General features: G+C 73.9%; 52 protein-coding genes and 1 pseudogene (1 of these 53 running past the window's edge). 32 read left to right on the top strand and 21 right to left on the bottom strand.

Going from position 1 to position 55,772, the window contains the following annotated elements:
• From ACH4TG_RS30515 to ACH4TG_RS30500, 4 genes and pseudogenes are all read left to right on the top strand, one after another.
• A protein-coding gene (locus ACH4TG_RS30515) for a hypothetical protein (protein ID WP_398245813.1) crosses the window boundary here: on the top strand, nt 1-93 show its 3' portion. 294 nt of this gene lie to the left of the window's left edge; only the last 93 of its 387 coding nucleotides appear in the window; the start codon falls outside the window, past its left edge; the stop codon is at nt 91-93.
• A 306-nt stretch (nt 94-399) separates the two neighbouring features.
• A pseudogene (locus ACH4TG_RS30510) lies at nt 400-810 on the top strand (hypothetical protein); the annotation flags it as partial.
• A 145-nt stretch (nt 811-955) separates the two neighbouring features.
• Entirely contained in the window at nt 956-1,570 is a 615-nt protein-coding gene (locus tag ACH4TG_RS30505; protein WP_398245812.1) for a response regulator, read from the top strand.
• 1,017 nt (nt 1,571-2,587) lie between these two features.
• On the top strand, nt 2,588-7,849 hold the full coding sequence (locus tag ACH4TG_RS30500) for a hypothetical protein (RefSeq protein WP_398245811.1): 5,262 nt from the start codon (nt 2,588-2,590) through the stop codon (nt 7,847-7,849).
• Nucleotides 7,850-7,952: 103 nt separating this feature from the next.
• On the opposite strand, the gene ACH4TG_RS30495 is transcribed toward ACH4TG_RS30500, so the two are convergent.
• Nucleotides 7,953-8,378 carry a hypothetical protein gene (locus tag ACH4TG_RS30495; protein WP_398245810.1) on the bottom strand — a complete coding sequence of 142 codons (426 nt, stop codon included), beginning with the start codon at nt 8,376-8,378 and terminating at the stop codon, nt 7,953-7,955.
• Nucleotides 8,379-8,560: 182 nt separating this feature from the next.
• On the opposite strand from ACH4TG_RS30495, the gene ACH4TG_RS30490 reads away from it, so the two are divergent.
• Together ACH4TG_RS30490 and ACH4TG_RS30485 are read left to right on the top strand one after the other, a co-directional pair.
• The gene (locus ACH4TG_RS30490; protein ID WP_398245809.1) at nt 8,561-10,051 is read left to right on the top strand and encodes a hypothetical protein; all 1,491 of its coding nucleotides are present in this window, start codon (nt 8,561-8,563) and stop codon (nt 10,049-10,051) included.
• Nucleotides 10,048-11,610 carry an SAV_2336 N-terminal domain-related protein gene (locus ACH4TG_RS30485; RefSeq protein ID WP_398245808.1) on the top strand — a complete coding sequence of 521 codons (1,563 nt, stop codon included), beginning with the start codon at nt 10,048-10,050 and terminating at the stop codon, nt 11,608-11,610. The genes ACH4TG_RS30490 and ACH4TG_RS30485 overlap by 4 nt, the downstream gene beginning before the upstream one ends.
• Nucleotides 11,611-11,641: 31 nt before the next feature.
• Here ACH4TG_RS30485 and ACH4TG_RS30480 read toward each other — a convergent pair whose 3' ends face one another.
• Together ACH4TG_RS30480 and ACH4TG_RS30475 are read right to left on the bottom strand one after the other, a co-directional pair.
• Nucleotides 11,642-12,469: a transglutaminase family protein gene (locus ACH4TG_RS30480; protein WP_398245807.1), complete on the bottom strand. Its 828-nt coding sequence runs from the start codon at nt 12,467-12,469 to the stop codon at nt 11,642-11,644.
• Complete coding sequence (locus ACH4TG_RS30475) at nt 12,466-13,443, bottom strand: GNAT family N-acetyltransferase (protein WP_398245806.1); 978 nt, start codon at nt 13,441-13,443, stop codon at nt 12,466-12,468. The genes ACH4TG_RS30480 and ACH4TG_RS30475 overlap by 4 nt, the downstream gene beginning before the upstream one ends.
• Nucleotides 13,444-13,552: 109 nt before the next feature.
• Between ACH4TG_RS30475 and fdxA the strand changes: the two genes are divergently transcribed.
• Nucleotides 13,553-13,873 (top strand): ferredoxin, encoded by a 321-nt coding sequence (gene fdxA, locus ACH4TG_RS30470; protein WP_033319951.1) that lies wholly within the window; start codon nt 13,553-13,555, stop codon nt 13,871-13,873.
• 87 nt (nt 13,874-13,960) lie between these two features.
• Nucleotides 13,961-15,058: a succinyldiaminopimelate transaminase gene (gene dapC, locus ACH4TG_RS30465; protein ID WP_398245805.1), complete on the top strand. Its 1,098-nt coding sequence runs from the start codon at nt 13,961-13,963 to the stop codon at nt 15,056-15,058.
• A 41-nt stretch (nt 15,059-15,099) separates the two neighbouring features.
• Here the strand turns inward: dapC and ACH4TG_RS30460 are convergent, their stop codons facing one another.
• Both ACH4TG_RS30460 and ACH4TG_RS30455 read right to left on the bottom strand, forming a co-directional pair.
• Complete coding sequence (locus ACH4TG_RS30460) at nt 15,100-15,570, bottom strand: ATP-binding protein (protein WP_398245804.1); 471 nt, start codon at nt 15,568-15,570, stop codon at nt 15,100-15,102.
• A 687-nt stretch (nt 15,571-16,257) separates the two neighbouring features.
• Complete coding sequence (locus ACH4TG_RS30455) at nt 16,258-17,211, bottom strand: heavy metal transporter (RefSeq protein WP_398245803.1); 954 nt, start codon at nt 17,209-17,211, stop codon at nt 16,258-16,260.
• 72 nt (nt 17,212-17,283) lie between these two features.
• Between ACH4TG_RS30455 and dapE the strand changes: the two genes are divergently transcribed.
• From dapE to ACH4TG_RS30440, 3 genes are all read left to right on the top strand, one after another.
• Nucleotides 17,284-18,351: a succinyl-diaminopimelate desuccinylase gene (dapE, locus tag ACH4TG_RS30450; RefSeq protein ID WP_398245802.1), complete on the top strand. Its 1,068-nt coding sequence runs from the start codon at nt 17,284-17,286 to the stop codon at nt 18,349-18,351.
• 105 nt (nt 18,352-18,456) lie between these two features.
• Nucleotides 18,457-19,533, top strand: coding sequence for an alpha/beta hydrolase (locus tag ACH4TG_RS30445; protein WP_398245801.1), 1,077 nt, complete (start codon nt 18,457-18,459; stop codon nt 19,531-19,533).
• 16 nt (nt 19,534-19,549) lie between these two features.
• Nucleotides 19,550-20,431 (top strand): TIGR00730 family Rossman fold protein, encoded by an 882-nt coding sequence (locus ACH4TG_RS30440; protein ID WP_398245800.1) that lies wholly within the window; start codon nt 19,550-19,552, stop codon nt 20,429-20,431.
• 31 nt (nt 20,432-20,462) lie between these two features.
• On the opposite strand, the gene folP is transcribed toward ACH4TG_RS30440, so the two are convergent.
• Nucleotides 20,463-21,275: a dihydropteroate synthase gene (gene folP, locus ACH4TG_RS30435; RefSeq protein ID WP_398245933.1), complete on the bottom strand. Its 813-nt coding sequence runs from the start codon at nt 21,273-21,275 to the stop codon at nt 20,463-20,465.
• Nucleotides 21,276-21,376: 101 nt separating this feature from the next.
• Between folP and ACH4TG_RS30430 the strand changes: the two genes are divergently transcribed.
• On the top strand, nt 21,377-21,796 hold the full coding sequence (locus ACH4TG_RS30430) for a cell division protein DivIVA (protein ID WP_398245799.1): 420 nt from the start codon (nt 21,377-21,379) through the stop codon (nt 21,794-21,796).
• Nucleotides 21,789-22,397, top strand: coding sequence for a DNA-3-methyladenine glycosylase I (locus ACH4TG_RS30425; protein WP_398245798.1), 609 nt, complete (start codon nt 21,789-21,791; stop codon nt 22,395-22,397). The genes ACH4TG_RS30430 and ACH4TG_RS30425 overlap by 8 nt, the downstream gene beginning before the upstream one ends.
• 66 nt (nt 22,398-22,463) lie before the next feature.
• On the opposite strand, the gene ACH4TG_RS30420 is transcribed toward ACH4TG_RS30425, so the two are convergent.
• Nucleotides 22,464-23,246, bottom strand: coding sequence for an enoyl-CoA hydratase-related protein (locus tag ACH4TG_RS30420; protein ID WP_398245797.1), 783 nt, complete (start codon nt 23,244-23,246; stop codon nt 22,464-22,466).
• Between the two features lie 299 nt (nt 23,247-23,545).
• Between ACH4TG_RS30420 and ACH4TG_RS30415 the strand changes: the two genes are divergently transcribed.
• On the top strand, nt 23,546-23,713 hold the full coding sequence (locus tag ACH4TG_RS30415) for a DUF3117 domain-containing protein (protein ID WP_069464762.1): 168 nt from the start codon (nt 23,546-23,548) through the stop codon (nt 23,711-23,713).
• A 107-nt stretch (nt 23,714-23,820) separates the two neighbouring features.
• Here the strand turns inward: ACH4TG_RS30415 and ACH4TG_RS30410 are convergent, their stop codons facing one another.
• Entirely contained in the window at nt 23,821-24,471 is a 651-nt protein-coding gene (locus ACH4TG_RS30410) for an O-methyltransferase (protein WP_398245796.1), read from the bottom strand.
• 193 nt (nt 24,472-24,664) lie between these two features.
• Here ACH4TG_RS30410 and sigE point away from each other — a divergent pair, with 193 nt between their 5' ends.
• The 4 genes from sigE (at nt 24,665) to ACH4TG_RS30390 (ending at nt 27,748) form a co-directional block, all read left to right on the top strand.
• Nucleotides 24,665-25,450 (top strand): RNA polymerase sigma factor SigE, encoded by a 786-nt coding sequence (sigE, locus tag ACH4TG_RS30405; protein WP_398245795.1) that lies wholly within the window; start codon nt 24,665-24,667, stop codon nt 25,448-25,450.
• Nucleotides 25,447-26,313, top strand: coding sequence for an anti-sigma factor family protein (locus tag ACH4TG_RS30400; protein ID WP_398245794.1), 867 nt, complete (start codon nt 25,447-25,449; stop codon nt 26,311-26,313). The genes sigE and ACH4TG_RS30400 overlap by 4 nt, the downstream gene beginning before the upstream one ends.
• A 145-nt stretch (nt 26,314-26,458) precedes the next feature.
• Entirely contained in the window at nt 26,459-26,938 is a 480-nt protein-coding gene (locus ACH4TG_RS30395) for a sec-independent translocase (RefSeq protein ID WP_398245793.1), read from the top strand.
• A gap of 195 nt (nt 26,939-27,133) precedes the next feature.
• A complete protein-coding gene (locus tag ACH4TG_RS30390; protein ID WP_398245792.1) occupies nt 27,134-27,748 on the top strand; it encodes a hypothetical protein in 615 nt (204 codons plus the stop codon).
• 120 nt (nt 27,749-27,868) lie between these two features.
• Here the strand turns inward: ACH4TG_RS30390 and ACH4TG_RS30385 are convergent, their stop codons facing one another.
• From ACH4TG_RS30385 to ACH4TG_RS30375, 3 genes are read right to left on the bottom strand one after another with little or no spacing between them, the layout of a single operon-like run.
• Nucleotides 27,869-29,053 carry an Mrp/NBP35 family ATP-binding protein gene (locus ACH4TG_RS30385; protein WP_398245791.1) on the bottom strand — a complete coding sequence of 395 codons (1,185 nt, stop codon included), beginning with the start codon at nt 29,051-29,053 and terminating at the stop codon, nt 27,869-27,871.
• Between the two features lie 32 nt (nt 29,054-29,085).
• The gene (locus ACH4TG_RS30380) at nt 29,086-29,700 is read right to left on the bottom strand and encodes a DUF1003 domain-containing protein (RefSeq protein WP_398245790.1); all 615 of its coding nucleotides are present in this window, start codon (nt 29,698-29,700) and stop codon (nt 29,086-29,088) included.
• Entirely contained in the window at nt 29,690-31,123 is a 1,434-nt protein-coding gene (locus ACH4TG_RS30375) for a magnesium transporter MgtE N-terminal domain-containing protein (protein ID WP_398245789.1), read from the bottom strand. The genes ACH4TG_RS30380 and ACH4TG_RS30375 overlap by 11 nt, the downstream gene beginning before the upstream one ends.
• A 183-nt stretch (nt 31,124-31,306) precedes the next feature.
• Between ACH4TG_RS30375 and ACH4TG_RS30370 the strand changes: the two genes are divergently transcribed.
• Complete coding sequence (locus tag ACH4TG_RS30370; protein WP_398245788.1) at nt 31,307-32,056, top strand: hypothetical protein; 750 nt, start codon at nt 31,307-31,309, stop codon at nt 32,054-32,056.
• A 161-nt stretch (nt 32,057-32,217) separates the two neighbouring features.
• Here ACH4TG_RS30370 and ACH4TG_RS30365 read toward each other — a convergent pair whose 3' ends face one another.
• The gene (locus ACH4TG_RS30365; protein ID WP_398245787.1) at nt 32,218-32,715 is read right to left on the bottom strand and encodes a hypothetical protein; all 498 of its coding nucleotides are present in this window, start codon (nt 32,713-32,715) and stop codon (nt 32,218-32,220) included.
• Nucleotides 32,716-32,962: 247 nt separating this feature from the next.
• Here ACH4TG_RS30365 and ACH4TG_RS30360 point away from each other — a divergent pair, with 247 nt between their 5' ends.
• Nucleotides 32,963-33,979, top strand: a complete 1,017-nt coding sequence (locus ACH4TG_RS30360) for a DMT family transporter (RefSeq protein WP_398245786.1) — start codon at nt 32,963-32,965, stop codon at nt 33,977-33,979.
• Nucleotides 33,980-34,019: 40 nt separating this feature from the next.
• On the opposite strand, the gene ACH4TG_RS30355 is transcribed toward ACH4TG_RS30360, so the two are convergent.
• A complete protein-coding gene (locus ACH4TG_RS30355) occupies nt 34,020-35,153 on the bottom strand; it encodes a magnesium and cobalt transport protein CorA (protein ID WP_398245785.1) in 1,134 nt (377 codons plus the stop codon).
• A 358-nt stretch (nt 35,154-35,511) separates the two neighbouring features.
• Between ACH4TG_RS30355 and ACH4TG_RS30350 the strand changes: the two genes are divergently transcribed.
• Nucleotides 35,512-36,150, top strand: a complete 639-nt coding sequence (locus tag ACH4TG_RS30350; RefSeq protein WP_398245784.1) for a suppressor of fused domain protein — start codon at nt 35,512-35,514, stop codon at nt 36,148-36,150.
• A gap of 80 nt (nt 36,151-36,230) precedes the next feature.
• On the opposite strand, the gene ACH4TG_RS30345 is transcribed toward ACH4TG_RS30350, so the two are convergent.
• A complete protein-coding gene (locus tag ACH4TG_RS30345; RefSeq protein WP_398245783.1) occupies nt 36,231-37,484 on the bottom strand; it encodes an MFS transporter in 1,254 nt (417 codons plus the stop codon).
• A 219-nt stretch (nt 37,485-37,703) separates the two neighbouring features.
• Between ACH4TG_RS30345 and ACH4TG_RS30340 the strand changes: the two genes are divergently transcribed.
• From ACH4TG_RS30340 to ACH4TG_RS30330, 3 genes are all read left to right on the top strand, one after another.
• A complete protein-coding gene (locus tag ACH4TG_RS30340) occupies nt 37,704-38,342 on the top strand; it encodes a DUF6758 family protein (RefSeq protein ID WP_398245782.1) in 639 nt (212 codons plus the stop codon).
• 161 nt (nt 38,343-38,503) lie between these two features.
• Nucleotides 38,504-39,412, top strand: a complete 909-nt coding sequence (locus tag ACH4TG_RS30335; RefSeq protein ID WP_398245781.1) for a PHP domain-containing protein — start codon at nt 38,504-38,506, stop codon at nt 39,410-39,412.
• 161 nt (nt 39,413-39,573) lie between these two features.
• A complete protein-coding gene (locus ACH4TG_RS30330) occupies nt 39,574-40,182 on the top strand; it encodes a MarC family protein (RefSeq protein ID WP_398245780.1) in 609 nt (202 codons plus the stop codon).
• Nucleotides 40,183-40,296: 114 nt separating this feature from the next.
• On the opposite strand, the gene ACH4TG_RS30325 is transcribed toward ACH4TG_RS30330, so the two are convergent.
• The 3 genes from ACH4TG_RS30325 to ACH4TG_RS30315 all read right to left on the bottom strand — a co-directional run bounded on the left by ACH4TG_RS30325 (nt 40,297) and on the right by ACH4TG_RS30315 (nt 43,761).
• Complete coding sequence (locus ACH4TG_RS30325) at nt 40,297-40,437, bottom strand: hypothetical protein (protein ID WP_398245779.1); 141 nt, start codon at nt 40,435-40,437, stop codon at nt 40,297-40,299.
• Nucleotides 40,438-40,530: 93 nt separating this feature from the next.
• The gene (locus ACH4TG_RS30320; protein ID WP_398245778.1) at nt 40,531-41,430 is read right to left on the bottom strand and encodes an alpha/beta hydrolase; all 900 of its coding nucleotides are present in this window, start codon (nt 41,428-41,430) and stop codon (nt 40,531-40,533) included.
• A 147-nt stretch (nt 41,431-41,577) separates the two neighbouring features.
• A complete protein-coding gene (locus ACH4TG_RS30315; protein ID WP_398245777.1) occupies nt 41,578-43,761 on the bottom strand; it encodes a DEAD/DEAH box helicase in 2,184 nt (727 codons plus the stop codon).
• Between the two features lie 456 nt (nt 43,762-44,217).
• On the opposite strand from ACH4TG_RS30315, the gene ACH4TG_RS30310 reads away from it, so the two are divergent.
• Nucleotides 44,218-44,958, top strand: a complete 741-nt coding sequence (locus ACH4TG_RS30310; protein WP_398245776.1) for a ferritin-like fold-containing protein — start codon at nt 44,218-44,220, stop codon at nt 44,956-44,958.
• Nucleotides 44,959-45,024: 66 nt separating this feature from the next.
• On the opposite strand, the gene ACH4TG_RS30305 is transcribed toward ACH4TG_RS30310, so the two are convergent.
• The 4 genes from ACH4TG_RS30305 to ACH4TG_RS30290 form a co-directional block, all read right to left on the bottom strand.
• Nucleotides 45,025-45,294: a hypothetical protein gene (locus ACH4TG_RS30305; protein WP_398245775.1), complete on the bottom strand. Its 270-nt coding sequence runs from the start codon at nt 45,292-45,294 to the stop codon at nt 45,025-45,027.
• A 133-nt stretch (nt 45,295-45,427) separates the two neighbouring features.
• Nucleotides 45,428-45,658 (bottom strand): DUF3107 domain-containing protein, encoded by a 231-nt coding sequence (locus tag ACH4TG_RS30300; protein ID WP_398245774.1) that lies wholly within the window; start codon nt 45,656-45,658, stop codon nt 45,428-45,430.
• A 167-nt stretch (nt 45,659-45,825) separates the two neighbouring features.
• Nucleotides 45,826-46,467, bottom strand: a complete 642-nt coding sequence (locus ACH4TG_RS30295) for a TetR/AcrR family transcriptional regulator (protein ID WP_398245773.1) — start codon at nt 46,465-46,467, stop codon at nt 45,826-45,828.
• A 129-nt stretch (nt 46,468-46,596) separates the two neighbouring features.
• The gene (locus tag ACH4TG_RS30290; protein WP_398245772.1) at nt 46,597-46,893 is read right to left on the bottom strand and encodes a hypothetical protein; all 297 of its coding nucleotides are present in this window, start codon (nt 46,891-46,893) and stop codon (nt 46,597-46,599) included.
• A 146-nt stretch (nt 46,894-47,039) separates the two neighbouring features.
• Here ACH4TG_RS30290 and ACH4TG_RS30285 point away from each other — a divergent pair, with 146 nt between their 5' ends.
• The 7 genes from ACH4TG_RS30285 (at nt 47,040) to ACH4TG_RS30255 (ending at nt 55,598) form a co-directional block, all read left to right on the top strand.
• Entirely contained in the window at nt 47,040-48,116 is a 1,077-nt protein-coding gene (locus tag ACH4TG_RS30285; RefSeq protein WP_398245771.1) for an alpha/beta fold hydrolase, read from the top strand.
• Nucleotides 48,117-48,124: 8 nt separating this feature from the next.
• Complete coding sequence (locus tag ACH4TG_RS30280) at nt 48,125-49,495, top strand: DUF3152 domain-containing protein (RefSeq protein WP_398245770.1); 1,371 nt, start codon at nt 48,125-48,127, stop codon at nt 49,493-49,495.
• A gap of 118 nt (nt 49,496-49,613) precedes the next feature.
• Entirely contained in the window at nt 49,614-49,712 is a 99-nt protein-coding gene (locus ACH4TG_RS30275; RefSeq protein WP_398245769.1) for an Ms4533A family Cys-rich leader peptide, read from the top strand.
• A gap of 220 nt (nt 49,713-49,932) precedes the next feature.
• Nucleotides 49,933-51,651 carry an ABC transporter substrate-binding protein gene (locus ACH4TG_RS30270; RefSeq protein WP_398245768.1) on the top strand — a complete coding sequence of 573 codons (1,719 nt, stop codon included), beginning with the start codon at nt 49,933-49,935 and terminating at the stop codon, nt 51,649-51,651.
• A 4-nt stretch (nt 51,652-51,655) separates the two neighbouring features.
• On the top strand, nt 51,656-52,684 hold the full coding sequence (locus ACH4TG_RS30265; RefSeq protein WP_398245767.1) for an ABC transporter permease: 1,029 nt from the start codon (nt 51,656-51,658) through the stop codon (nt 52,682-52,684).
• 5 nt (nt 52,685-52,689) lie between these two features.
• Nucleotides 52,690-53,679 carry an ABC transporter permease gene (locus ACH4TG_RS30260; protein ID WP_398245932.1) on the top strand — a complete coding sequence of 330 codons (990 nt, stop codon included), beginning with the start codon at nt 52,690-52,692 and terminating at the stop codon, nt 53,677-53,679.
• Complete coding sequence (locus tag ACH4TG_RS30255; protein WP_398245766.1) at nt 53,676-55,598, top strand: dipeptide ABC transporter ATP-binding protein; 1,923 nt, start codon at nt 53,676-53,678, stop codon at nt 55,596-55,598. Before ACH4TG_RS30260 ends, ACH4TG_RS30255 begins: the two co-directional genes overlap by 4 nt.
• Nucleotides 55,599-55,772 lie beyond the last annotated feature (174 nt).

Here is a 55,772-nt window from a genome sequence, read left to right as displayed (position 1 = left end):
CGTGGCGGGCTCATCGGTGGGGACGCGGTGACCGAGGTCGACGGGTGGGGGCTCTTTCCGTCCGTGGCGCCGCGGGGGCCTGTCGTCGGCTGAGGGGTCCCCTCCGGGGCGGTCGGGGGTCCGGCTTCCCTTGTCCGGCTGCTCGGCTTCCGGGGTGCCTTTCGCTGCGCGTGGCCGTCTGCTGCTCTCGTCGTGGCTGGTCGCGCTGGGGGCACCTCCCAGGCGAAGCCCTGGGGGACCCCGCGCCCCTGCGGTGCACGTGTGGTGTGGGGACACTCCCGCACCGTCCCCTCGGGCCGGTCCCCGGGTGCGGGAGGGGTGGGGTTGGGGCGCGCGGGGTCGATGGGGGCGGGGGACACTGGAGGGCAGGGGGCTGGCTGCCGGTGGAGGTGACGGTGGATGCTTCACGGGTACCTGACGTGGACGACCATGCAGAACCTCCCCGCCCACCTGCCCACCCACATCGCCGTGTCACCGGCGCTGATGGCCCGGCTGCCGCGGCGCAGGGGGCAGGGGCCCGCGACGGCGCACGGAGGGGGGCAGTACAGCGTGCGGCGCGACACGATGCCGGTCGCCGTGGCCGCCGCGCTGGAGGCGATGGACGCCTGGCACCCCGAGGATTTCGCCGCGGCGGTCACCGACGACGCGATCCTGGAGGACGCGGAGGGCACCGAGCTGCACGGACGGCCCGAGCTGAGGGACTGGTGCGCCCACGAGTGCGCCGACCCGCGGCTGAAGATGCGCCTCACCGGCGACCGCACCAGCGGCGACGTCACGGAGGTCGGCGCCCAGGTGCTGCCGCCGACCCGGGACACGGCGCCGCACGACGCGACCCTCACCTTCTTCGTCGAGGACGGGCTGATCGCCGTGATGGAGATCGAGGGGTGGAGCGGGTTATCCACAGGGGGCGCGGTAGGCCGGGACGGGGTCCGGCCCGCACCGGTAACCTGCCGGAATGACGGGGATCATCCGGGTACTGCTCGCCGACGACCAGTCCATGGTCAGGGAGGCGCTGGCCACCCTGCTCGGGCTGGAGGACGACATCGAGGTCGTCGCGCAGGTGGCGCGCGGCGACGAGGTGGTGGCGGCCGCCCGTGAGCACGCCCCGGACGTGGCGCTGCTGGACATCGAGATGCCGGGCATGACCGGCATCGAGGCCGCGGCGGAGCTGCGCCGGGAGACCCCGCTGGTCAAGGTCGTCATCGTCACGACCTTCGGCCGGCCCGGCTACCTGCGCCGGGCCATGGAGTCCGGCGCCCAGGCCTTCCTGGTCAAGGACGCGCCGGCGGCCGAACTCGCCGAGGCGGTACGGCGGGTGCTCAAGGGCCACCGGGTGATCGACCCGACCCTGGCGGCCGCCGCGCTCGCCGAGGGCGCCGATCCGCTGACCGCCCGCGAGCGGGATGTGCTCAACGCGGCTGCCGACGGTGCGGTGAACGCGGAGATCGCCCGCCGTCTTCTGCTTTCCGAGGGCACGGTCCGCAACTACCTCTCCACCGCCATCCAGAAGACGGGCGCGCGCAATCGCGCGGAAGCGGTGCGCATCGCCCGCGAAAAAGGCTGGCTCTGACCCCTCTCCCCGCCTCCGCGCCGTCCCCGGTGACCGTTCGCGCAGTTCCCCGCGCCCCTTCGGCAACGGGGTTGCCCCGCCCGGTGGTTTGCCGCCTGCGGCGTGCGTTGTGGCTGGGCGCGGAGTTCCCCGCGCTCCTGGAGCATCGCCCCTCCGGGGCGGGGGCCAGGGCTGCCCCGGGAGGTGCGTTGCCGGGTACGCCGTCCCCGGTGACCGTTCGCGCAGTTCCCCGCGCCCCTTCGGCAACGAGGTTGCCCCTGGCCTTCGTTGCCGTCTGCGACGTGCTTTGTGGCTGGGCGCGGAGTTCCCCGCGCTCCTGGAGCATCGCCCCTCCGGGGCGGGAATCTGGGGTGCCCCCGGGCCCGCGTTCCCGGGTGCGGACCGGCTGTGGTTGAGCGCGCAGTTCCCCGCGCCCCCATGGGTGGACGCTGTCGTCATTCCTCCCGCAGACGGGGGGCGGGCTGGGAGGGGACGGTGCGGGAGTGTCCCCGCAGGAACTGTGCATCCGCCCGGGCACCTTCGCGGAGGGAGCCGCACGCACGGTTCCGAGGAGATACTCCCGTGGCGGCCCCGACCCCACCCACCGAAGGTGCACCGCCAGGGGCGCGAGGAACTGCGCGATCAGCCACAACGACGCGGCAGACGGCAAAGCACACCCGGGGGCACCCCGGACGCCGGCAGGGCGCGGGGTCCCCCAGGGCTTCGCCTGGGAGGTGCCCCCAGCGCGATCAGCCACGACGAGACCAGCAGACGGCCACGCGCAGCGCGAGGCACCCCGGATGCCGCCAGGGCGCAGGGAACCCGGATGGGGGTCACGGCGTCGCGGTAGAGGGGGAGCAGCGCGGAGCGCTGAGTGGGAACCCGGGAGAAATCCCTGGAGCAAGGAGACGTTGGCGCGGCACCGCAGCCCGCGAGGGCCCCGCCGATAAACTCGACCGCCGTGTGAGACACCCGGCGCGCAGGGGTAAGTGAGGGTCAGGGCGAAGGGGCCCGGCCTGCCGGCGGGGGGAGCTGCGGGTGACATGGGACATCGAGTTCGACGCCGGGTGCGGCATCGACGACGCGAACAGCCGCGACGAGATCCGGTCCGCCCTGGTCACCGTCGCCGCCACCACCGCTGAGAGCGAAGCCCCCGCGCCCGGCCGCTGGCCGTCCACCGTCCGCACGGTCCGGGTCTGCCGGCGCCTCGCCGGCGGCCGCAGCGGCTCCGAGGTCCTGGAGATCGCCGTCGTCCACGCCGGAGGCGACGAGGCGTTACAGGTCGCCAAGCTCTCCGACCGCGCCTCGGCCGCGAAGGAGTGGGCGGCCTTCCGCCGCATCGACCGCAGCAACCGGTTCGCGATGTACGTGCCCATACTGGCCGTCAGCCGCGCCGTGCTGGAGCCCGAGCGCCACGACAGCCTCGGCCGCCAGGTCGTGGTCTACCAGCACGCCGGCGACCGCGACCAGAGCGGCGGCGAGGTCCGCTCGCTTGAGGACGTGGTGGTCGCCGGGATCCGCGGCCACACCGACTCCCGGGCCGCGTCGGACGCCGTCTCGGCCGTCACCCGCGCGCTCGCCCGCGCCCTGCACCGCAGCCCGGACACCACCTCCGGCAGCCTGCGTGCCCGCAACCGCGACCTGGGCAGCGACCTGGCCCTGGACTTCGACATCGTCAGGGACGGCGACGACGAGGGCCCGCAGTTGATGATGGGCAACCCCAGTGAGGACGAGGTCCTCGCCGCCTTCCTGCCCGGGGACGCCCTGCTCCGCAACTCCACCGCCCCGCCCGGCGACCAGCGCACCCTCGCCGTCCGCGACCTGGTGGCGGTCCGCCTGGAGGACGTCGAGCTGACCGAGCACGGGCTGACCGGCCGGGTCGAGGACACCCGGGTGAAGGTCAGGGCCCGCGGCCAGGCGAAGGAGACCGACCTGGAGTCCGCCCTCGCCGGCCAGAGCAGCGTCGAGGTGTACGGCAGCGTGGCCGCGAGCCGCGCCGACACCTGGTCCCGGCGGCTGCGCACCTTCCTCGACGAGGACGCGGCAGGCGCGGCCGGCGCTGTGGGCACGAGCGCGGCCGGCGCCACGGGACTTCCCGGCTACCGCGAGACCGCCACCCACCTGGAGTGCGCGGGTGTCGCCGTCGCCCACCCGCTGCGCAGCCTCCACCAGGTGCTCACCGGGCCGCCCGAGCCCCGCGTGCACTCGATGGTGCACGGTGATCTGAACCCGCGGAACATCCTGCTGTGCGGCCTCAACCCGTACCTGATCGACTACGCCCAGGCCGACACCTCCGGCGCCACCCTCGCCGACTACGCGTGGCTGGAGGTCTGCGCGCTGCGCGAACTGACCGCCGAGGATCTTCCGTGGTCCGAACTGGTCCAGCTCCAGCGGGACTTGGCGGTGCTGACCGCGCTCGCCCCGGTCATCGCGAACAAGTGCCAGAAGGATCTGCTGACCGCCCTCGTCGCGTCGGCACAGGACCGCTCCCCGGTGCTGGCCCGCTGCCTCGCGTACCTGTGGGCGCTGCGCGCCGCCGCGCTGGAGGTGGCCGAGGCGGTGGGGCCCGAGGCGGCGCCGCGCCACCTGTTCCAGCACCTGACGCTGGCCGCGTGCCGCAGCCTGAAGTTCCCCGACGAGGACCAGAGCACCCACAAGGTCGCGGTGTCCGCGGCCACCGCGGGCGTCGCCTCCGAGGCGCTGCAGGGCCTGGACGAGGCGTTCTTCGCGCAGTGGCCGCCGCAGCAGGTCGCGGCGCTGACCGGCGTCCTGCTGCGGGCGCCGCGGCTGGAGTGGGCCGCCGCCGAGGTACTGCTCGCGGCCTGGCAGGCGTGCCGCGCCCAGCAGGCCCCGGACGGCCCGACGGCCGCCGAGGTGCTCGGGAGCCTGTTCGGCGGGCCGCTGGCCGCCACCCTGGACCGCCGCAGGGCCGAGTGCGCCCGCCCTGACCCGTACATCCCGCTCACCGGGCGGGTGCTGACCGCCGGCGAGCCGCTGGTCCAGCGCGGCGACGGCGCGCTGGTGATCTCGCCGGACCACGCCGTGGACATCCTGATGCGGTACCACCGCGTGGTGCTCGTCGGCGATCCCGGCGCCGGGAAGACCGTCGTGGCACGGGAGTTGCAGGCCCGCCTGCTCCAGGAGGGCGCCGCCGCCCGGCCGTACGCCCCGCACGAAGCGACCGGCGCGGCGAGCCCCGACGGCCCCGACGGCTCCGGTGCGGGCGCGAGTACGGGCACGGGCAGCGGCTCCGGCGGTTCCCTCGGCGGCAGCTCCCTTGTCGGGCTCGGCGGCCTCGCCGGCGCGAGCGGGCCGGGCGGCCCCGGCGACGCGCACGGCGGCGGCCCCTGCTGGCCGGTCACCGCCAGCGCCCTGCGCATCATCGAGCAGCTGCGGGACAGCGGCGCCCGCACGGCCGCCGCCCCGGGGGTGCGCCACTCGGCCGTCGAGGTGCTGCGCGCCTGCTGCGCCGTGCCGGACAGCGTGCCCACCGCGGCCCTGCACCGGCTGCTGCGGATGGGCGGGCTGCACGTGGTCGTCGACGAGCTGAACCGGCTGGACGCCACCGAGAAGCCGGTCGTCGTGCGCTGGATCCGGGCCCTCGGCGAGGACTACCCGGAGCTGCCGATCGTGGTGTGCCAGCGGTCCTGGGAGTTCCGGCCGGAGAACCTGCCGTGGCCGGCCGTGGTGCTGCACGAGGTGCGCAAGCAGCAGGCCCGCGACTACATCGAGGACACCCTGCGCACCCGCGAGCCGCAGTCCTGGCGCGGCCGCGTCGCCGCCCTGGAGAAGCAGCTGTTCGACGACCCGGACGCGGCCGCGCTGCGCGACATGGCCGGCAAGCCGCTGTTCCTGCGGATGCTCGTCCAGCAGTACGGCGAGCGGTACCACGGCGACGACCCGCAGATCTCCGCGAACCCCGGCGCGCTGGTCCACCTCTACCTCACCCGGCTCCAGCTGGGCGTGGACGAGAACGAGGCGGAGCGCCGGATGCAGCTGCTGCAGCTGCTCGCCCACAAGATGGGCGACCACGGCTCCGCGATCCGCTACCAGGACGCGCTGCAGACCCTGCAGAAGATGCAGCCCAAGGACACCGACTCCACCCTGCAGGCGCTGCTCAACATGGGCCCCCTGCAGACCGATCCGTCGCAGTCCTGGGTGACCTTCCGCGACCCGCTGGTGCACGCCTACTTCGCGGCGGCGGCCCTGCAGGCCGAGGCCGAGCGGGACCTGGTGTCGGTGACCGAGCGCGTCATGCGCTTCGACTGGCGGGACGCCGCGCAGATGCTGGTCGCCGACCCCGACGCCGACAAGCGGCTGGTCAGCGCCGTGCTGGACGCCGCGGTGCGGGCCAACGCGGTCTACGGCGCGTGGCTGCTGCAGGCCACCCCGCCGGACTCCTACCCGGGCCTGCGCGACCGGCTGCTGACCGGCGTCCAGGAGACCCTCACGTCGGCGGACAGCGGCGGCCCCGCCTGGCGGCAGGCCGCGTACGCGCTGGCCAAGTACGGCACCCCGCAGGCCATGGAGATCCTGCACGACGTCGCCGTCCGGGGCGACGCCGCGCCGGCCGCCGCCGACGCCCTCGACGGCCTGGTGATGATGCACCAGTGGTTCGCGCCGGGCGCGGGCGAGACCCTGCGCGAGGCGCTGCGCACCCTGCTGGAGACTCCGGCCGACGTGCTCAGCGACGAGCTGACGGTGCGGGCGCTGCGCAGCGTCGCCGCCACCGAGCAGCAGGCGCTGTCGGGGTACGTCTGGTCCCGGCTGCAGCCGGGCGCGTCCTGGCCGGTGGTCCGGCAGGCCTGGCAGACCCTGGAGGAGCTGGGCGTGCTGCCCAGCGGCGCGATGCGGACGGTGTACGCCGGGGCGTGCGCCCGGCAGCTGGCCCAGGTCGACGCGGACCTGCTGGAGTGCGCGGACACCGCCACCGCCGGGCGGCTCAACCGCGAACGCATGGACCTGCTCGGCGTGCTGGCCGGCGAGGGCCGGCTGGCGGAGCTGCTCGACCACCGGTTCCGGATGGGCCTGGCCGACCAGCCCGGCTGGGAGGACTACCTGCGGGGGGCCGCCGAACTGGTGCTGCACGACTCCCCGCAGGACGAACTCGCCCACTGCGTCCTGGAGGTGGACGAGAAGGCGCAGGCCGGCTGGCTGGAGCTGCTGTGCGGCGCCGACGAGGCGCGGGCCACCGCCGCCGCGCACCGGCTGCTGATGCAGGGCACGGTGGTGGCCGGGACGGTGCTGGAGGAGCTGGGCACCGCGCTGGGCGACGCCGGCTCGCCGGCCCGGCTGATGGCGGTCGCGGCGTTCGTCCACGGCCTGGGCGCCGAGGACGTGCCGGCCGTCGAGCGGATCGTCGAGGGCATCGTCGCCCGCCTCGGGGAGCGGCCCGACCCCGAGGTCCTGGAACCGCTCGCGGCACTGGTCGCGGCGGTCGGCCGGCACGACCTCGCCCCGCGCCCCCGGCTGGCGCTCGCCGTGGACCGCGCTGTACGCGAACACGGCCTGCCGCAGGCCCGGTTCTGGCCCTGGGCGGCGACCTGGCGGGAGGCCATGCCGGACCGCACCGACACCGGGCTGCTGCTCGCCGACCCCGACCTCGACGACAACGACGTGCTCACGCTGATCAGCACCACCGACGTGCTGCTCGACGCGCCGCCCTTCCAGCCGCTGGCGCTGGACTTCGAGCAGCGCGAGCGGCTGCTGGCGCTGCGGCCCGGCGACCCCACCGGGCTCGCCGCCCACCGCTACGTGCTGCTGGCCGCGAGCGCCGGACTCTACGAGAGCCTCGGCTTCGTGCACGAGGTCGCCCAGCACGTCGCCAACAACACCCGGACGATCACGCACGCGCACCCGGTGCACGGCCTGGTCGAGGTGTCGATGGCCGCCCACGCCGTCTCCGCTCTGGGCCTGCTCGCCAAGCTGGCCTTGAGCGACGGCGCGGTCCTCAGCGTGCGCTCCCAGATCGGCACCCTGATGGGGATGGCGGGCACCACCCAGGGCCGCCACCCCAGCCTGGAACGGGCCCGGTTGGTGGGTCTGGGCTTCCTCGGCGACTGGGAGGAACTGCTCGACTCGCTGCCGCCGGACGACGCGGTCATGCACCAGGCCGCGCGCAACATCACCTCCCACTGGCTGCCGGGACCGCTCACCCAGGCCGGCGACTCCCACCTCGAGGAGGTCGCCCGCTGGATCGGCACCACCCTGCGCACCCAGACGCTTCCGGCCAGCACCCGCACGGTGCTCGCGCAGATCCGCGACTCCGCCGAGTCCGCGATGAGGTGCTATGTCCCCTGACGGCGGCCGCGGCCACGCGAGCGCACCCCCGGACGGGCACGCCGGCCCCGGGGGCGGGCACGTCGCGCCCGCCGGCAGGCGCGACGCGCGGGGACGCCCCGCCTCAGGCCAGGCCCATCGCCTTCTTCGCCGCCGCGACGACCGTCATCCGCGCCTCGGACACCGCCTCCAGGGCCTCGCCCTGGACCTGCGGCGTCTCCGCCTCCTGGACCCGCCGCTGCAGGTGCAGCAGCCGCTCGCCGGTGGCCACCACGTCGTCCGAGGTGAGCAGCCGAAGCCGGGTGAGCTGGCTGCGCATCTCGCCGTACTCGCGGGCCAGCCCCGGCTGGACCGCGGGGTCGCCCGGCGGCCCGGTGCGCGCGACATCGGAGTGCCGCCAGCTCGCCGCCAGGAACGCCACGAAGGCGTCGGTCAGCGCGTCCCGCGCCCAGCGGTGGTGCTCACGGCGCCCGCCGACCAGCGTCGTCACGACGAGCGTCGCCGCGCTCGTCACCGCGGCAGCCCAGGCCGCGTATCCCCCTGCGTCCATATGCCGTCCATTGTCCCCGACCGGCGCTCCCCGCGCGGGAGTTGTCCACAAGCCGGCCCACCGGCGGGTGTCCCGCCGGGCCCCCGGCCAGGGCCCGGTCGGCGGTGGACCGCCGGTACCCGACCCCGTCCCCCCGCGCACCCCATCGGAAGCAGTCTTCGCCACCGCAGGAGTGACCAGCCATGACGGACGACGCACAGCCTCACGGCAGCACGGAGGGCACCTCGCCGACGCTGACCGCGCTCCGGCAGGACCTGCTGACCCGCCTGGCCGACGCCCCGGCACTCAACTCGCCGTCCGCGTCACGGGCGTTGCTGCGGTTACTCGCCCGGGACCCGCAGACCGCCCCGGCCGACGTGCCCGACATCGGCGCGCCCCCCGGCGTCCAGCTGCACCAGCTGGTGCAGTCGTGCAGCACCCGCACCGACCGGGCGGACGCCCTCGCCGACGCGCTGGACTACGTCACCGGCGGCCCCGACACCGCGATCCCGCTGCGCGCCCTGTCCGACGTGCTGGCCGCCCGGCAGTGGCTGGGCGTCGGCGAACTCGACGGCCTGCAGCGGCTGGTGGAGCGCGCCGCGGTGCCCGACGTGCAGGCCGTCGCGCAGGCGTCGCTGCAACCGCTGGCCGCGACCCTGCCGCAGCACTGCACCGACGCCTGGCCCACCGTGCTGCACCTGCTGCGCCGCAACGTGCTCCCGAGCGGGCTGCCGCCGTTCCTGGCGTTCATGGAGTACCTGGCCGCCGCCGGCGCCGGGACCGCCGACAGCACCCGCCAGCTGCGCGCCTGGACCGACCGCAAGGCGTCGGAGTGGCAGGTGCTGAGCGAGCTGCACGACTGCCGGGCCGCCGCCGACTCCCGCCCGGTCCTGCGCACCGTCGCGCCCCGCGTGATGTTCGTCTTCCTGCCCGACGGCCTGCTCAGCGACTACTACACGCTGCGCACCTGGCACCGCGACTCCGGCGCCGAGGGCTCCCCGACGCTGCGCGACGACGACAAGCAGATCGGGCAGCGCGACATCGCCCGCACCGTCTACCAGCGGCTCCAGCAGCTGGTCCGGCAGGCGGGGGAGAGCGTGCGCAACCTGTCGGTGGAGTTCTTCCTGCCGCTGCCGCTGCTCAACCAGCCGGTGTGGGAGTGGTGCCGGTCCGCCAACGACCCCGCCGGGATCTCCCGGTTCGACGTGGTGGTGCGCAGCCTGGAGCGGCTGCAGACGCCCACCCTGCACTCCAAGTGGCGGGACCGCTGGGCGACCCTGCAGACCCCGGCGGCGGCCGGGGACGCCGCCGACCCGGCGGAGCCCGGCGAGCCGCGGCCGGCGCCCGAGGACGCCGCGGGCGACCAGGTGGTGGTGCTCTCGGCGCCGCCCACCTCGACCGAGGGGCGCAGCGAGCTGATGGACGCCATCCGCAGCGGCGCGCCGGCCATCCTCTGGCACCGGCTGGACTGCCGCTCCTCGGCGTTCCGCGCCTCGGTGCGGCGGCTGATCGACACCGGCCCGCTCAAGGACCTCCCGCAGCGGGTCAGCGCGCTGCACGCGGACGCGGCGGCGGCACCGGTCGGCGAGGACACCGGCACCCTGCACGACATCACCCTGCTGTGGGACGACCCCGACCACCCGCTGCCCGCCATGCCCGCGCTCGTGCCGCCCGGGGAGGCGAAGGTCCCGTGACGCCTGTCGACTCCGGGTCCGTGGACAGCGGCGCCTGGCTCGTCACCATCTCGCCCGAGGACGACCGGGCGCACTCCGGCGGCCTGCTGCGACTGCGCGCGCACCCGCCCAAGCCGGTGTTCGCCCCGCCGCCGCCCGAGTGGCCGGCGCCCCGCCCGCAGCCGGGCGCGGCCGCGGCCGCCCGCGCCCTGGGCGTCCTGGACGCCCTGCGCCGCGACCCCGGCGACGACGGGACGCTGTCCATCCCCAACGCCCCGGGACCCGTGCCGGACGCGCCGCACCACCCGTCGGTGTGGGACCTGGTGCTCGTCATCGACACCGGCGCGTCCATGCCCGCCTGGTACCCGACCGTCGACTGCTTCGTGGCCTGCGCCCACGACCTGCCGCTCTTCGCCGACGTGCACATCGTCAAGCTGCACTCGCAGCGGCCCGACGACGCCGACGACCTGTTCGACGCGGCGTCGGTCAGCAGCGCCGGGCTGACGCTGTCGCCGCGCAAGAAGATCGTCCTGGTGCTCACCGACGGGGTCGGCGCGGCCTGGTCGGGACGGCAGGTCTGGCGGCGGTTCCGGCAGTGGTCGGCCCGCTACCCGCTGGCCGTCCTGCACCTTCAGCCGCACGCCGACTGGCCGCGCTCGGCCCTGCACACCCGCCCGCTGAAGCTGCGCTCCTCGGTGCCCGGCGGCGGCAACGGCACCATCGCGACCCGCGAGCCGGAGGAGAGCGCGGCGACCGACCTGGTGCCCGCCGCACCGGTCGCCAAGGGCGACCTGATAGTGCCGGTCATGGAGCTGCGCAAGCCGTGGGTCGAGCAGTGGTGCCGGCTGGTGCTGTCCGACCAGTGGGTGCAGCAGCAGGTGCTGGTCGTGCCCGAGAAACCGGAAGGGGCGGCGCTGCCGGCCCAGCGGGCGGGGGAGACGGGCGCCGGGTCCGGCGGGACGGCGATCGGCGTGACCGAGCCCGCGGCCGGGGAAGCCGACCGGGACGCGCCCCTGCCGCCCGCAGCCGCAGCCGCAGCCGCGCCGGCCGACGCCGCCCGGCGGGTCGTCGCGTTCCTGGCCGGCGCCTCCCCGCGCACCGCCCAGCTCGCCAGGCTGCTGGCCGCGGCGCCGCTGAACCGGCACGTCATGCAGCTGGTGGCCGACCAGCTGGTGCCGTTCTCGCACCCCGCCGACCTCGCGGAAGTCCTCAGCAGCGGGCTGATCCGCGCGGTCGACATGGACTTCCCCGACGACGCGCCCGCGGACCGGGTGACCTACGACTTCGACCCGGGGGTGCGCGCCGAACTGCTGTCCCGGGAGAGCTGGGAGCGCTCGCGGCGGGTCGCCGAACTCGTCGAGCGCTACCTGTCCCCGTCGGTGAAGGCCGTCGAGGGCCTGGCCCAGCGGGTGGAGTACGTCAGCCCGCCCGACGCGCTGGTGGTGGACGCGGCCAACCTGCCGTTCGTCCAGGTCGAACTGGCCGTGCTGATGGCCATGCCGACCGGCCCGCACAAGCGGGTGGTGCGGCAGATGAAGGACAAGATCGACGCGTTCCTGGCCGGGACGACGGTCGGCTGACGCCCGCGGCGCGCGGCGCGCGCCGCGGGCGTCAGTTGAGCATCGCGCGGGCGGCCCGCGCCTCCGCCCGGATGCCCGACGCCGAGTCCGGGTCGAACGTCCCGATCACCTTCGCGTACTCCTCCAACTCCAGCGCGCCGCCCAGGAAGTCGCCCATCGCCACCAGCAGCCGGGCCCGCTCGTAGCGCAGCTTGGCCGGGTGCCGCGGCAGCAGCAGCGTCAGGTCCAGCGTCCACAGCTGCACCGGACGGTGCTCGGGGCGCGGCGCCGCCCAGGCCCGGATGTTGTTCAGCACCCGCTGCACGATCTCCAGCGGGTCGGCCGGCGCCAGCATCGACGGGGTCAGGGCGGCACCGGTGGTGCCGGCCACCAGCAGCCCGGTGTCCTCCTCGGACAGCACCCGCCCGCCCTCGAACGGGTCGACGAGCACGTGGTCGCCCTCCGGGTCGCCGAGCCCGACCACGAAGTGGCCCGGCAGCCCCACCCCGTACACGGCGGCGCCGGCCCGCCGGGCGACCTCGATCCACACCACGGACAGCAGGATCGGCAGCCCGCGGCGGCGCCTGAGCACCTCCTGGAGCAGCGACGACTCCAGCCGCCCGTAGTCCGCGGGGGAGCCGTGGAAACCGTGTCCCGCGGCCAGCACCCGGTGCAGCGCGGCCGCCCACTCCCGCGGCGTGCCCAGCCCGAACGGCAGCAGCCCGGCCAGCCGGTCCAGCTCGATCTGGGCCAGGTCGGACGGCTCGCCGTCCAGCGCGGGATCGGCCTCCGCTCCGATGAGCAGGCACAGCTCCGCCAGGTCCGGGCGCTCCTCCCGGGCCGCCGCGGCGAAGCGCTCGCGTACCGTCGGTCCTGTCATGCCGTCGGACGCCGGTAGTGGTAGCCGTGGTGGTCGGTGAAGCCCATCCGGTCGTACAGCGGCCGCGCCGCCGCGTTGTCCGCCTCCACCTGCAGGTACGCCGCGGTGGCGCCCTCCGCCGCCGCCTGCCGGGCGAGCGCGCCCATGACCGCGGTCGCCAGCCCGCGGCGCCGCATCTCCGGTATCACCTCGACCGCGCCGAACAGCGCCCACGGCCCGTCGACCACAGCCCGCCCGATCGCGCCGGGCATCGTCGCGAACCACACCGACGGACCGCCGGCGACCACCTTCAGCGCCGCGTCGGCGAGATCGCCGGTGCGGTGGTAGGCGGCCAGCCAGGCCGCGTCCGGGGTGCGGGTCAGCGCCACGTCCGCCGGGCCCGCCGGCAGCCGGGTGAGCGGGGCCAGCGGCGCGGTGCGCACCAGCGTGTCCCCCTCCCGCGCCCAGCCGCGGTCCTCGAGCGACGCGCCGTACGGCGAGCTGTCGGGCAGCTGGACCAGCGGCGGGAGGCCGCGCTCGGCGTACCAGGCGACGACCCGGCCGAGCGCGTCGTCCAGCGGCACGCCCGGGTCACCGCCCACCAGCACCGAATTCGCCCGCCTGCTGAACCCGCCGGCCGCCCGCAGCGTCCAGTCCCCGAGACGTTCCGTCTCGGTGGCCGGCCAGGCGCGGGACGCGGTCGCCTCCAGATCCTCCGCCGTCACCTCGGGGACGCCCCGCGACCGGCGCTGCGGGGCGGGCGGCACCACCTTCCCCGCCACCAGCGACGCCTGCGCGATGCGGACCGTCTCCCCGGATCGCCGCGTGACGCACACCACGCCGGCATCCCACGATGCGAGAACACCCACCGTGTCGGTGAACGTAGGATGCCCGTCGACGATCTCCACCAGTTGCCGTACCGACACGCGTTTTCCCACGTCAGCGGGGGTAATCCGGATTTCGAGCCGACCTCCGGACGAGAAATCCCCTGGCATGCCTGCCCCTCCTGTTCGGATCGTGCCCAGGAACGGAGATACTAGGTGCGGGCATCGACGACGCCGCGCTCCCGCGCGAGATGAGCCCAACTCGAGGAGGAACGACAGCGTGACCTACGTCATCGCGCAGCCTTGTGTCGACGTCAAGGACAAGGCGTGCATCGAAGAGTGCCCGGTCGACTGCATCTACGAGGGCTCCCGGTCCTTGTACATCCACCCGGACGAATGCGTCGACTGCGGCGCCTGTGAGCCGGTGTGCCCGGTCGAGGCCATCTTCTACGAGGACGACACCCCGGAGGAGTGGAAGGACTACTACAAGGCGAACGTCGAGTTCTTCGACGAGCTCGGCTCGCCCGGTGGCGCCTCCAAGCTCGGCCTCATCGAGCGCGACCACCCCTTCATCGCAGAGCTGCCGCCGCAGAACCAGTGACGTCCTGCGTCGGCTGACTCCGCCGGGCCCCGTACGGCGCACCGCCGTACGGGGCCCGGCGTTCGTCCCCCAAGCGAGAGTGAGCACGTGAGCATCTCCGCCCGCCTCCCGGTGTTCCCCTGGGACCGCCTGGAGCCGTACAAGGCCACCGCCGCCGCACACGCCGACGGCATCGTCGACCTGTCGGTCGGCACCCCGGTGGACCCGGTCCCCGACGTGGTGCGCCAGGCGCTGGCCGCCGCGTCCGACAGCCCCGGCTACCCGCTGACCTACGGCACCGCGGCGCTGCGCGAGGCGGCTGCCGCATACCTGCGCCGCTGGCACGGCGTGACCGGCGCGGACCCGCGGCACGTGCTGCCGCTGATCGGCTCCAAGGAACTGGTCGGGTGGCTGCCCACGCTGCTGGACCTGCGGGAGGGCGACCAGGTCGGCTACCCGCAACTGGCCTACCCGACCTACGAGATCGGGGCGCTGATCGCCCGCGCCGAGCCGGTCGCCTACGACGACCCGGTCACCGGCCTGGACCCGGCGCGCACCCGGATGCTGTGGCTGAACAGCCCCTCCAACCCCACCGGGCGGGTGCTGCCCGCGGCCGAGCTGCGGCGGATCGTCGACTGGGCCCGGGAGCACGGCATCCTGGTCGTCGCCGACGAGTGCTACATCGAGCTGGGCTGGGAGGGCCCGCAGCCCGTCTCCGTGCTCCACCCCGACGTCTGCGGGGACAGCCACGACGGGCTGATCGCCGTCCACTCGCTGTCCAAGCGCTCCAACTTCGCCGGCTACCGCGGCGCGTTCCTGGCCGGCGACCCGGCGGTGGTCGCCGAACTGCTCGGCATCCGCAAGCACGCCGGCATGATCGTGCCGCAGCCCGTGCAGGCCGCGATGGTCGCCGCGCTCGGCGACCGGGCCCACGCGGTGGAGCAGAAGGAGCTCTACGCCCGCCGCCGCGGCGCACTGCGCACCGCGTTCGAGGGCGCCGGATTCCGCATCGAGCACAGCGAGGCCAGCCTCTACCTGTGGGCGACCCGGGGCGAGGACTGCTGGGAGACCGTCGCCGACCTGTCCAAGCAGGGCATCCTCGTCGCCCCCGGCGAGTTCTACGGCCCCGCCGGCAGCCGGTTCGTCCGCATCGCGTTCACCGCGACCGACGAACGCGTGGCTGCCGCGGTACGCCGTCTCGGCTGACCGGACCGCGCCCGGGCCCAGGCCCGGGCCGTTCGGCCGGCTCAGACCACCGGCAGGCCCCTGAGGGGCAGGTGCTCGGTGGTCGGCAGGGCGCCGGTGTTCGGCAGCAGCGACGCGAGCGGGGCCGTCGGCAGCAGCTCGGTGCGCGGCAGCGCGCCCGTCGCCGACTCGGTGGACCCGCCGGCCAGCCGCCCGGCCGCGTCCACCGCGCCCCCGGCCGTCCGCTGGGCGGTCGGCACGGCGCTCCTGGCCGTGCTGCCCACCACGTGGTCGGCCGTCGGCAGCGTCGCCTTCATCGCGTCGGTCCCGCCCTCCGCGGCGAGCACCGCCGCCTGGTGCGTGGTGCTGCCGACCGTGTCGCCCAGGGCCGGGCCGTCCAGGTTGCTCACCCCGCCCAGATCCGGCTGCGGCAGTGCGGCGGCATGCGCGGCACCCGCACCCACCAGGGGCGCGGCCGCCGCACCGATCAGCAGAGCAGCCTGGACGATCCGGCGTGGAAGGGGGAGGGACATGATGCTCCTTGTTGCTCTCTCCGGACGTGCGACCCCCGCGGGGTCCCCGTGACTACCGCCCAACTCGCCCGAAGGTTGCGGCCGTTCGAGTGATAAGCAGCAAACGGGGCTCGTATGGGTGAATGTGGGTGGGACGGGGCGAGCGATCGGTGGAGGTAGCTCGCAGGGTGAACGTCCTGGCCCTTTTTTGCCGGCCTCTCGCCGCCGGGCCCTTAGACCCGGTGTCCGCCGGTCGATCGTGCTCGCTCGCTGCGCTCACTGCGCGCGTTCTCCCTCTAGACACCGGCGGGCCCTTTGGCTCGATGCCTACACGGAGCAGCCGGGAGAATTGGTGCGGGCCTATGGGGCACCCCAGACAGGTAGTCCAGGGTGACCCTGACAGCGAACCCGGGGACATTCCAAGCGTGCTGCCTCACCCGTTTTTGTAGCGCCCGAGCCGAAGGGCCCGCCGGTGTCTAGAGGGAGAACGCGCGCAGGCCCCGAGGTACGAGGGGGCGAGCACGATCGACCGGCAGACACCGGGCTTAAGGGCCCGGAGGCGAGGGCGCGGCAATAAGGGCCAGGACGTCCACCTTTCGAGCTAGGGCAACCGATCACGCCCAGCCGATCCGTTCACCTGACGAGCTACGCCCGCCCATCACGTCCAGCCGATCACGTTCACCCGGCGAGCTACCTCCCGCCAGCACCTCACCTCGCCACCGTGATCCTCACCAGGCCGTCCGAGGGGGTGCCGGCGGAGGCTTCGGCGCCGGGGGTGGGGGTGGTGGTGGGGTTCTGTTTCTGCCAGCCCTTGGCGGAGTGGGCGGCCTGCCAGCGCATCGTGCCGAAGGCGACCTGCTCGACCTTGAGTTGGTGGGCGTGGGCGACCGCCCACTGGGCCAACTCCCAGCCCCTGCGGTTCCCGTCGCCCTCGGCGGCGCCGCCGACCGGGGCGGACGGGACGGCGACGGTGCGCGCCAGGCCGTCGGTGCGCGGCCGCGCCTGGCTGCCGAACTCCCTTGTGAGCGAGGCCTTCAGCTTCGCGGTGTCGCCGCCCGGGCCGCCCGCGCTGTCCGCGCCGGTGGCGCCGGTGGTGCAGCTGAGCGCGCCCGCGTCGTGGCCGCTGAGCGCGGCGGACAGCATCGTGGCGTCCGCCTCGTGCTTGGCGTACGCCTGCGGGTAGCCGCTCTTCTGCACGCGCTGGGCGGCGACGGTCAGCGGCAGCCGGGTGTAGCCGTCGATCTTCACCAGGCTGTCGAAGAACGAGTTGGACGCGAACACCGGGTCGAGGATCTGCTGGGCGGTGCCCCAGCCCTGCGAGGGGCGCTGCTGGAACAGGCCGAGCGAGTCCCGGTCGCCGTGGTTGATGTTCTCCAGCCGGGACTCCTGCAGGGACGTCGCGAGGGCTATCGTCAGCGCGCGTTCGGGCAGGCCGCGCGAGGTGGCGACGGCGGCGATGGTGGCCGCGTTGGACGCCTGCTCGACGGTCAGCTTCAGCTCGTTGCCTGCGGCCTGCACCGTGCAGCCCGCCGGTCCGACGCCCTTGCCGCCCATCAGCCGGGCGAGCAGGATGCCGACCCCGAGCAGCACGATGACGCCGACGACGAACTTGAGTCCGCAGCCGGTCTTCCCCTTGGCGGGCGGGCTGGATGACCTGGGCACGAGGCGACCTTACCGAGAACGCGGGCCCCCGCCGCACCCCTGGACACGCCCGCGTTGACTAGGGTGCGGGGCATGGGTAACGGACTGGACCTGGGGATGGACGTGGCCGCGCTCACCGCGGCCCTGGTGGACGTTCCGTCGGTGAGCCGCGAGGAGAAGCCCCTCGCCGATCTGGTGGAAGGCGCGCTGCGGGCGGTGCCCCACCTCAGGGTGGACCGGGACGGCGACGCCGTCGTCGCCCGCACGGATCTCGGCCGGGCCGAACGCGTCGTGCTCGCCGGCCATCTGGACACGGTGCCGATCGCGGACAACCTGCCGTCCCGGCTGGACGGCGACGGTCTGCTCTGGGGCTGCGGCACCTCCGACATGAAGGCGGGCGTCGCGGTCCAGCTCAAGCTCGCCGCGGAGCTGACCGCTCCCAACCGCGACCTGACGTTCGTGTTCTACGACGCGGAGGAGATCGCCGCCGAGTTCAACGGCCTCGGCCGCCTCGTGGCCCATCACCCGGAGTGGCTGGCCGGTGACTTCGCGGTGCTGCTGGAGCCCACCGGCGGCCGGGTCGACGGCGGCTGCCAGGGCACGCTGCGGGTCCGCGTGCAGACCAGCGGCCGCCGCGCCCACTCGGCGCGCAGCTGGCTGGGCGACAACGCCATCCACAAGGCCGCGCCGATCCTCGCGCGCCTCGCCGGGTACGAGCCGCGCCGGGTGGAGATCGACGGGCTGGTCTACCCCGAGGGCCTGAACGCCGTGATGATCGAGGGCGGTCACGCCGGAAATGTGATTCCGGACACGTGTGCCGTCACCGTCAACTACCGTTTCTCGCCCGACCAGAGCGAGGCGGAGGCGCTCGCCCGGGTCGAGGAGATCTTCGACGGCTTCGAGGTGGTCCTCACCGACACGGCTCCGGGCGCGCTGCCCGGGCTGTCCCACCCGGCGGCCGCCGCCTTCGTCGCGGCCATCGGAACTCCGCCCGCTGCCAAGGAGTCCTGGACCGACGTCGCCCGCTTCTCCGCGCTGGGCGTGCCCGCGGTGAACTACGGCCCGGGCGATCCGACCCTGGCCCACACCCGCGAGGAGAACGTCGCGGTGGCCGCCGTCGAGGACGCCGAGCGGAAGCTGCGGGCCTGGCTCACGGCCTGAGGGGCGGTTCCGGCCCGAGCAACCGAACTGGGGTGCGCAACGGTCTTTCTTCCCGGCATGGTGTGATCGGGTCCATCCGGTCGACAGGGGGGAAGAAGGCGCGTCGTGGGTCTGACGAGCAGATGGTTCGCGATAGTCCTGATCGCCCTGGCGATAGGGGCGGTGGCCGCCGCGGTGGTGCTGTGGCCGCGGGTCAGGGGACCGCACCCGCTGCGGGTGGCCAGCCGGGTCGGCATGATCATCCTGTGCCAGGTCACCGCGGTGTTCGTGGTGATGGTGACCATCAACAACCAGTACGGCTTCTACGCCTCCTGGGACGACCTGCTCGGCAACGCCAACTCCGGCGGCCGCCCGTCGGCCACCCCCGTCGGCGCCCCCAGCCCGGCGGTCCCCGACTACCGAGTGAAGTTCACCCCGTACTCCCAGGGCTTCGAGCGGGCCAGCGTCCGCGGCTGGGACTCCGGCACCAAGGGCGACGTGATCGTGTGGCTGCCGCCGCAGTACTCCAAGAAGGAGTTCGCGCACACCCGCTTCCCGGTGATCGAGGTGCTGCACGGCATACCCGGCACGCCGCACAGTTTCCTGCGGGGCATGCGGCTGGGCCGGATCATGCAGGACCAGATCACCGCCGGCCGCGCGGAGCCGGCGATCCTGGTCCTGCCCACCATCACCCCGGACCGGGTCAACACCGGCTGTGCGGACGTGCCCGGCAAGAGCAAGGTCGCCACCTGGCTGACCAAGGACGTCGTCACCACCATCAACCACAACTTCCGCACCCTGCCGGCCCCGCGCGGCTGGGCGGTGATGGGCATATCGACCGGCGGCTACTGCGCCGCCCGCCTCGCCCTGGACCACCCCGAGACGTTCGCCGCCGGCGCCGCGATGGCCCCCGACAACCCTGCGGTGGGGGTCCGCAACCCTCTGTGGCTGGCCCAGAACACCCGCCCCGACGTGCAGCTGCTGATCGAGTCCAGCCTCCAGGATCCGGAGAGCCCGCCGAAGTTCGCCGACCTGATCACCGCCGCCGTGCGGCCGCCGACGACCGTCACGACCGTGCGGCTCCCCAACGGCGGGCACAACTGGAAGACCTGGGGCCGGATGTTCCCCGACGCGTTCACCTGGGTCAGCGGGCGGATCGAGGCGCCGCGCGCCGTCCCGCTGGCGCCGTCCGCGGCGCCGTGATGCGTACCCTGCCGGTATGACTGATACGAAGGGCATGGACGACCCCGGCGGCACCGACCGCACCGACGCCACCGACGCCACCGACCGCTCCGACGAGATGTTCGGGGAGGCCGACGACTGGCAGGAGGCGGCAGCGGCCGCCTACGCGGCCGCCGAGACCTCCGCGGAAGGTCCCGGCTGGCCCGAGCGGCACACCGGCCCGGTGATCCGGCGACGCGGCCAGGTCCAGTCCGGCACCACCGACCAGCGGCTGCTGGACAGCCGCGGCTCGACGGACTGGGTGCACAGCGACCCCTGGCGCGTGCTGCGGATCCAGTCCGAGTTCGTGGAGGGCTTCGGCGCGCTCGCCGAACTCGGCCCGGCCGTCAGCGTCTTCGGCTCCGCCCGCACCCCGGTGGACTCCCGCGAGTACGACTCGGGCGTCCGTATCGGCCGGGCCCTGGCCGAGGCGGGCCTGGCGGTCATCACCGGCGGCGGGCCCGGCGCGATGGAGGCGGCGAACAAGGGCGCGCTGGAGGCGGGCGGCGTGTCCGTCGGCCTCGGCATCGAGCTGCCCTTCGAGCAGGGCCTCAACCCGTACGTCGACATCGGCGTCAACTTCCGCTACTTCTTCGTCCGCAAGACGATGTTCGTGAAGTACGCCCGTGGCTTCGTGGTGCTGCCCGGCGGCTTCGGCACCCTCGACGAGCTGTTCGAGGCGCTCACCCTCGTCCAGACGAAGAAGGTCACCCGCTTCCCGATCGTGCTCTTCGGCACCGAGTACTGGGGCGGGCTGGCCTCCTGGGTCCGGCACACCCTGGTCGCCGAGGGGAAGGCGTCCGCCGCCGACCTGGAGCTGTTCCACATCACCGACGACGTCGACGACGCGGTGGACCGCGTCACCAAGGAGTCCTCCTGACCCCGGCCGGCGGCGCCCTGCCCGCGCCCGGTCAGACCAGGCCGCGGCGGGCGACGGCCGGCGGGCGGTGGCCGGCGATGGCGGCGACCATGTCCAGGACCTGCCGGGTCTCGGCGACCTCGTGGACGCGGTACACCTGCGCGCCGAGCCAGGCCGAGACCGCCGTGGTGGCCAGCGTGCCGATCAGCCGCTTCTTGACCGGCCGGTCGAGCGACTCCCCGACGAAGTCCTTGTTGGACAGCGACACCAGCACCGGCCAGCCGGTCGCCGTCATCTCCGGCAGCCGCCGGGTCGCCTCCAGCGAGTGCCGGGTGTTCTTGCCGAAGTCGTGGCCCGGGTCGATGAGCACCGCGTCCCGCCGCACCCCGAGCGCGACCGCGCGCTCGGCCAGGGCCAGCGTGACGTCGAGGATGTCGGCCATCACGTCGTCGTAGCCCACCCGGTGCGGCCGGGTCCTCGGCTGCGCCCCGCCCGCGTGCGTGCACACCAGGCCCACGCCGTGCCGCGCGGCGACCTCCGCGAGCTGCGGGTCCACCCCGCCCCACGCGTCGTTGAGCAGGTCGGCGCCCGCCTCGCAGGCCGCCTCGCCGACCTCGTGCCGCCAGGTGTCCACGCTGATCACCACGTCCGGGTGCCGGCGCCGCACCTCGGCGACGAACGCGACCGTGCGGCGGATCTCCTCCTGCGCCGACACCTCCGCGCCCGGCCCCGCCTTCACCCCGCCGATGTCGATGATCGCGGCGCCGTCCTCGACCGCCCGCGCGACCCGTTCCAGCGCCGGCTCGTCGGTGAACGTGGCCCCCTGGTCGTAGAACGAGTCGGGGGTACGGTTCACGATCGCCATGATCACCGGCTCCCGTTCGGCGAATTCCCGGGTGCCCAGCCGAAGTGCCACTGCCGCTCCTCATCTCAGACTCATGCGATCGTGGCACGATCGTGCCTGACATGTTGGACCTGCCGTCGCCGGCCGGACCCCGGGAGATCGACTTGTTGTGGTTCATGCTCATCGCGCTGGTCGCGGTGGTCGCCGCCGTGGCCATGGCCGTTCTGGGGGACGGCGGTGCGCTGAAGGACTCCGAACCCGACCGCCTGGACGACCGGCTGCCCCCGGACCGGCCCCTGCTGCGCTCCGACATCGACGGCGTCCGGCTGCCGGTCGCGGTCCGCGGCTACCGGATGCTCGACGTCGACGAGATGCTCGACCGGCTCGGCGCCGAGCTGGCCGAGCGGGACGCCCGCATCGCCGAGCTGGAGTCGTCGCTGGCCGGGGTGCAGGCGGCGCACGGCGCGAGCCTGCTCAAGGACGACGGACACGACCTGCCGCCGGCCGCCGAGGGCCCCGCCGGGGGTCCCGCAGGTGAGTGAGCCCGAGAGCCCCGCGGCGGCCGCCGGCCTGGTGGTCGGCGAGGACGGGCTGGCCCGCTGCCCGTGGGGCCTGTCCACGCCGGACTACGTGGCGTACCACGACACGGAGTGGGGCCGGCCGGTGCACGGCGACGACGCGCTGTTCGAGCGGATCTGCCTGGAGGCGTTCCAGTCCGGGCTGTCCTGGATCACGATCCTGCGCCGCCGCGAGGGGTTCCGCGCCGCCTTCCGCGGCTTCGCGATCGACGAGGTCGCCGCGTTCACCGACGCGGACCGGGAGCGGCTGCTGGGCGACCCGGGCATCATCAGGAACCGCGCCAAGATCGACGCGTCCATCGCCAACGCGGCCGCCGCCCAGGAGGTCCGCAAGACCTACGACGGCGGCCTGGACGCGCTGGTCTGGTCGTTCGCCCCCGACGCCGCCACGCGCCCGGCCCCGCGCACCGCCGCGGACGTCCCGGCGACCACCCCGGAGTCCGCGGCGCTGGCGAAGGACCTGAAGAAGCGCGGTTTCCGGTTCGTCGGCCCGACCACCGCCTACGCCCTGATGCAGGCGTGCGGCCTGGTCAACGACCACCTCGCGGGCTGCTCCGCCCGCTGAGAGCGGCCGGCGGGCGGCGGGGTGCCCGGGTGGCCGGGCAGGGCGCGGGCCGCCCGCAGGGCGCCGTCAGCGGCCCTCGAAGACCGGCGTCTCCTTGCGCAGGAACGCGTCGACCGCGGCCCGGTGGTCCGCCGAGGCGCCTGACCTGGTCTGCAGCACGTCCTCGCGGGTGAGGGACTCCACCAGCCCGTGCCCGGACCCGTAGGCCAGCGCCTCCTTGATCCCGGCGTACGCGACCGTGGGGCCCTCGGCGAGCTGCCGCGCCACCGCGAGCGCCTCCGCGGCCAGCTCGGCGGCCGGCACCACCCGGTGCACCAGGCCCAGCTCCAGCGCCTCCGCGGCCCGCACCGGGCGCGGGAACAGCAGCAGCTCGGCCGCCCGCCCGTAGCCCACCAGCCGCTGCAGCGTCCACGACATCCCGGAGTCGGCGGACAGCCCCACGCCCGCGAACGCGGTGGTGAAGGACGCGGTGTCGGCGGCCACCCGGTAGTCCGCGGCGAACGCGAAGCCCGCGCCCGCTCCGGCCGCGACGCCGTTCACCCCGGCGACCACCGGCTTGGGCATGGTCGCGATGGCGGTGGCGATCGGGTTGTAGTGCTCGGCGACGGTGGTCATGCCGCCGCCCGCCGCCAGGACGGCCACGTGCTCCTTCAGATCCTGGCCGACGCAGAAGGCCTTGCCGGTGCCGGTGAGCAGCACCGCGCGGACGGCCGGGTCCGCGCCCGCCTCCTGCAGCGCATCGCGCAGTGCGTCCTTGGTTGCCGTGTCGAGGGCGTTCATCGCCTCGGGACGGTTGAAGGCGACGGTGGCGAGCCCGCCGTCCACCCCGTACTGCACGCTGTCGGCCATCGCGGATGCTCCTTCGTCGCGGTCGCTGGCGGTCGTTCGCTGCCCTCGCGGATGTCGTGGTGGCCAGAATGCCGGACGGCGTCGAGGGGCGGACATGTGACGTACGTCAAACATTCCGGGCGCGCCCGGGTCCGGGCACGGACCCGCGTTCCCCGTCGGCCCAGCGAATTGGCCGGATATGGGCATGTGCGCCGTTCAACGTCCTCACATCGCTATTGGTCATCAGGTCGGGAGATGCGGGATAATGGCCGAGAACCAATGTGTTCGAGTCCGAGCTGGTTTCAGGAAGGGGAACGAGCATGGCGGCCATGAAGCCGCGGACGGGTGACGGCCCGCTCGAGGTGACCAAGGAGGGGCGGAGCATCATCATGCGCGTTCCGCTGGAGGGCGGCGGGCGGCTTGTCGTCGAGCTGACCCCGGACGAGGCGGATGCCCTCGGCGATGCGCTGAAGAAGGCCATCGCCTGAGACCAGCTGTCCCAGACCCTGCCGCGGCCACGCACCCCGGGATGCGTGGCCGCGGCATTTTGGTGCCCCGATGCCCTGACGCGCCCTGATCCGATCCGGGCTCGCGCTCAGGCGCGCACCGCGCACAGCAGGCCGTCGTCGGTGGGGAGCAGCACCGGCGCGAGCCGCGGGCTGTCGCGGACCACTCGCATCAGCTCGCGCAGCCGCAGCGCCTCGTCGTCCCGGTGGGCCGCGTCCAGCGCCCGGCCCCGGGCGAACGCGCCCTCGAAGCAGACCACGCCGCCGGGCCGCAGCAGCCGCAGCGCCTCGTCCAGGTACTCCAGGTACTCGCGCCGGTCGGCGTCGCAGAACACCAGGTCGTAGCCGCCGTCGGTGAGCCGGGGCAGGACGTCCAGGGCGCGGCCGCAGATGAAGCGGGAGCGGTTGGCGGCGAAGCCGGCCTCCCGGTACGCCTCCCGGGCCAGCTGCTGGCGGTCCGGCTCGGAGTCCACCGTGGTCAGTACGCCGTCCGGGCGCATCCCGCGCAGCAGGTGGATCCCGGAGACCCCGGCGCCGGTGCCGATCTCCACCGCGGCCTTCGCGCCGCCGGCCGCCGCCAGCAGCCGCAGCGCGGCGCCGGTGCCGGGGGAGACGGGCCGCAGCTCCGCGGTGTGCGAGCGGGCGCGGGCGCGTATCAGGGCATCGTCCTCGGCGACGAACGCGTCGGCGAAAGCCCAGTTCGCCTGCCGGTTCCCGCTAATGGCCCTCTCCCACGTCACCTGGGGCGCCGTCCCGGGCCTGCCCCGGGCTGCGCGCTGCTGTGCTCCGCCCGGGCGACTGTATCCGCTGGGGTGGGGAACCCGCAGATGGGACTGTGCGTTAGTGACAGCGAAGGCAAAGGGCGGGACGTGAGCCAGGTACCCGCCCCCAAGGCAACAGCGCATTTATCCGGAGCTAACGGGCGAGGTGGATATGGTAGGGGCTCTACTGGACACCACCAGAGCCGACAGGGGAGGTGCGGCTGCGGCCGGTGACCACCGGGGAGTGCTTGCGCGCTTCCGCAGGTCGGCCGGACAGCCCGAATCCGTGACCAAGACTGCTGATGACGACCGTTCACGCGACACCGTCTCCGCCGACGCGAACCCCGCCACCGCGACCTTCGCCGACGGGGACGCGCCGACGTGGACACCTCCCTCCTGGGAGGAGATCGTCAGTACGCACAGTGCCCGGGTGTACCGGCTGGCCTACCGGCTGACCGGCAACCAGCACGACGCGGAGGACCTCACTCAGGAGGTCTTCGTGCGGGTCTTCCGGTCCCTGTCCACCTACACGCCCGGCACGTTCGAGGGCTGGCTGCACCGCATCACCACCAATCTGTTCCTGGACATGGTGCGGCGCCGCCAGCGGATCCGGTTCGACGCCCTCGGCGACGACGCGGCGGAGCGGCTGCCCAGCCGTGAGCCGTCCCCGGCGCAGCACTTCAACGACACCCACTTCGACGCGGACGTCCAGCAGGCGCTGGACACCCTCGCACCGGAGTTCCGTGCCGCGGTGGTGCTCTGCGACATCGAGGGGCTGTCGTACGAGGAGATCGCCGCCACCCTCGGCGTGAAGCTGGGCACGGTGCGCAGCCGCATCCACCGCGGCCGCTCGCACCTGCGCAAAGCTCTGGAGCACCGGGCCCCCGCTGCCGCTCAGCAGGCCCCGGCGTTCGCTGCCACCGCACGCAAACCTGGCCTGGAGGGCGGGAGAGAGTGAGCAGCAGCGGTTCCGGCGAGCAGCGTCCCCAACGCACCCAGCGTTCCGCGCCCGCCGAGCAGCATCTTGGCGACCGGCTGTCCGCGTTCGTCGACGGCGAACTGACCGACGACAGCCGGGACCGGGTACTCGCCCATCTGGCGACCTGCCCGCAGTGCAAGACGGCCGCCGCCGAGCAGCGGCGGCTCAAGAGCGTCGTCGCGGCCTCGGAGCTGCCTGCCATATCGGCCGGGCTGCTGGCCCGTCTGCAGGGCCTGCCCGGCATGGGTGGCGACGGCCCGGGCGACGACGACGGCTCCCGTGACCTGCCCGGTGACCAGGGCATGCCCCCGGCTTCGGAAGAGCGCCGCGGCCCGTTCGACGGCGGTCTGCTGGGGTCCGGTGTGTTCGGCTCCGGGCGGCGCGGGGGGTACTCCTATCTCGGCCCCGGTCGCGACCTGACCGCGCCCGTAGGCTCGCGGTCGCGCGGTTTCCGCATCCACCAGCCGACCAGGGCCGTCGCCCCCGTCGTCCCGGACCCGGAGGAGCGTGCTGCCCCGTCCGGTTCGGGTACGGCGGCGGCATCCCGCGGCCGACGGATCGCCTTCGCGGCGGCCGGCGCGTTCTCGCTGGCGGCTATCGCCATCGGCACCGCGCTGCCCATGGAGGCCGCGGTCGACGGCGGCGCACGTCCCGACGACGGACCCGCGGTCAGCCCGCTGACCGCCGACACCAGCACGGTCGGCGACACCCGCGGGGTCAATCCGCGCGGAGTCCTGGACGCCCGCGACGCGCCGAGTCGGCGTGCTCCGGTCGTGGCGGCGTCGGCCGCATCGGCCACCTCCGTACCCCTGACGTCGCATTCCTCCGTCGTGTTGCACTGAGTTCGCAGGCCCCGCTTCACCCCGAGGCTGGATACTGGTCGGCATCCTGTTGGCCGCACCCACTCCCGCGTCGCCGGTGTGGGCAGGTACCGTAAAGTCCGCCGGACCCTGCCCAGCCGGCTGTGGACGACCAAGGAGCTGCAAGGTGTTCTTCGACATAGGCCCGCTGGAGCTGGTCGCGATCGTCGTCCTTGCCGTCCTCGTCTTCGGCCCGGACAAACTGCCGAAGGTCATCCAGGACACGATGGCCTTCATCCGAAAGGTGCGGGAGTTCTCCGACAGCGCCAAGGAGGACATCCGCCGGGAGCTGGGTCCGGAGTTCAAGGACTTCGAGTTCGAGGACCTCAACCCCAAGACCTTCATCAAGAAGAACCTGATGAAGGACGGCGAGGACGAGTACGGGCTCAACGAGCTCAAGGACCTGCGGGACAGCCTGGATCTGCGCAAGGAGATGGCCGAGGTCACCGACCTGCGCAAGGACATGCGCGACGTCACCGACGCGGTGAACGGCGTCGAGCCGGGCACCCCGGCCCCGGCCGCCGCGACGGGCACCCCGGACCGGCTGACCAAGCGCGACAAGCTGGACCCGGGCGAGGCCCCGCCGTTCGACTCCGACGCGACCTGATCCGCCCCGGAGCGCGGCCCCGGCACCTGCCGGGGAGGCCGCGTCCGACGTCAACTTCATGGCGCCTTTTCACCCCATAGAGTGAGCTTTGGGCGTGTGTTCGCCGTCACCCCGCGCCGTTTCGGCCCCCGAACCCACCCAGGGTCGGGCAAGATGGCGAGTCGCCCAGAAGGGCATGGAGGAGGCGCGACCCGTATGGAGACGAGGACCGACACTGCATCGGGGGCGGTCGACGGCTACTTGATGGCCGACTTCCCTTGGTACGGACTGGACGGTGCGTTCACCGGACGCCGCTGGCTGGGTGCGGTGGGCGTCAGCGCCGACGGCACCGTCGAACACGGCTCGATAGGGCACGGGGACGAGCCGTCGCTGAAGGCCGAGGCCGCCGACCCCGAGGGGCAGCGGTTCGCCGTGGTCGTCACGGTCGCCCGGCGGCCCGGACGGCGCAGCGCCGACGGCACCGGCGTGCTGGAGGCCACCTCGGTCACCACGGCCGCCTGGCTGGCCGGCTCCGGCCTGCTGTCGTGCACCTGGCCCACGCACATGGAGCGGGCGCTGCGGCAGGACTGGATGGACCAGCAGACCGCCACCGCCTGGGAGCTCGCGGACGACCTGGCCGGCCCCGGCTGGTCGGCGCTCACCCTGCCCGTGGACGGCGAGCCGACCCCGTTCCACTACCGCGAGTCCGAGTACGGCTGGGTGATGGCCGGCGCCGCCCGCGGCGTCCACCTCGGCGCGTACGGCCGCGGGATGTCCGCCTACGGGCTCGCGCTCAGCGTGGTGCGCGACCTGTCCCTGTACGCGGCCTGAAGGCCCGCAGAACGCACCGGTGCCCCCGCTCCCTCAGGAGTGGGGGCACCGGTGCGTTCCGGGCCCCGCGGCGCCTGCCGGGCCCTTCACGGGCCCTTCAGGGGCGCGCGCGGGGGCGCGTCAGAACTTGTTGCGCGGGGTGATCCCGAGCGACATCCCGGCCAGGCCCCGGGCCCGGCCGCCGAGCTTGCCGGCGATGGTGCGCAGCGCGGCACCGGCGGGGGAGTCGGGGTTCGAGACGGCCACCGGGCGGCCGTCGTCGCCGCCCTCGCGCAGCCGCACGTCGATCGGGATGCGCCCGAGGACGGGGACGGTGGCGCCGGTGGTGCGGGTCAGGCCCTCGGCGACCCGGTCGCCGCCGCCGGTGCCGAAGACGTCCACGATCTCGTCGCAGTGCGGGCACGGCATGCCCGACATGTTCTCCACCACGCCGACGATCTTCTGGTGCGTCTGCACCGCGATCGACCCGGCGCGCTCGGCGACCTCGGCCGCCGCCTGCTGCGGGGTGGTGACCACCAGGATCTCCGCGTTCGGCACCAGCTGGGCGACGGAGATCGCGATGTCGCCGGTGCCGGGCGGCAGGTCCAGCAGCAGCACGTCCAGGTCGCCCCAGTACACGTCGGCCAGGAACTGCTGCAGCGCGCGGTGCAGCATCGGGCCGCGCCACACCACGGGGGCGTTGCCCGGGGTGAACATGCCGATGGAGATGACCTTCACGCCGTTCGCCGCGGGCGGCATGATCATGTTCTCGACCTGGGTGGGCCGCCCGTCCACGCCGAGCATCCGCGGCACGCTGTGGCCGTAGATGTCCGCGTCCACGACGCCGACCTTCAGCCCGTCCGCGGCCATCGCGGCGGCCAGGTTGACGGTCACCGAGGACTTGCCGACGCCGCCCTTGCCGGACGCGACCGCGTACACCCGGGTCAGCGAGCCGGGCTGGGCGAACGGGATCTCGCGCTCGGCCTGGCCGCCGCGCAGGGAGGAGGCCAGCTCGCGCCGCTGCTCGTCGCTCATCACGTCCAGCGAGACCCGCACGCCGGTGACGCCCGGGACCTTTTCCACCGCGGTGCTGACCCGGCCGGTGATCTCGTCCCGCATCGGACAGCCGGAGACCGTCAGATAGACGGTGACCGCGACCGTGCCGTCCGCGGCGATGTCCACGGACTTCACCATGCCCAGCTCGGTGATCGGCTTGTGGATCTCCGGGTCGTTCACGGTGGCGAGCGCGGCACGCACCGCCTCGTCGGTCGGGGTGCTGCCCGGAGGCACATCCCGGGCGGGCCCTGCGGGGGTGGAGGTAGCCATAGGTTGATGGTACGGCGGTGCCGGGGGGCGGATCAGCGGCCCCGGCCGTCTCCTTCGTCACGGGGCGCGGCCTGCTGGCCCGGGGGCCTGCCGTCCGCCCTGCGCTCGGCCCGCGCGTGCGGCCGGCCGTCGGCCCGGCCGTCGATCTCCTTGAGCAGGTCCTGCAGTTCCGAGCGGATCCAGTCGCGGGTGGCGACCTCGCCCAGGCCCACCCGCAGCGCGGCCACCTCGCGGGTCAGGTACTCGGTGTCGGCGATGCTGCGCTCGTCCTGCTTGCGGTCCTGCTCCAGGTTCACCCGGTCCCGGTCGTCCTGCCGGTTCTGCGCCAGCAGGATCAGCGGCGCCGCGTAGGACGCCTGCAGCGAGAGCGCCAGGGTCAGGAAGATGAACGGGTACTCGTCGAACCGCAGCAGGCGCGGCGCGAAGACGTTCCACAGCACCCACAGGATGATGACCGCGGTCATCCAGACGATGAACCGCCCGGTGCCCAGGAAGCGCGCGATCCGCTCCGAGAAGTTGCCGAACGCCTCGGGGTCGTAGCTGGGCAGCAGGCTGCGGCGGGGGGCGCGCGGCTGGTCCAGCCGCGTCCGCGGCCGCCCGGTGGCGGTCGCCCCGGCGGGCTGCCGGGCCCGGTCCTCAGCCGCCATCGGGGACCTCCCTCGGGCCCCGCGCCGCCTCGTCGGCGTCCGCCGCCTCGCGGCCGGAGTCGCCGTCCGCCTCGTCGCGGCCCTGGCCCTGTGCGCCGCCCGCCGCGCCGTGCAGGTCCCGCTCCCGCCAGTCCTCGGGCAGCAGGTGGTCCAGCACGTCGTCGACGGTGACCGCGCCCAGCAGGGAGCCGCCGGCGTCCACCACCGGCGCGGAGATCATGTTGTAGGTGGCAAGGAAGCTCGTCACGGCTGGAAGAGCGGTCTCGGGCGTCAGCGGTTGCAGATCGGTGTCCACGATCGAGCCGAGCAGGGTGAACGGCGGGTCGCGCAGCAGCCGCTGGAAGTGCACCAGGCCCAGGTACTTGCCGGTGGGCGTCTCGTCCGGCGGTCGCGTCACGTACACCTGCGCCGCCAGCGCGGGGGACAGGTCGGGGTTGCGGATCCTGGCCAGCGCGTCGGCGACCGTGGCGTCCGGCCGCAGCACGATCGGCTCGGTGGTCATCAGCCCGCCCGCCGTGCGCTCCTCGTACGACAGCAGCCGCCGCATGCCCGCCGCGTCCTGCGGTTGCATCAGGGCGAGCAGCCGCTCCTGCTCCTCGTCCGGCAGCTCCGCCAGCAGGTCGGCGGCGTCGTCCGGGTCCATCGCCTCCAGGACGTCGGCGGCCCGCTCCTCCTTCAGCTTGCTGAGGATCTCCACCTGGTCGTCGTCCGGCAGCTCCTCCAGCACGTCGGCCAGCCGGTCGTCGTCGAGCGCGGCGGCGACCTCGCCGCGGCGCTTGGGCGACAGGTGGTGCAGGACGTTCGCCAGGTCCGCGGGGCGCAGCTGCTCGAAGGTGGCCACCAGGTTCTCCGCGCCCTGGCCCTCCTCGGGCAGCCGGAACCCGGTCACCGCCGACCAGTCGACGGTCAGCGTCTCCCCTTTGCGGCGCAGCGCCCCGGTCTTGCCGCGGCGCACGAAGACCTTGTCGATCTCCCAGTCGCGGCGGGCCGGCAGCTGCACCATGGCCACGTCGAGCACCGTGACCTCCTCGCCGGCCTCCGCGCCGTCCGCGCCGGCACCTGATCCCGAGCCCGGTCCCGCGCTCGCGCCGGCCGGGGCGTCGGGGTCGACCAGGCGCACCCGGCGGTCCAGCAGCTCGCCGAGCACCAGCGTCTCGGTGGGCCGCTGCTCGAACCGCCGCATGTTCAGCACGCCGGTGGTGATGACCTGGCCGGACTCCACGCCGGTCACCCGGGTCATCGGCAGGAAGATCCGGCGCCGGCCGACCACCTCGACGACCATGCCCAGCACCCGCGGCGGGCGCCCGCCGACGCGGAGCATCACGACGACGTCGCGGACCCGGCCCACCTGGTCGCCATTGGGGTCGAAGACGGCGATACCGGACAGATGGGAGACGAAGACCCGGGGGGCGCCGGCGACCATCGGGTGCCTCCTCCCGGGCCCGCGGAGGGCCGCTCCGCTCCACTGCACATCCGTCGCCAGGCTACTCCGGGGCGATCTTGGCCGCCGCGCGGGATGCTCTGCCGGGGTAGCGTGCGGTAGCTTCGCGAGGGCCCGGCCCTTCGCCGCAGGCCCCGCAGGACCCCCGCAGGAGGACGAGAACCCGTGACACACGGCCGCAGGACCCTCGCCGCCGCTCTCGGAGTACTCGGCACCGGCGCCCTGCTCAGCGGCTGCCTGGGGATGGGCGGCGGCAACCCCGACGCCGGGACGAACGGCGTGGCCAAGCTACCCGCGGAGACGATCGAGCAGCAGGCCAAGGCGGCCGCGACGGCCGCGCAGACGGTCCGGCTGTCCGGCACCGTCGTCAGCGTCGGCCAGAGCTACCGGCTGGACATGCGGCTGAGCGACAAGGGCGGGGTCGGCGAGGTCACCACCAAGGGCAGCACCTTCCAGCTGCTGCGGATCGGCACCGACCTCTACCTGAAGGCCGGCGCGTCGTTCTACGGCAGCGGCGACGACAAGGACAGCCAGGCCGCCGCGGCCAAGCTCAACGGCAAGTTCGTCAAGGTGCCCTCCGGCGATCCGGCCTACCGGCAGTTCAGCGGCCTGACCGACAAGAAGCTGCTGCTCGGCGACCTGTTCCTGCTCGACGGCTCGGTCTCGGTCGGCGACCACGGCAAGGTCGACGACGTGAAGACGATCACGCTGAAGGGCTCCAAGGGCGGCTCCCTGGAGGTCTCGCTCGTGGGCACCCCGTACCCGCTGCGCTACCAGCGGGTCGCCGACACGGGCACGCTGACGCTGTCCGACTGGGGGCAGGACGTCGTGCTCAACGCGCCGGCCAAGGACGCCGTCGTCGACTACGGCTCCACCGTGGGCGCCACGCCCACGCCGACCGCGTCGAAGAAGTAGCCGCAGGACTCGGGCCGGGCCCCCGGGGCCGCCCGCAGCGAACTCCGCGGTGACCGGGACCTCGCGACGGCCGGTCAGCGGCGGCCGGTGAGCAATGCCCGGTCAGCGAGCGCCGGTCAGCGCCGCCGGTCAGTGAAGCGGCCGGTCGGTGAGGCAGCCGGTCAGCGGCGGCCGCGGCGGGCCAGCAGCCGCGGCAGGCCCGCGGGGATCGGCCGCCGGGTGACGGCGTCGCTCGGCGGCGGCGGCGCGGCGCCCGAGCCGTCCGGCATCGCACCCGGGTGCTCGGCGGGCGAGCCGGCCGGCGCCAGCCGGAACAGCGTGCACTCCCGGGCCCAGCGGTCGACGATGCCCTCGCCGTCGGGGGAGTTGAGGCGCTTGCCCTTCAACTCGGCGGCGGCGGCCTGCCACGCCTCGCTGCCGGGCGCGAGCAGGCTCACCCGGGCCGGCCAGGACACCAGGCGGCCGCCCTTGTCCTTGCTGCGCACCGTCACCTCGGCCGCGCCGCCGTCCCGCAGGTCCGGCAGCGGCTGCTCGCCGGGCCCGCCGACGACCACCATCGCCCCGTCCACCCAGGCGTGCCACAGCGCCTGCCCGTTCACCCAGACCAGGCCGGACTTCTTGGTCGCCTCCTCGACGAGGGCGGTCAGCGCGTCACTCATGGAGCCCACCCTAGGCCCTGCCCGGCCCCTCCTGCCCGGCCCGCCCGGGCCCGGTGGACGGGAACCCGCGCTGCCCGTCAGCGAGCTCCCGGGCCTGGCCCTGGGCGAGCGGCGTCCGCGCCCTGGGACGACAGGCGCTCGGGCGGTCCACGCGCCTTACTCTGGGCACTCCGGCCCGCACCCGCGGGGCCCCGCGACGCCCGGACGACTCCCCGACGCCCGCCGACTTCCCACGACAAGGAGCACCGTGACCGCCCCGCAGCGCGCCGACGCCCGCCCCGCCGCGGTCCCGGCCGCGCCCGCGCCGGCCGGTACGCCGGGCCGGACGCCGGACTTCGCGCTGCTCGCGGTCGCCGTCTGCGGGGTGTCGACGTCGGCGCCGCTCATCGCGTCGATCGCCGCACCCGCGCTGGCCATCGCGTTCTGGCGCAACGCCATGGCGGTCGGGGTGCTCAGCCCGGTCGCGCTGTGGCGGCACCGCGCCGAGCTGCGGGGGATGGGCCGCCGCGGGCTGCTGCTGTCCATGGGCTCCGGCGTGCTGCTGGCCCTGCACTTCGGCCTGTGGCTGCCGAGCCTGGGCATGACGTCCGTCGCCACCTCCACGGCGCTGGTCACCACCACCCCGATGTGGACCATGGTGATCCTGCGCATGCGCGGCCACCGCCCGCCCGGCCTGGCCTGGGCGGGCACCACGCTGGCCCTGGCCGGGGTGCTGCTGCTCACCGGCATCGACCTGTCCACCGACACCCGCGCCCTGGCCGGCGACGCGCTCGCGCTGGGGGCCGGCCTGGCGGCGTCCGTCTACATGCTGCTCGGCTCGGCGGTGCGGCGGACCACGAGCACCACCGCGTACACCTACGTCTGCTACTCCACGACCGCGCTGGCGCTGCTCGGCGCCTGCCTGGTGTCCGGCTCCGCGCTCGGCGGGTACGACGGCCGGACGTGGCTGAAGATCGCCGCGCTGACCGTGGTCGCGCAGCTGCTCGGGCACTCGCTGTTCAACCGGGTGGTGCGCGGGCTCGGACCGTCCACGGTCTCCACCGCGATCCTGCTGGAGACCCCGGGGGCCGCGCTGATCGCCGGGCTGTGGCTGGGCCAGACCCCGCCGGCCGCCGCCTACCCGGCGCTCGCGGTCATCCTGGCGGGCCTGGCCCTGGTCGTCCTCGCCGACCGCAGGAACGACGCCGGCCAGAACGCCGACCCTGGCGGGGCCGCCGGGACCGCCGACCTTTCCGAGGCCGCCGGGGCCGAGCCGGCCGGGTAGCGCGCACCGTCCGGCACGCGCCGGACGTCCGGCGCCGGCGTCAGAGCCAGCCGTTGCGGCGGAAGCCGCGGTGGATGGCGAAGCAGATGGCCAGGATCGCGGCGAGCACGACCGGGTAGCCGTACCGCCAGCCCAGTTCGGGCATGTGCTTGAAGTTCATCCCGTACACGCCGGTGATCATCGTCGGCACGGCCAGGATCGCCGCCCACGCGGTGATCTTACGCATGTCCTCGTTCTGCACCACGGTCGCCTGCGCGAGGTTGGCCTGCAGGATGGAGTTGAGCAGGTCGTCGAAGCCGGTGACCTGCTCGTGCACCCGGGCCACGTGGTCGGCGACGTCCCGGAAGTACTTCTGGATCTCCGGGTCGATCAGCCGCATCGGCCGCTCGCCCAGCATCTGCATCGGCCGCAGCAGCGGGGACACAGCGCGCTTGAACTCCAGTACCTCGCGCTTGAGTTGGTAGATCCGTCCGGCGTCGCCGCCGCGCGAGGTCTTGCCGTTGCCGGCGGAGAAGACGTCGATCTCCACCTCGTCGATGTCGTCCTGCACCGCCTCGGTGACCGCGAGGTAGTCGTCGACGACCTGGTCGGCGATGGCGTGCAGCACGGCCGACGGGCCCTTGGCGAGCAGCTCGGGGTCGTCCTCGAGGCGGTGCCGCAGCGCCCGCAGCGAGCCGTGGCCGCCGTGCCGCACGGTGATGACGAAGTACCGGCCGGTGAAGACCATCACCTCGCCGCTCTCCACCACCTCGCTGGTCGCGGTGAGTTCGGCGTGCTCGACGTAGCGGATGGTCTTGAAGACGGTGAACAGCGAGTCGTCGTACCGCTCCAGCTTCGGCCGCTGGTGGGCGTGCACGGCGTCCTCGACGGCCAGCGGGTGCAGTCCGAACGCCTCGGCGATGCCCGCGAACTCCTGCTCGGTGGGCTCGTGCAGGCCGATCCACACGAATCCGTTGGCGCCGTCGCAACTCTCCGCGGGGCGGCCGGCGCGCACGTTGTCCAGGGCGTCGCGCAGGCTGATGCTGTCGCTGCAGCGCACGCCGTCGCGGTACACGGCGCAGTCGACGACGGCGCTGGTGGCGGCGGGGTCCTGGGCCGGGCCGTAGTCGTAGGACGCCGGGGACTTGCGCAGGGTGGGGCGAACGACAGCGCGCAGATCGCGGATCATCGACATGGCAAGCTCCTTCACGGACTGGCCGACGGCTTCACGCCGCACTGAAATGCTGATCAGGACAGGTTGATCACCTGCAGTTCAGGGCGCTCTTCCGCCGCGGAGACAGCCGCGGGCAAGCCGGGGGCGACACGCGTTTCAGGGCAGGACAGCCGGGTATGGAACGCGGGGGCTCAGGATGCGGGTCGGCGATACGCGGAAGAGCTGCCGGTACTGCACGGTCGACTTCGATCCATGTCAGTCCCACCTCCTCCAGCCGTTCCCCGCTAGGGGATCACTTGCGTGAACGCTCCACTTTATCAAGCCCGCACGGGGGTACCGCTCGCCTTTGCGTCATTCTTACGCGTTCTATGCTCGCCCTATGGCAGAAGTCCTGGCACTGGTGGAGGCGCGGCTGCGGTCCGCACTGGGTGAACCCGACGCCCGGGCGGCGGTGACCTTCCTGGGGACCGAGCGCATCGAGGTACTCCGTTTCAGCGACGGCGACCTGCTGCGTTACGCCACCCTGGGCATGTCCGCGCACCCCATGACCGACCCGGCCGGCCCCTCGCCCGACAACCACTCCTCGGCGGGCCGCTTCGCGGCGCCCCTTTCCGTCACCGTCGCGGACCCCGTGCGCGGACCGCGGGCGGAACTGGTGGTCACCGTGCGGGCCGGGAGCGCCGACACCGACAAGCTGCTCCGCCCGCTGGCCGTGCTCGCCGCGTCGCCGCAGGTCGAGGGCGTGGTGGTGGCGCCCGGCAACTCCCTGGACGTCGGCGAGCCGCTGTGGCCGGGCGCGCCCTTCTCGGCGGTGCTGGTCGCGGAGAACGGAGGGCTCGTCGAGGATCTCGACCTCGACGAGCCCATGGACCCGGTGCGCTTCCTGCCGCTGCTGCCGATGACGGCCAACGAGGCGGCCTGGAAGCGGGTGCACGGCGCGGCCGCGCTGCAGGAGCGATGGCTGGCCCACGGCACCGACCTGCGCGACCCGCGCCGCGGTCCGGTCCGGCTGGACTAGATCCGCCGGACCGTTCCTGCCGCTGCGCCGGTTCCTGCTGTTCCTGCTGTTCCTTGCGTTCCTTGCCGGACCGCGTCCGGTCAGCGTGTGGCGGCCGCGGCACCCGGGGCGGCGTGGTGCGCCGGGTGCGACTGCGCGACGACGTCCTCGGCGTGGACGACGGTCAGGTGCCGGCGGCGCACCGCGATCACGCCGGCGCCCGCCAGCGCGGCCAGCGCCGCGACCACGAACGGGATGTGGATGTCGGTCCACTCCTCGATCTTCGGCGCCAGGTAGGGGGCCGCGGCGGCGGCGAACCAGCGGACGAAGTTGTAGCCGGCGCTGGCCACCGGGCGCGGTGCGTCCGAGACGCCGAGCGCCAGTTCGGTGAAGACGGTGTTGTTCACGCCGATCAGGGCGCCGGAGACGATCGTGCAGACGATCGCGGTGGTGTGGTCGCCGTAGCCGAGGACGACCAGGTCCGCGGCGAGCAGCACCAGGGAACCGCCGAGCACCGTCAGCGACCCGAACCGGGCCTGCAGGCGCGGCGCGACCAGCACGGAGAACACCGCCAGCAGCACGCCCCAGGCGAAGAAGACCGCGCCGGAGCGGTACGGCGACATGTTGAGCACGAACGGCGTGAAGGCCAGGACCGTGAAGAACGCGTAGTTGTAGAAGAACGCGGACGCGGCGGCGGAGGCGAGGCCGCCGTGGCCGAGCGCCTTGATCGGGTCGAGAAGCGAGGTGCGGGCCGCGGGCTTGGGCTGCTCCTTGAGGAACAGCGAGATGGCGATGAAGCCGATCAGCATCAGCACGGCCGTGCCGAAGAACGGGTAGCGCCACTTCATGTCGCCGAGCACCGCGCCCAGCAGCGGGCCGCAGGCCATGCCGAGGCCGAGCGCCGACTCGTAGAGCAGGATCGCCGCGGCCGCGCCGCCGCTCGCGGCGCCGACGATGACGGCGAGCGAGGTGGAGACGAACAGCGCGTTGCCCAGGCCCCAGCCGGCCCGGAAGCCGACCAGTTCGGCGACCGAGTTCGAGGTGCCGGCCAGCGCGGCGAAGACCACGACCAGCGCCAGCCCGGCCAGCAGCGTCTTGCGGCCGCCGATCCGGCTGGAGACGAAGCCGGTGACCAGCATCGCCACCGCGGTGATCAGGAAGTAGCTGGTGAACAGGAGCGAGACCTGGCTCGGCGTGGCGTCCAGGCCCTTGGCGATGGACGGCAGGATCGGGTCGACGAGGCCGATGCCCATGAAGGCGACGACCGCCGCGCCGGCGGTGGCCCACACCGCGGTCGGCTGGCGCAGGAAGCTCACCTTGTCGCCCGCGGAAGTGGCGGGGTCCGCGTGATCCATGGCGTTTCCCTTCTCGCCTGTGGGGACGGGCGACAGAAGTAGTTGTGACATACACATAATAGGTTGGCTATACCAACTAATGCAACTACCACGTATCTCGCCGGTCACCGCCGGTGCGAACCGCGTGCCGCCGCCGCCCGGGGTCCGCCGCGCGCACCCTGGGTCCGGACGGGTGATCGTCCTTGACGCGAGCACGCACCGGGAGGACCGTGGGGCGTTATGAGGGGCGAACCCAGTTGCCCGAAGTGCGGTGGCAGGGTCCGCGCGCCCGGGCTCTTCGCCGATTCCTGGCAGTGCGATGTGCACGGCACCGTGCACCCGTTGCAGCCGGTCGTGCCGCCGAGCGTGGAGGCGCTCGGTGTGGTGGTCAACCGCTCCCATGTGCCGGTGTGGATGCCGTGGCCGCTGCCGGTGGGCTGGCTGTTCTCCGGCATCGCCGGCGCGGGTGACGACCGCAGCGGGGGCCGGGCCACCGCGGTGGCCTGCTCGGGGCCCGGACCGCTCGGGGGTCCGGGAGAGCTGATGCTGGTCGCCGAGGAGCTGGGCGTCGGGCTCGGCGCCCGCTACGCCGGCATCCAGGGACCCGACCCCGGTCCCGACATGTGCGTGGACAAGCCCGCGCACGCCAAGGTGCTGGCCGCCGGCCGGCCCACCCCGCTGTGGCACGTCAAGGGGACCCCGGACGACCGGGTGGTCTTCGCCGGCGAGGCCCGCGGGCTGTGGCTGTGGGCGATCGTGTGGCCAGAGGAGACCGGGCTGCTGATGTACGACGAGCTGGTGCTGACCGACCTGCGGGACGCCGGCGCCGAGGTCGACCTGCTGCCCTGCGGCGCATTGTCGCCGCGGCTGCTCGCCTGATCGCAGCAGCACCGGGGCCTTCCCAGGAATGAGGGCGGAGGGGCCGGGGATCGTAAGTGCCGAGGCGGGCTGCGCCCTGGGAATCGCAGGCGTGCGCGGGCGGTATCCTTATCACCGCTCGCGTGTCCCCCTGTCCGTCCCGTCCTCTTGGAGCCCGTGCCGTGCGCGTCGACCTGCACACCCACTCCACGGCGTCCGACGGCACGGACACCCCCGCCGAGCTGGTGCGCAACGCCGCCGCCGCGGGCCTGGACGTCGTCGCGCTCACCGACCACGACACCGTGGCCGGTTACGCCGAGGCGGCCCGCGCCCTGGCCGGGCCCGGCGTGCGGGGCAGCGGGCTGGCGCTGGTCACCGGCGCCGAACTGTCCTGCCGCATCCAGGGCATCAGCATGCACATGCTGGCCTACCTCTTCGACCCGGCTGAGCCGGAGCTGCACCGCGAGCGCGAACTGGTCCGGGACGACCGGGTGCCGCGGGCGCGCGGCATGGTCGCCAAGCTCCAGGAGCTGGGCGTGCCGGTGACCTGGGAGCAGGTCGCGCGGATCGCCGGCGTGCCGGCCGGCCCCGGCGGCGAGCCGGGAGCCGCGGCACCCGGCGTCTCGGTCGGCCGGCCGCACGTGGCCGCGGCGATGGTCGAGGCCGGCGTGGTGGACAGCGTCTCCGACGCGTTCACCAGCGAGTGGCTCGCCAACGACGGGCGCGCCTACGTCGCCAAGCACGAACTCGACCCCTTCGACGCCGTCCGCCTGGTGAAGGCCGCCGGCGGCGTCACCGTCTTCGCGCACCCCGGAGCCCACAAGCGCGGCGAGACCGTGCCGGACGCGGTGATCGCCGAACTGGCGGTCGCCGGCCTGGACGGTCTGGAGGTCGACCACACCGACCACGACGAGGCGACCCGCGCGCGGCTGCGCGCCCTGGCCGCCGACCACGGCCTGCTCGCCACCGGATCCAGCGACTACCACGGCAGCCGCAAGCCGGTCCGGCTCGGCGAGTGCACCACCGATCCCGAGGTCTACCGGGAGATCGCCCGCAGGGCGACCGGCGCCCAGCCGATCAGCGCCGTCTAGCCGGGCACCGCCGAGCCCGAGCCCCCCGCAGCCCGACCCCTTCCCCGAGCCGTCCGCCGCCGCGCGCCTGGAGCGCGCCCGCCGCGGAGGGCACCCCCTGAGCGCCCCCTGCCCGCAGGACGGGTCCGTCCCCGGCCCCGTACGACCCCGAAAGCCCCGCCATGTTCGACTTCACCCTGTTCGGGTCGGTCTTCGTCACGCTGTTCGTGATCATGGACCCGCCCGGGATCACTCCGATCTTCCTGGCCCTGACCTCGGGCCGCGCCGCCAAGGTGCAGCGGCGGATGGCCTGGCAGGCGGCGTCGGTCGCGCTCGGCGTGATCACCGTCTTCGGCATCTGCGGCCAGCAGATCCTCGACTACCTGCACGTCTCGGTCCCGGCGCTGCGCATCGCCGGCGGGCTGCTGCTCCTGCTCATCGCGCTGGACCTGCTCACCGGCAAGGCCGACGAGCCGACCCAGACCAAGGACGTCAACGTCGCGCTGGTCCCGCTCGGGATGCCGCTGCTGGCCGGTCCCGGCGCGATCGTCACCGTCATCCTCGCCGTGCAGCACGCGGACGGCTTCGGCCAGCAGACGTCGGTGTGGCTGGCGATCATCGCGATGCACGCCGTGCTGTGGCTGACCATGCGCTACTCGCTGGCGATCATCCGGCTGATCAAGGAGGGCGGGGTCGTGCTGGTCACCCGGCTGTCCGGCATGCTGCTCTCCGCGATCGCCGTCCAGTCGGTGGCCAACGGCGTCTTCGGCTTCATCCACGGCCAGGGCTGACACCGGCGCGGGCACCCGTGCCCGCGCCCGTGCGTGCCCGCGGGCATGCGAAAGCGCCCCGTACTCCATCGGTACGGGGCGCTGTTGCGTGTGCTGCGTCGAGCCTGAGCCGGGTCAGTCCGCCGGGCGGATGTAGATGCGCTGGCCCAGAGCTGCGGCCTGCTGCACGACCTCGTTGACGGCGGAGGCGTCCACGACGGTGCTGTCCACGGCAGTGCCGTTCACGTCGTCGAGTCGCATGATCTCGAAGCGCATGGGGCTTCTCCCTTCGTCGCGCGATACATGTACGGTCAACGAACACCCCCTTCTAACTATTCCTTAGGCTAACGAAAACTTCTGCCGGCCTCACTACTCTTCGGTAACACCCGTCCAGAACGCCACGAGCGCGGCTGCCGTCTCGGCCGGCCGCTCCGCGTTGGGGGAGTGCTCGGCGCCCTTGACGACCACGCGCCGCGCCCGCAGCCGGACCGCCATCTCGTCCATCCACGGCACGGGCCACGCGTAGTCCACCTCGCCGGAGAGTACGAGCTTCGGCAGCGGTACGGCGGCGAGTTCGCCGACCCGGTCGGGTTCGGTCATCAACTGCCGTGCAGTGGCGATCAGTTGCTCGGGGATCGTGGACACCCAGCGACGGTGCAGGAACTCGTCCAGCCACGCCGGGGCCACCGGCTCGCCGTCCGCCGCCTCGGGCGCGTTCTCGGCGTCCATGGCCCGCATCGCGTGCCAGGCCGTCTCCATGTCGGTCGTCGGCAGGAAGTCCACCGCCATCTGCGTGCGCACCTGCTGGTCCGGAGCGATGGCCGCGGGTCCCGAGCTCATCAGCGTCAGCGACGCCCACGGCAGCGGACCGGCCGCCAGCACCGCCGCCCTGACGAGGTGCCCGCCCAGCGAGTGGCCCAGCAGATGCACCCGGCCGGTCGCGTACGCCACGGCGACGGCCGCCGTCTGCGCGGTGATGTCGGCCGCCAACTCGGCCTGCGCGTAGGCGGCTTCGTCACGCGGACCGCCCGACTCGTGCTGCCCGCGGCCGTCGGCCGCCACGACCCGGAAGCCGGCCGCGGTCAGCGGCGGCATCAGGTCGAGGAAGTCCTCCTTGCTGCCCGTGTACCCGGGGACGAGCAGGGCGGCACCGCGGTACGGCGCCTGCGGGTCGGGGGTGCCGTCGAGCACGGCGAAGGAGCCGCGGGCGGTCTCCAGCCGGCGGGCGGCCACGTTGGCGGGCAGTTCAAGGGCGGTGGGACGGCTCATGAGGGGAGATTACGCGTCGTGTATGTCCGTCAGGTTGCGATCCGGGATGATCCGGCCGCACGTCGCGGGCGGGCGCGTACCCGGAGGACGCAGAGACGCCCGCAGCCCGGCCGAAGGGCCGGGCTGCGGGCGTCACACGTCATCCGGTCAGCTCGCCTCGACGGGCTCGGCCGCCTTGCGGGTGCGGCGGCGCGGTGCCGTGGGGGCCTCGTCGGCCGGTGCCTCGGCGGGAGCCGGGACCTCGGTGGCGACGGCCTTGCGGGTGCGGCGGCGCGGTGCCGTGGGGGCCTCGTCGGCCGGTGCCTCGGCGGGAGCCGGGACCTCGGTCGCGACGGCCTTGCGGGTACGGCGGCGCGGCGCCTTCGGCGCCTCGTCGGCCTCCGTCGCGGGAGCCGGGACCACCGCGGTCGCCGCCTCCGCCACGGGTGCCTCGGCGGCCTTGCGGGTCCGGCGCCGGGGAGCCTTGGGGGCCTCCTCCGCGGGCTCGGCGGCCGGCTCGGCCGCCGGCGTCACCGGAGCCTCCGCGACGGCCTTGCGGGTGCGGCGGCGCGGCGCCTTGGGCGCCTCCTCGGCCGGGGCCTGCGCGGCGGGAGCCGGGCTCACCGGTTCCGCGACGGCGGCGGCGTCCGCGGTGGCGACCGCCTCGACGGTGTCCACGGCCGCCTCCGCACGCTTGCGGGAGCGGCGGCGCGGGGCCTTCGGGGCGTCCTCGGCGGCAGCCTGTGCGGGCTCGGCGGCCGGCTCGGCCGCCGGCGTCACCGGAGCCTGTGCGGCCACCGGCGCGGCCGCGCCACCGCGGGTGCGGCGACGGCGGCGCGGGGTGCGCACGGCCTGCTCCTCGCCCGAGGAGACGGCCGTCGCGTCCGCCGCGGCGGAGCCGGCGGCTTCCGGGGCGTCCGCGACCGCGGTCGAGCCGCCGCGGGTGCGGCGCCGCTCCCGCGGCGTACGGGTACGGGCGGGACGCTCCTCGGCGGGGGCCGGACGGCCGCCGCGGCGGCCGCGCGCTCCGCGCCCGCCGGTCTCGCCGAGGTCCTCGACCTCCTCCGCGTCCAGACCGGCCCTGGTCCGCTCGGCCCGCGGCAGTATCCCCTTGGTGCCCTCGGGGATCCCCAGCAGCTCGTAGAGGTGCGGCGAGGTGGAGTACGTCTCCTCCGGGTCGCTGAACGGCAGGTCCAGCGCCTTGTTGATCAGCTGCCAGCGCGGGATGTCGTCCCAGTCCACCAGCGTCAGCGCGGTGCCGGAGGCGCCGGCCCGGCCGGTGCGGCCGATCCGGTGCAGATAGGTCTTCTCGTCCTCGGGCGTCTGGTAGTTGATCACGTGCGTGACGCCCTCGACGTCGATGCCGCGGGCGGCGACGTCGGTGCAGACCAGCACGTCCACCTTGCCGTTGCGGAACGCGCGCAGCGCCTGCTCGCGGGCGCCCTGCCCGAGGTCCCCGTGCACGGCACCGGAGGCGAACCCGCGCCGCTCCAGCTGCTCGGCGATGTCGGCGGCGGTCCGCTTGGTCCGGCAGAAGATCATCGCCAGGCCGCGGCCCTCGGCCTGCAGCACCCGCGAGATCAGCTCCGGCTTGTCCAGCGAGTGGGCCCGGAAGACGTGCTGGGTGATGTTGGCGACGGTCGCGCCCTCGTCGTCCGGCGCGGTCGCCCGGATGTGCGTGGGCTGCGACATGTAGCGGCGGGCCAGGGAGATGACCGCGCCCGGCATGGTCGCCGAGAACAGCATGGTCTGCCGCTTCACCGGCAGCATGCCCATGATCTTCTCGACGTCCGGCAGGAAGCCGAGGTCGAGCATCTCGTCGGCCTCGTCCAGCACCAGGCTGCGCACGTGGCGCAGGTTGAGCTTCTTCTGCCCGGCGAGGTCCAGCAGGCGGCCGGGGGTGCCGACGACCACGTCGACGCCCTTCTTCAGCTGCTCGACCTGCGGCTCGTAGGCGCGGCCGCCGTAGATCGCGGCGACCCGCACGTCACGCACCTTGCCGGCGGTCAGCAGGTCGTTGGTGACCTGCTGGCACAGCTCGCGGGTGGGGACCACCACGAGGGCCTGCGGGGTGTCGGTGAGCTGCTCGGGGGTGGCGCGGCCGGCTTCGACGTCGGCGGCGACGGTGACCCGCTCCAGGAGCGGCAGGCCGAAACCGAGGGTCTTGCCCGTGCCGGTCTTGGCCTGGCCGATGACGTCGTTGCCCGCGAGGGCGACCGGGAGCGTCATCTCCTGGATCGGGAAGGGAGTAATGATGCCGACGGCCTCGAGGGCCTCGGCGGTCTCGGGAAGGATTCCCAGGCTGCGGAACGTCGTGGTGGTCAGGATGTTGCCTCTTCTGTGAGACGGCACTGTGCGGCAAGGGGGGTCAAGCGCCGGCACGCCGTGAGGATCACGGCGTCGGCCACTGACCGCGCAGAGGTGTGTCGTGCAGCCGTAGGTGGCTGCGAAGCGCGGGACCGCTGCCCTCGCTCATGCCGCGAGCGGGCCCCTCCCGATGTCGGGAAGGCGGTCGGTTCGGAGCCGATCGGGCCACCGACCGGGCATCCAGGTGTTGCACACGTCGCCCGCCGGATCGGAAACGCGCCGATGACCGACGGGTGCAATACCACTCTACCCCGGAAAGTCTTAGCTGCACCCGATCAAATGTTTCGTTCGGGACGTCATCGCGGCGGTGACGGTCGCGCGACGCCCGTGCCGCGGTGCGCGCGGGCACGTGTGCCGCAGCCGGCGCACTCGGCGCGGCCTGCGGCGGCACGGCCCGCCAGGGGTCTTACGCGGGGCCCGGACTTGGCTATTGTGCGCTGCATGGAGACGCCTGACACACCCGACCGGAATCCCGCCCCCGCTCCCACCGGGATCGCCGCCCAGGACTGGGCCGCCGCGTCCGCTGACCCGCAGTACCGGGCCGCCGTCGTGGACCTGCTCGGCGCGCTGGCCTACGGCGAGCTGGCCGCGTTCGAGCGGCTCGCCGAGGACGCGAAGCTCGCGCCGACCCTCGAGGACAAGGCGGAGCTGGCGGCCATGGCGGCGGCGGAGTTCCACCACTTCGAGCAGCTCAGGGACCGGCTCACCTCGGTCGGCGAGGCGGCGAACCAGGCGATGCTGCCGTTCGGTGCCGCGCTGGACGAGTTCCACCGCCAGACCGCGCCCTCGGACTGGCTGGAGGGCCTGGTCAAGGCGTACGTCGGCGACTCGATCGCGTCCGACTTCTACCGCGAGGTCGCGGTCCGGCTCGACACCGACACCCGCACCCTGGTGCTCGCGGTCCTCGACGACACCGGGCACGCCACGTTCGCGGTGGAGAAGGTGCGCGCCGCGATCGAGGCCGACCCGCGGGTCGGCGGCCGGCTGGCCCTGTGGGCGCGGCGGCTGATGGGCGAGGCCCTCTCCCAGGCGCAGCGCGTGGTGGCCGACCGGGACGCGCTGTCCACGATGCTCGTGGGCGGCGTCGCCGACGGCTTCGACCTCGCCGAGGTCGGCAGGATGTTCTCCCGCATCACCGAGGCTCACACCAAGCGGATGGCGGCCCTGGGCCTCGCCGCCTGACGCGGCCGCGGCGGTCCGGCGCGGCCGCGGCGGGCCGCCGGTCCCGTCCGGCGGCCGGTCGGGCCGTCAGTCCTTGACCAGGCCCCAGGAGGAGCGGGTGTCGGGCCGGGCCAGCAGGCTCAGGAGCGCCGCGGCGACCGCGAGGGCGCCGGGAAGCGTCGCCTCCAGGTGGCCGGTGCCGACGATCGCGCGGGTGATCAGGCCGCCGGCGAGCGCGGCGCCCGGGCCGGTGCCCATCACCAGCGGCGAGCGGGGGAGCCGCCGGGGCAGCAGACGGGTGGCCGCGAGTGCGGCGGCGAGTCCGGTCACGGCGTAGGCCACGGCTTCCCACCACATGGTGATCCCCTCCGGTCGTGTACGGGCCGGCGTGCTCACGGGGGGTCTACCCCCGCAGGCCAGGGGACGAAACGGAGAGGCGGCAACCGGTCACCACCGGTTGCCGCCTCCGCGGTGTCGTGTCAGGGGCGCCTCAGAGCGCGGCACCGAAGCCGACGCGGCGGGTCGCCGGCTCGCCGATCTCGACGTACGCGACGCGGTCCGCGGGCACGAGGATCTTGCGCCCGTGCTCGTCCTCCAGGGACAGGACCGCCGCGGTCCCGGAGAGCGCCGCGGTGACGGCCTTCTCCACCTCTTCTGCGGACTGCGCGCTCTCGATGCTGATCTCGCGCGGCGCGTGCTGCACGCCGATCTTGACCTCCACGGCTTGGATACCTCCGATGGTCGGGCGGTGTGCGCGGTCGATCGCGCCGTACGCAGCACAGACTAGCCCCGCGCGGGCGGCGGAAATCGACGGCTGGGGAACGCCGTGAGCGAACAGCCCCGGAGGAAGACCGACCGGAAGTCCGACCGGAAGGCCGGGGGCCGGGGTCAGTGGTGGAGGTCGGTGCCGTGCAGGGGGAAGCCGGCGATGCCGCGCCAGGCGAGCGAGGTGAGCAGCTGCACCGCGGTGTCGCGGGACAGACCGCTGTCGCTGGCCAGCCAGTAGCGGGCCACGACCTGGGAGACGCCGCCCAGGCCCACGGCCAGCAGCATCGACTGCTCGCGGGCCAGCCCGGTGTCCTCGGCGATGACCTCGCTGATCGCCTCCGCGCACTGCAGCGAGACCTTGTCGACGCGCTCGCGGACCGCCGGCTCGTTCGTCAGGTCCGACTCGAAGACCAGCCGGAAGGCGCCGCCCTCGTCCTCGACGTAGGCGAAGTAGGCGTCCATCGTCGCCTCGACGCGCTTCTTGTTGTCCGTGGTGGACGCCAGCGCCCCGCGCACCGACTGCAGCAGCGCCTCGCAGTGCTGGTCCAGCAGCGCCAGGTAGAGCTCCAGCTTGCCGGGGAAGTGCTGGTAGAGCACCGGCTTGCTCACCCCGGCGCGCTCGGCGATGTCGTCCATCGCGGCGGCGTGGTAGCCCTGGGCGACGAAGACCGCCTGGGCCGCCCCCAGCAGCTGCTCGCGCCGAGCCCTGCGGGGCAGGCGGGTGCCGCGCGGGCGGGCCTGAGTCTGCTCGATGGCTGTCACGCCGCCTCCCAGTTCCGGTGAATGAAGTGAACGATGGACTGAACCACAGGGACGTTGCGTTGGCCATCGTACTTTTCGGTAACGATCCTGTGCGCTGTGCGGGCGGACATTCTCACTCCCTGGAACTGCTCAGCGGTAGTCGTCCTCGTCCTCCACGACCACGCGGCGCTGTTCCGCGGTGTCCGCGGGGTTCGCCTCGCCGTTCCGGTCCGAGGGTCCGGCGGTGACCGGCTCGTCGCGGCGCTGCACCAGTTCGGTGTGCTGTTCCGCGGCGTCGGCCTCCGGGGCCTCCAGGCCGATCTCGGCGGACGCCTCCTGCGCGCCGTTGTCGTCGAGCTCGTCCGCTTCCCGTTCCCGCTCCATCACTCCGCCCTCAAAGCGGTCGGGTTTCCGGTGGTCGCGGCTGTGCTGGGTCCGGTCGGACATGACGTCTCCGGTCTTTCGGTCGGTCCCTGCCCCTGCTCCAAGGGTGCGCCTTTCTCCCTGATCCAAGGGTGCGCCCCTTTTGTCTTCTCACCACTTGTGGCGGCGAACACACGGTCGCCCGCGTGATCGTCTCGTAACATTGGCCCATGCCAACGACCGATTCCCCTCGCGCGGCCGGTGTGACGGCGGCCGTTCCGCCCGCGGGACCGGTGCTCGCCGCCGGGGAGTCGGCCCGCACGGTGGACCTGCCGGGCCTCGGCCTCATGGTGCGCTCCGGACCCGGGGGCCGGGACGCCGAGCCCGCGCTGTGCGTGCACGGCCTGGGCGGCTCCTCGCAGAACTGGTCGGCGCTCATGTCCCGGCTGGCGGGCACCGTCGCGGCGGAGGCGCTGGACCTGCCCGGATTCGGGCACTCCCCGCCGCCGGACGACGGCAACTACTCGATCGCCGGGCACGCCCGGGCCGTGGTGCGGCTGCTGGACGCCGAGCGGCGCGGCCCGGTGCACCTGTTCGGCAACTCCCTGGGCGGCGCGGTGGCGGTCAAGGTGGCCGCGGCCCGGCCCGACCTGGTCCGCACCCTGACGCTGATCTCGCCGGCGATGCCCGAGGTCCCGCCGCAGCTCACCGCCTGGCCGACCGCGCTGGCCTCGGTGCCGGGGCTGCCGCAGCTGTACATGCGGGCCACCCGCGGGTGGACGATCGAGCAGCGCACCGCGGCCCTGCTCGCGCTCTGCTACGGGGACCCCTCGGTGGTCGACGGGCCGACCCGCGCCGCGGCGATGGCGGAGTACGAGCGCCGGCTGGACCTGCCGTACTTCTGGGACGTGATGATCCGCTCCACCCGCGGCATCGTGAACGCCTACACCCTGGGCGGCCAGCACGCGCTGTGGCGGCAGGCCGAGCGGGTGCTCGCGCCGACGCTGCTGGTGTACGGCGGGCGGGACCGGCTGGTGTCGGTGAAGACCGCGCGGCGCGCGGCCCGCACCTTCCGCGACGCCCGGCTGCTGACCATCCCGGACAGCGGCCATGTGGCGATGATGGAGCACCCCGATCTGGTGGCCCAGGCGTTCCGCGACCTGCGGTACGAGGTCGCCCACCGGAGCGGGACGCCCGGGGAGATCACGGACGGGCGGGACGTGGCGGCCGCCGGTGGTGTAGGTTCCGGCGCCGGCGCACAGAACGGTCCGAACAGTCCGACGAGCACCGCTGCGACCGGGAGCTGATCGAGGGCGTGGGCAAGCACAGCGCGAGCGAAGGCACGGGCGGCCAGGAGGGCGCCGACGGCCGTACGCCGTGGCACGGCACGTACCGGACACCGCCTCCGGCCGGCGCACCCGGCACCGGGCGGCGCCGGCGCGGCGACGCGCTCGGGGACACCGGCGGGTTCGCGGTGATCAGGCCGCGCGAGGCCGGCGGTCCGCCGCAGGCCCACCCCGAGCACCGCGAGCACGCCGCATGGGGTGCCTCGGGCGGCTGGGCGTCGCGCACCGGTCCCGTCCGCCGCCGCGACCTGCTGCCGGACCCGGTGGAGGAGTGGGCCGCGGACTGGGCGCCCTACGACACCGCCGCGCTGCTCAACTCGCCGGTGGCCGGCGGCTCCGGTGCCCGGGTCGCGTCGCACGCGCCCGGGCAGGGCCGGCTGGTGCCGCGTCCCCGCCAGGAGTTCGTCGACGCCTTCGACGCGCCCGCCTCGGCCCGTACCGGGGTGCAGGCCCCGGACGTCCCCGACCGCGACGCCGGCTCCGGCGACGGCGGCGACGACGGGACGGGGGACGGCGGCGCGGGCAAGGGCGGGGGAGGCAAGGGCCGCACCCTGGGCGGGGCGGCGGCCGCAGCCGTCGTCGCCGTGCTCGCCGTGATGGTGAGCAACCATCCCGCGGGCGAGGAGCACCACGCCGCCGACGGCAGCACCGGCCAGGACGACGCCTCGCGCTCCACCGGCGGCGAGGCGTCGCGTTCCCAGGAGCGCACGGCCACGCCCACCGCGACGGTCACCGCCGCCCCCTCGTACGACGAGCTGATGGCCCGGCAGTACCCGCTCGACCCCCGGCTCAGCCTGTCGGGGGCGTTCGAGACGGTGCCCGGCCACCAGGCCGCGCCGGGCGCGGGCAAGGTCCTGCGGTTCCGGGTGGACGTGGAGAAGGGGCTGCCGCTGGACGGGCGGCTGTTCTCCGACGCGGTCTTCACGACCCTGAATGATCCGCGCAGTTGGGGCCACGACGGCGCGATGACCTTCGAGCGGGTGTCAACCGGCCCGGCGGACATCGTGGTGACCCTCGCCAGCCCCGGTACCACCGCCAAGTGGTGCGCGAAGTCCGGTCTGGACACGTCGGTTGAGAACGTGTCATGTGACGCTGCGTCAACGCCGCGGACGATGATCAACGCCTACCGGTGGGCCCAGGGCGCCGTCACCTACGGCTCCTCGCGGATGCACGAGTACCGCCAGATGCTGGTCAACCACGAGATCGGGCACCGCCTCGGGCACGACCACGTGGGCTGCCCCAAGGAGGGCGCGCTCGCCCCGGTGATGATGCAGCAGACCAAGTTCCTGTCCCTGGACGGCGGTCCCACCTGCACACCCAACCCCTGGCCGTTCCCCTAGCCGCGGTCGCCTGAGGGGCCCGCGTCCGGTGGGCCCCGTCCCGCTCCATAAGTGATCCTTATCGCTTCTCTTGATGTCACTTTGACATCCGGGGGTGCTTCGCTGCACTCTTCTGTCCATGTCGCACCGCCACGCAACGCCGTCCCTGCGCGCCAGCATCGAGCTGGCGCTGATCGGCGTGGCCGCGCACTGCGTCGCCGACGTGCACTGTCGGTGACGACGCCCGGCCCTGACGCGTAGAGGCAGCCGCCTCCGCCTCCGGGCCGCTCCCGGCGGATCGCTCCGCCCTTCCCCTCCGCGCCCGGCGCGGCCACGTGCCGTGCCGTCCCGCGGACGGAATCCCCCCGTGCAACGGCTCCACCCTGCTCCGCCGTCGCTCCGCCTCCGTGCGGGGCGGCTCCTCTGTCTCGGCTTCGTCCTGCGTGAAAGGTCCCACGATGCGTCATCTGCCCGTCACATCCCGCCGCCTCGGCGTGATAGCCATCGGTCTGGCCATTGCGGCGGGGGCCGTCGCCTGCGGCCCGAAGAGCGGGAGCGACGCGAAGGCGGGCGCCGGCGCCAAGCCCCAGAAGGGCGGCACGCTCTACGTCCTCAACAACCAGGCGCAGGAGGACTTCGACCCGGCCCGCCTCTACACCTCCGGCGGCGGCAACATCCCCTCGCTCGTCTACCGGACGCTGACCACCCGCAACCGCGCGGACGGCGCCGCGGGCACCAAGGTCGTCCCGGACCTCGCCACCAACACCGGCGAGCCCAGCCAGAACGCCACGGTGTGGACGTACCACCTCAAGGACGGCCTGAAGTACCAGGACGGCACGCCCATCACCACCGCCGACATCAAGTACGACATCGAGCGGTCCTTCGCCCCCGAACTGTCCGGCGGCGCCCCCTACCTGCGCGACTGGCTGGTCGGCGCGGCCGACTACCAGGGCCCGTACAAGGACCCCAAGGGCCTGGCCTCGATCGAGACGCCCGACGCGAAGACGATCGTCTTCCACCTGGACAAGCCCGAGGGCGAGTTCCCGCTGCTGGCCACCCAGACCTCGTTCGCCCCGGTGCCCAAGGCCAAGGACACCGGCACGAAGTACGCCGAGCACCCGGTGTCCTCCGGCCCGTACGTGGTGGTGAGCAACGAGAACAACGGCGAGCACATCGTCCTCAAGCGCAACCCCAACTGGTCGGCGGCCACCGACGACCAGCGCAAGGCCTACCCCGACGTCATCGACGTGCAGTCCGGCATCGACCAGGCCGTGATCAACCAGCGGCTGGCGGCCGGCGTGGGCAAGGACGCGGACGCCGTCACCACCGACACCAACCTCGGCCCGGCCGAACTCGCCAAGATCACCGGCGACAAGACCCTGGCCTCCCGGGTCGGCACCGGCCACTTCGGCTACACCGACTACATCGCCTTCAACCCGAAGGTGAAGCCGTTCGACAACGTCAAGGTGCGCGAGGCCATCGCCTACGCGATCAACCGCACCACCGTCGTCAACGCGCAGGGCGGCTCCTCGCTCAACGAGGCGGCCACCACCTTCCTGCCCCAGCAGGCGGCGTTCGGCTACACGCCGTACGACCCGTTCCCGGCCGGCGCCACCGGCGACCCGGCCAAGGCCAAGGAGCTGCTGAAGGAGGCCGGCTACCCCGACGGTCTGACCGTCTCCCTCAGCCACGACGTCACCAAGGGCGACGAGCAGGGCCCGGAGGTCGCCACCGCGATCCAGGAGGCGCTCAAGCTCGCCGGCATCACCGTCAAGCTGGACGGCCAGGAGCACAACGCGTACAGCGACAAGATCCACAACGTGAAGACCGAGCCCGGCTTCTTCCTCGCCGGCTGGGGCGCCGACTGGCCGTCCGGCGGCCCGTTCCTCGGCCCGATCTTCGACGGCCGGCAGATCGTCACCGGCGGCGACAACTTCAACAACGCCCAGCTGAACGACCCTTCGGTGAACAACGAGATCGACGCGATCAACAAGATCACCGACCTGAAGGCCGCCGCGGTCCGCTGGGGCGCGCTGGACAAGAAGATCGGCGAGCAGGCGCTGACCGTGCCGCTGTACCACCCGGTCTACAAGCGGCTGTACGGCAAGAACGTCAAGAACATCGTGATCAGCGACTGGACCGGTGTGCTGGACGTCTCCCAGGCCGCGGTGAAGTGACGCCGTGAAGGTTGCAGGGACGGAAGCGATACGGCCCGCCGAGGGGGGAGCAGGCGCACTCGCGCCGGCTCCCCCCTCGGGGGCCCGCCAGGTCTGGCGGCGGCTCCGCGGCCGCCCCGCGGCCCTGGCCGGCGGTGCGGTCATCGTGCTGCTGGTCCTGATCGCGCTGGGCGCGCCGCTGCTCGCCGCGATCGAGGGCCAGGACACCACCAGCTACCACGCCGACCTGGTGAACTCCGCGTCCGGCGGAGTGCCGCGCGGCACCTTCGGCGGCATCAGCGGCTCCCACTGGCTGGGCGTCGAACCGGGCACCGGGCGCGACCTGTTCGCCCGGCTCGCCTACGGCGCCCGGGTCTCGCTCGGCGTCGCGATCGCCGCCACCGTGCTCCAGGTGCTGATCGGCGTGGCCTTCGGGCTCGCCGCCGGCCTCGGCAACCGCTGGGTCGACAACCTGCTCAGCCGCATCACCGACATCTTCGTCGTGATGCCCGCGCTGATCCTGGCCATCGCGCTGCTCGCCGTGGTGCCCAGCGGGTTCCCGCGGCCGGTGCTGCTGACGCTGGTGCTGGGCTTCATCGCCTGGGGCGGCTTCGCGAAGATCGTCCGGGCCCAGGTGCTCACCCAGAAGTCGCTGGACTACGTGGCGGCGTCCCGGCTCGCCGGCTCCTCACCGTGGCGCACCGCCCGGCGCGAGCTGCTGCCGGCGCTGGTCGCGCCCGTGCTGACGTACGCCGCGGTGACGCTGCCCACCAACATCGTCTCCGAGGCGGGCCTGTCCTTCCTCGGCATCGGCGTCACCCCGCCGACCCCGTCCTGGGGCCAGATGCTGTCCAGCGCGACCACCTGGTACCAGGCCGACTCGGCGTACGTGCTGCTGCCGGCCGCGCTGCTGTTCGTCACCGTGCTCGCCTTCACCGTCTTCGCCGACGGCATCCGCGCGGCGCTCGACCCGCGGGCCGCGAGCCGGCTGCGGGTCGGCACCCGCGCGGGCCGGAAGGCCGGCGCGGCCACCGGGGGAGGGGAGACCACATGACCGGGCTGCCCGCCTTCCTGCTGCGCCGCGCCCTGCAGGCCGTCGTGGTCCTGCTGGTACTGGCCGCCGTGCTCTACGCGGTGTTCTACCTCGCCCCCGGCGACGCCGCCCGGCTCGCCTGCGGCCCCAAGTGCTCGACCGCCCAAGTCGCCCAGATCCGCGGCCAGATGGGTCTCGACGACCCGGTGTACCTGCAGTTCTGGCACTTCCTCCAGGGCATCGTCGGCGGCCACACCTACAGCACCGGCACCGGCTCGGTGCACTGCCCCGCGCCGTGCCTCGGCCAGTCGTACCGCACCGGCGAGCTGGTCACCGACCTCATCACCCAGAAGCTGCCGGCCACCGCGTCGCTGGCGCTGGGCGCCATGGTGCTGTGGCTGGTCATCGGCGTCGGCACCGGCCTGGTCTCGGCGCTGCGCCGCGGCGGCGTCACCGAACGGCTGCTCACCGGGTTCACCCTGGTCGGCGTGGCCACCCCGGTGTTCATCACCGGCATCCTGCTGCTGCTCGTCTTCTGCTCCTGGCTGCAGTGGCTGCCCTACCCCTCTTACGTCCCGTTCACCGACGACCCGCAGCAGTGGGCCTGGAACCTGCTGCTGCCGTGGCTCGCGCTGGCCCTGGTCGAGGCGGCCAAGTACGCGCGACTGACCCGCTCCTCGATGCTGGAGACGCTCGCCGAGGACCACATCAGGACCTTCCGCGCCTATGGCGTCGGCGAGGCCGCGGTGGTCAGGCGGCACGCCCTGCGCGGGGCGCTCACCCCGGTCATCGCGCTGTCCGCGCTGGACCTCGGCACCATGTTCGGCGGCGCGCTGCTCACCGAGACCCTGTTCGGCATCCCGGGCCTGGGCCAGCAGCTCGTGCAGTCCGTGCAGCTCAAGGACCTGCCGGTGGTCGTCGGGATCGTTCTGGTGATGGGGCTCGCGGTGGTGCTGGCGAACGCCGTCGCCGACGTGCTCTACGCGCTCGCCGACCGAAGGGTGGTACTGGCATGACGGCCACGAACGGCACGCCGCGGACCGGGGACGGGACGCGGACCGCCGGCGCCTCCCAGACCGCCGGCGCCCCCCAGACCGCCGGCGCCACACGGACCGGCGGTGCGGCGGCGCCGGCATCCGCGCCGCTGGTCGAGGTCGCGGGCCTGCGGATCGAGTTCCCGACCGACGGCGGTGCGGTGCGGGCCGTCGACGGGCTGGACTTCACGCTCGGCGCGGGCGGCGCGCTCGGCCTCGTGGGGGAGTCCGGCTCCGGCAAGAGCGCCACCGCCTACGCCCTGCTCGGCCTGCACCGCGGCACCGGCGCGCGGGTCTCCGGCACGGTCCGGGTCGACGGCACCGACGTGCTCGCCGCCACCGACGCGGAACTGCGCCGGCTGCGCGGCGGCTCGGCCGCCATGATCTTCCAGGACCCGCTGTCCGCCCTCGACCCGTACTACGCGATCGGCGACCAGATCGCCGAGGTGTACCGGGTGCACCACCGGGTGGCGCGGTCCGCGGCCCGCGCGCGGGCGGTGGAGGTGCTCGACCGGGTCGGCATCGCCGACGCCGCCCGGCGGTCCCGGTCCCGCCCGCACGAGTTCAGCGGCGGCATGCGGCAGCGCGCGCTGATCGCCATGGCGCTCGCCTGCGAGCCGCGGCTGCTGATCGCGGACGAGCCGACGACCGCGCTGGACGTCACCGTGCAGGCCCAGATCCTCGACCTGCTGCACGAGTTGCGGGCCGAGACCGGCATGGCGCTGCTCCTGGTCACCCACGACCTGGGCGTCGTCGCCGGGAGCGTCGAGGAGATCCTCGTCATGCGCCACGGCGCCGCCGTCGAACGCGGCCCCGTCGGCACGGTCCTGGCCGAGCCGGCCGCCGCCTACACCCGCGCCCTGCTGACCGCCGTCCCGCGGCTGGAGGGGCCGGTCACGGCGGGCGCGGGGGCGACGGTTCACGGGGCCGGGACGGTGGAGCCGGCGGAGGAACCGCCGGAGCCGGCCGGGACGGTCGAGGACGCCGCCGGGGAGGCCGGGACGGTCACCGCCGTCGCGCCCGCGGCGGCGCCCGCCCTGGTGAAGGGCGGTGCGGGTGCCGGCGACGACGGCGTGCTGCTCGCCGCGGAGGGGCTGCGGCGCGAATTCGGGCGCGGGCGGCGGGCGTTCACCGCGGTGGACGGCGTCTCGCTGAGCGTGCGCGAGGGCGAGACCCTGGGCGTGGTCGGCGAGTCCGGCTCCGGCAAGACGACGCTCGGCCGGATGCTGGTGCGGCTGCTCGACCCGACGCAGGGCACCGTCCGCTACCGCGGCCGGGACATCGGCGCGCTCGGCGAGAAGGCCCTCCGGCCGCTGCGCCGCGAGCTGCAGATGGTCTTCCAGGACCCCGTCTCGTCCCTCAACCCCCGCCGCAGCATCGGCGAGTCGATCGCCGACCCGCTGCGGGCCGAGGGCCGGCTGACCGACGCGGCCGTGGTCGCCCGGGTCAAGGACCTGCTCGACCGGGTCGGCCTCGACCCCGACTGGTACCACCGCTACCCGCACGAGTTCAGCGGCGGCCAGCGCCAACGGGTCGGCATCGCCCGGGCTTTGGCGCCCGAGCCGAAGCTGGTCGTCTGCGACGAGCCGGTGTCCGCGCTCGACGTCACCACCCAGGCGCAGGTCGTCGCCCTGCTCGGCGAGCTGCAGCGCGACCTCGGCCTGGCCCTGGTGTTCATCGCGCACGACCTCGCCGTCGTCCGGCAGGTCAGCGACCGGGTCGCGGTGATGCGCGGCGGGCGGATCGTGGAGTCCGGCAGCGTCGACGAGGTCTACGACGCGCCCCAGGACCCGTACACCAAGGGCCTGTTGGCCGCCGTGCCGGTGCTCGACCCGGCCGAGGCGGCCGGCCGCCGGGAGAGCCGGCGGGCGCTGCGGAACGTGATGGTGGACGCACCTTAGGTCACGACAACGCGCTCCTGAGAGAGAAGTTACGTCTCTTCACCCCTTTTGGTGGCGCGGCGGGCCAACCGCCCCCCCCCCCCCGCCCGGCCGGATTAACCGCGGGGCGCCCCGGGCCCCCCGGGAGATTAACCCCACACCCCGGCCAACGCCCCGAAAGGTGGGGTACCCCGC

Source organism: Streptomyces sp. NPDC020917, assembly GCF_044333795.1.
Classification (GTDB): domain Bacteria; phylum Actinomycetota; class Actinomycetes; order Streptomycetales; family Streptomycetaceae; genus Actinacidiphila.
The sequence above is the reverse complement of the archived record's forward strand: the minus strand, read 5'-3'. Positions and strand labels throughout refer to the sequence as shown.

What these genes read in the sequence shown, in the direction of transcription:
- ACH4TG_RS30290 (WP_398245772.1), bottom strand. Translation starts at nt 46,893, where the DNA reads ATGTCCGACCGGACCCAGCACAGCCGCGACCACCGGAAACCCGACCGC.
- ACH4TG_RS30340 (WP_398245782.1), top strand. Translation starts at nt 37,704, where the DNA reads ATGAGGGGCGAACCCAGTTGCCCGAAGTGCGGTGGCAGGGTCCGCGCG.
- ACH4TG_RS30505 (WP_398245812.1), top strand. Translation starts at nt 956, where the DNA reads ATGACGGGGATCATCCGGGTACTGCTCGCCGACGACCAGTCCATGGTC.
- ACH4TG_RS30490 (WP_398245809.1), top strand. Translation starts at nt 8,561, where the DNA reads ATGACGGACGACGCACAGCCTCACGGCAGCACGGAGGGCACCTCGCCG.
- ACH4TG_RS30255 (WP_398245766.1), top strand. Translation starts at nt 53,676, where the DNA reads ATGACGGCCACGAACGGCACGCCGCGGACCGGGGACGGGACGCGGACC.
- ACH4TG_RS30385 (WP_398245791.1), bottom strand. Translation starts at nt 29,053, where the DNA reads ATGGCTACCTCCACCCCCGCAGGGCCCGCCCGGGATGTGCCTCCGGGC.
- sigE (WP_398245795.1), top strand. Translation starts at nt 24,665, where the DNA reads ATGGTAGGGGCTCTACTGGACACCACCAGAGCCGACAGGGGAGGTGCG.
- ACH4TG_RS30390 (WP_398245792.1), top strand. Translation starts at nt 27,134, where the DNA reads ATGGAGACGAGGACCGACACTGCATCGGGGGCGGTCGACGGCTACTTG.
- ACH4TG_RS30440 (WP_398245800.1), top strand. Translation starts at nt 19,550, where the DNA reads ATGACTGATACGAAGGGCATGGACGACCCCGGCGGCACCGACCGCACC.
- ACH4TG_RS30460 (WP_398245804.1), bottom strand. Translation starts at nt 15,570, where the DNA reads ATGTCCCTCCCCCTTCCACGCCGGATCGTCCAGGCTGCTCTGCTGATC.
- ACH4TG_RS30310 (WP_398245776.1), top strand. Translation starts at nt 44,218, where the DNA reads ATGGAGACGCCTGACACACCCGACCGGAATCCCGCCCCCGCTCCCACC.
- ACH4TG_RS30350 (WP_398245784.1), top strand. Translation starts at nt 35,512, where the DNA reads ATGGCAGAAGTCCTGGCACTGGTGGAGGCGCGGCTGCGGTCCGCACTG.
- ACH4TG_RS30375 (WP_398245789.1), bottom strand. Translation starts at nt 31,123, where the DNA reads ATGGTCGCCGGCGCCCCCCGGGTCTTCGTCTCCCATCTGTCCGGTATC.
- ACH4TG_RS30345 (WP_398245783.1), bottom strand. Translation starts at nt 37,484, where the DNA reads ATGGATCACGCGGACCCCGCCACTTCCGCGGGCGACAAGGTGAGCTTC.
- ACH4TG_RS30320 (WP_398245778.1), bottom strand. Translation starts at nt 41,430, where the DNA reads ATGAGCCGTCCCACCGCCCTTGAACTGCCCGCCAACGTGGCCGCCCGC.
- ACH4TG_RS30275 (WP_398245769.1), top strand. Translation starts at nt 49,614, where the DNA reads ATGTCGCACCGCCACGCAACGCCGTCCCTGCGCGCCAGCATCGAGCTG.
- ACH4TG_RS30285 (WP_398245771.1), top strand. Translation starts at nt 47,040, where the DNA reads ATGCCAACGACCGATTCCCCTCGCGCGGCCGGTGTGACGGCGGCCGTT.
- ACH4TG_RS30380 (WP_398245790.1), bottom strand. Translation starts at nt 29,700, where the DNA reads ATGGCGGCTGAGGACCGGGCCCGGCAGCCCGCCGGGGCGACCGCCACC.
- ACH4TG_RS30270 (WP_398245768.1), top strand. Translation starts at nt 49,933, where the DNA reads ATGCGTCATCTGCCCGTCACATCCCGCCGCCTCGGCGTGATAGCCATC.
- folP (WP_398245933.1), bottom strand. Translation starts at nt 21,275, where the DNA reads ATGGCGATCGTGAACCGTACCCCCGACTCGTTCTACGACCAGGGGGCC.
- ACH4TG_RS30305 (WP_398245775.1), bottom strand. Translation starts at nt 45,294, where the DNA reads ATGTGGTGGGAAGCCGTGGCCTACGCCGTGACCGGACTCGCCGCCGCA.
- ACH4TG_RS30355 (WP_398245785.1), bottom strand. Translation starts at nt 35,153, where the DNA reads ATGTCGATGATCCGCGATCTGCGCGCTGTCGTTCGCCCCACCCTGCGC.
- ACH4TG_RS30495 (WP_398245810.1), bottom strand. Translation starts at nt 8,378, where the DNA reads ATGGACGCAGGGGGATACGCGGCCTGGGCTGCCGCGGTGACGAGCGCG.
- ACH4TG_RS30330 (WP_398245780.1), top strand. Translation starts at nt 39,574, where the DNA reads ATGTTCGACTTCACCCTGTTCGGGTCGGTCTTCGTCACGCTGTTCGTG.
- dapE (WP_398245802.1), top strand. Translation starts at nt 17,284, where the DNA reads ATGGGTAACGGACTGGACCTGGGGATGGACGTGGCCGCGCTCACCGCG.
- ACH4TG_RS30420 (WP_398245797.1), bottom strand. Translation starts at nt 23,246, where the DNA reads ATGGCCGACAGCGTGCAGTACGGGGTGGACGGCGGGCTCGCCACCGTC.
- ACH4TG_RS30415 (WP_069464762.1), top strand. Translation starts at nt 23,546, where the DNA reads ATGGCGGCCATGAAGCCGCGGACGGGTGACGGCCCGCTCGAGGTGACC.
- ACH4TG_RS30480 (WP_398245807.1), bottom strand. Translation starts at nt 12,469, where the DNA reads ATGACAGGACCGACGGTACGCGAGCGCTTCGCCGCGGCGGCCCGGGAG.
- ACH4TG_RS30325 (WP_398245779.1), bottom strand. Translation starts at nt 40,437, where the DNA reads ATGCGCTTCGAGATCATGCGACTCGACGACGTGAACGGCACTGCCGTG.
- ACH4TG_RS30475 (WP_398245806.1), bottom strand. Translation starts at nt 13,443, where the DNA reads ATGCCAGGGGATTTCTCGTCCGGAGGTCGGCTCGAAATCCGGATTACC.
- ACH4TG_RS30430 (WP_398245799.1), top strand. Translation starts at nt 21,377, where the DNA reads ATGTTGGACCTGCCGTCGCCGGCCGGACCCCGGGAGATCGACTTGTTG.
- ACH4TG_RS30365 (WP_398245787.1), bottom strand. Translation starts at nt 32,715, where the DNA reads ATGAGTGACGCGCTGACCGCCCTCGTCGAGGAGGCGACCAAGAAGTCC.